A 57,421-nucleotide genomic window follows, 5' to 3' on the forward strand; every position below is an offset into this window, starting at 1 on the left:
CGGCTTACACACTTACACCGGGACAACCATCGCCCGGCTGGGCTACCTTCCTGCGTCACACCTGTTAATACGCTAGCCGCACCAGCATGGGGTCGAGCGTTAGGCCCGGACCTTCACCCCGAAGGGATCCGTGTCCAGGATTAGGACTCTTAGCACCACTGGATTAGCTTGGGCGGTTCTTCGCCGGTACGGGAATATCAACCCGTTGTCCATCGACTACGCCTGTCGGCCTCGCCTTAGGTCCCGACTTACCCAGGGCGGATTAGCCTGGCCCTGGAACCCTTGGTCTTTCGGAGGACGGGTTTCTCACCCGTCTTTCGCTACTCATGCCTGCATTCTCACTCGTGTGGCGTCCACGGCTGGTTTACACCGCCGCTTCACTCGCCACACGACGCTCTCCTACCCATCAACACGGCTGGACCACGAAGGCCTACCAATAATGTCAATGCCACAACTTCGGTGGCGTGCTTGAGCCCCGTTACATTGTCGGCGCGGAATCACTTGACCAGTGAGCTATTACGCACTCTTTCAAGGGTGGCTGCTTCTAAGCCAACCTCCTGGTTGTCTGTGCAACTCCACATCCTTTCCCACTTAGCACGCGCTTAGGGACCTTAGTTGGTGGTCTGGGTTGTTTCCCTCTCGACGATGAAGCTTATCCCCCACCGTCTCACTGCTGCGCTCTCACTTACCGGCATTCGGAGTTTGGCTGACGTCAGTAACCTTTTGGGGCCCATCGGCCATCCAGTAGCTCTACCTCCGGCAAGAAACACGCAACGCTGCACCTAAATGCATTTCGGAGAGAACCAGCTATCACGAAGTTTGATTGGCCTTTCACCCCTATCCACAGCTCATCCCCTCAGTTTTCAACCTAAGTGGGTTCGGTCCTCCACGACGTCTTACCGTCGCTTCAACCTGGCCATGGATAGATCACTTCGCTTCGGGTCTAGGACATGCGACTGAATCGCCCTATTCAGACTCGCTTTCGCTACGGCTACCCCTCACGGGTTAACCTCGCCACATATCGCTAACTCGCAGGCTCATTCTTCAAAAGGCACGCTGTCACCCCTACAAGGAGGCTCCAACGGTTTGTAAGCAAACGGTTTCAGGTACTATTTCACTCCCCTCCCGGGGTACTTTTCACCTTTCCCTCACGGTACTTGTCCGCTATCGGTCATCTGGGAGTATTTAGGCTTATCAGGTGGTCCTGACAGATTCACACGGGATTTCTCGGGCCCCGTGCTACTTGGGATACTCTTCGCGCCATTGGACCATTTCGGCTACGGGGTTGGCACCCTCTATGACTGGCCTTTCAATGCCATTCGCCTATGATCCTCTGTAACGCTTGCAGTTCGGCAGAAGCTGCTGAAAAGTCCCGCAACCCCGACCATGCAACGCCTGCCGGCTATCACACATGATCGGTTTAGCCTCTTCCGGGTTCGCTCGCCACTACTAACGGAATCGCTTTTGCTTTCTCTTCCTGTGGGTACTGAGATGTTTCACTTCCCCACGTTCCCTCTACCCGCCCTATATATTCAGGCGGGAGTCACTGGGTCACCTTGCGGGCCCAGCGGGGTTTCCCCATTCGGAGATCCTCGGATCAAAGCTCGTTTATCAGCTCCCCGAGGCTTATCGCAGATTACTACGTCCTTCTTCGGCTCCAGATGCCAAGGCATCCACCGTTTGCTCTTAGAAATTTGAAATCACATGAGTTTGAATCGATCGGCTCATCCGAAGATGAGCAGATTGACCAATGATCTAATAAATCAGATCATCTTTTGTGATCCGAACCCGAAGGTTCGAATCTAAGATGCTCGCGTCCACTGTGTAGTTCTCAAAGTACGGGCGGTACCTTCTCCGCTGGCCGAGTTATGACCGACAAGAAAAGGTCCGAGTTTCCAGTTCTCATCCGATTGAATGAGGCCCGGTCCCTCAGGACCCAACAGCGTGCGTGTGCGGGGCTTCCTGGTCCGAACCGTTCCTTCCTCCGAGGAGGCGTACTGAGTTCGAGCCGATCGGCTCCGCACCAATGTCAATGTTCCACCCATGAGCTAACCGGCTGAGACATTCGCTCAGATCCGGCGCCTGGACACCCGAGGGTGCCAGATGCTCCTTAGAAAGGAGGTGATCCAGCCGCACCTTCCGGTACGGCTACCTTGTTACGACTTAGTCCTAATCACCGATCCCACCTTCGACGGCTCCCTCCACAAGGGTTGGGCCACCGGCTTCGGGTGTTACCGACTTTCATGACTTGACGGGCGGTGTGTACAAGGCCCGGGAACGTATTCACCGCAGCGTTGCTGATCTGCGATTACTAGCGACTCCGACTTCATGAGGTCGAGTTGCAGACCTCAATCCGAACTGAGACCGGCTTTTTGGGATTCGCTCCACCTTACGGTATTGCAGCCCTTTGTACCGGCCATTGTAGCATGCGTGAAGCCCAAGACATAAGGGGCATGATGATTTGACGTCATCCCCACCTTCCTCCGAGTTGACCCCGGCAGTCTCCTATGAGTTCCCGCCATTACGCGCTGGCAACATAGAACGAGGGTTGCGCTCGTTGCGGGACTTAACCCAACATCTCACGACACGAGCTGACGACAACCATGCACCACCTGTTCACGAGTGTCCAAAGAGTTCCCTATTTCTAGGGCGTTCTCGTGTATGTCAAGCCTTGGTAAGGTTCTTCGCGTTGCATCGAATTAATCCGCATGCTCCGCCGCTTGTGCGGGCCCCCGTCAATTCCTTTGAGTTTTAGCCTTGCGGCCGTACTCCCCAGGCGGGGCGCTTAATGCGTTAGCTGCGACACGGAAACCGTGGAATGGTCCCCACATCTAGCGCCCAACGTTTACGGCGTGGACTACCAGGGTATCTAATCCTGTTCGCTCCCCACGCTTTCGCTCCTCAGCGTCAGTTACGGCCCAGAGAACTGCCTTCGCCATCGGTGTTCCTCCTGATATCTGCGCATTCCACCGCTACACCAGGAATTCCATTCTCCCCTACCGCACTCTAGTCTGCCCGTACCCACTGCAGGCCCGAGGTTGAGCCTCGGGTTTTCACAGCAGACGCGACAGACCGCCTACGAGCTCTTTACGCCCAATAATTCCGGACAACGCTCGCACCCTACGTATTACCGCGGCTGCTGGCACGTAGTTAGCCGGTGCTTTTTCTGCAGGTACCGTCACTTTCGCTTCTTCCCTACTAAAAGAGGTTTACAACCCGAAGGCCGTCGTCCCTCACGCGGCGTTGCTGCATCAGGCTTGCGCCCATTGTGCAATATTCCCCACTGCTGCCTCCCGTAGGAGTCTGGGCCGTGTCTCAGTCCCAGTGTGGCCGGTCACCCTCTCAGGCCGGCTACCCGTCGTAGGCTTGGTGAGCCGTTACCTCACCAACTACCTGATAGGCCGCGAGTCCATCCTTGACCGAAGTTCTTTCCACGCACAGGAGATGCCTCCGTGCGTCATATCCGGTATTAGCTTCCGTTTCCGGAGGTTATCCCAGAGTCAAGGGCAGGTTACTCACGTGTTACTCACCCGTTCGCCACTAATTCCCTAGAGCAAGCTCCAGGTTCATCGTTCGACTTGCATGTGTTAAGCACGCCGCCAGCGTTCGTCCTGAGCCAGGATCAAACTCTCCGTAAAATGTTTAGCTCCAAGACGCAAGCGTCTGGAAACATAGTGCAGGATCGGAGAGGAATATCTCTTCTCCTGCGAGTTTGTCTTGACTAAATTCGAATGTCTGACATTCGTTATCTAATCCAAAGGAATCTCTTGCATCGACTTCCAGACCGAGATCTTTTGGTCAATGCCGAGGTTTTTGGCATTTGACATTGTGCACGCTGTTGAGTTCTCAAGGATCGGACGCTCTCACCTTCAACCCTCTCGGGCTTCTCTGTGAGGCAACTTCTCTACCTTACCACTCTCAGTCAGTTTGTCAAGTTGGCCGTTTCGCGCTCTTTCGTTCATCCATCGTGGGATACATCCGATTTGCACGAACCGAACCGGTCAGACCTGCTCAGTGAGTGGGGTGTTAATCCTAAGCGCAGCAAAGCAACTCTTTCAAGTTGAGATTTGCCGCTAGGCTAAGGATTCGGTCCCGCTTGAGGCCGGGGAGCTCTTCCGCTCTCCCGCACCTTTGGGGTGACAAGTAAGTACTTTACGCAGGCCTCCGGAACGTCGCAAATCCCGCTGACATCCCGGGCGTGTCGCACCACCTCTTCCGCGTGATTCCGCGGAAGTCGGGCCCGAAGACGCAGAAACGCGGCCGCCCGAGAGGGGCGGCCGCGTCTGAGAACGGATGCGGATCGGGTCAGGATCCCAGACCCGAGTAGGCGTGCAGTCCGTGGAAGAACACGTTGACGATGCCGAAGTTGAACAGCACAGCGGCGAAGCCGATGATCGCGAGCCACGCGGAACGCGATCCGCGCCAGCCGCGGGTCGCCCGCGCGTGGATGTAGCCGGCGTAGATCACCCAGATGATGAACGTCCAGACTTCCTTCGTGTCCCAACCCCAGTAACGACCCCACGCCTTCTCGGCCCAGATGGCTCCGGCGATGAGTGTGAACGTCCAGGCGATGAAGCCGACGATGTTGATCCGGTACGCGAGGTTCTCGAGCGCGACCGCGCTCGGGAGGGTCTCCAGGAACCGGAACTGCTGCGGACGCGACTCCGCCACCTGCCGCTCGCGGCGGTACTGCAGCAGCTGCAATCCCGACAACGCGAACCCGAGGGCGAAGAACGCCGTGCCCAGCACGGCGACGATGATGTGGATGACCAACCAGTACGACTGGAGCGCCGGCTGCAGCGGGACGACCGGAACGTAGTAGCGCAGCAGTGCGACGCCCTGGAGCACGAGCACCAGACCGACGATGAACGTGCCGAGGTATTTGACGTCCCACTTGAGATTGACGACCAGGAAGACGCCGATGATGACCAGTGTTCCGGTCATCGAGAACTCCCACATATTCGCCCACGGCACCCGGTCGGCGGCGATGCCGCGGAACAGCGTGGCGACGAGGTGGGCGACGAAGCCGACGATGGTGAGCCCGAACGCCCAGCGGATGGACGTCGACGACGTGTCGCCGTTCATCACGTCGTCCTCGACGCGGGAGCTGATCCGCGACGACAGCCTCCCCAGCGCGGACGACGCCTGGGGCGACGCCGGCGGGGCCGAGCCGCCCGCTGCGGTGAGTGTGGTCGTCGATGCTCCGACGGGCGCGGCGACTTCGGCGCGCCTGGCGACGGCACTGGGTACCACGGCGGCCTCGTCGGCCGTCGCCCTCGCCCCGCGCCGGGCGAGATCGAGGGCGAACGCGATGAAGGCCGCGGCGTAGAACCCCATCGCCACGTAGATGAAGACCGTGGACAGCTGGGACAGGGTATCGGTCACGATAAGACTCTAATTCGTCGGTTGTCGGGTGAGGAGGGCGGTGTGCTCGTCCGCGACGGCGGAGACGGCGGCAAGCAGGTTGGGGTCCTCGCCTCGTGCGAGGCCAGCGTACTCCAGCGTCAGTGATCCGTCCGGGTTCTCGACGGCCTTCACCCAGATGCGCCTGCGCGGGACGAACAAGGCGATGAGCAGTCCGCCGAAGATGGCCACGGCGAAGATCAGGACCCAGATCTGGGCGGGGTCGTGGTGCACGTCGAGCGACGCATAGCGTTTGACGTCGCCGAGCGAGATGGTGCCGAGACCGTTCGGGAGCTCGACGGTCTGCCCCGGCTTCAACTGGAGCGCCTTGGTCTTCGTTCCTGCGCCGGCGAGCTGGGTCATCTTGTCGGTGTTGAGGCTGTAGACCGACTGCGGCACGCCGCTGTCGACACCAAGGTCTCCCGCGTAGACGTTGAGGCTCAAAAGCGGGTCGTCCAGCCCGGGGAACGTCGACGTCAGGGCTCCCGCGGCCGTCTGGCTCTTGCCGACCGTTGGATAGAAGAAGCCGACCATCCCGACCTGCTCGCGCAGTCCGTCGGGGATCTTCACCCAGCCGAGCGACGTGAGCCGCGCGTCCTGCGCGATGAACGGAACGGAGTCGCTGAAGACGACTTTGCCCTCCGGGTCTTTCACCGTGATCGTCGGTGCGTACCCATTGCCGAGGAGATAGACGTTGGTGCCGCCGATCGCGAGCGGGTCGTTGACCTTGATGGTCGCAGAACCCGAGGTGTCTCCCGGCCCGGTGGTCGTCACCTTGGCGGTGTAGTCGAGCGGCGTGCCGACGGCGTTCTGATTCTTGGTCTCGTAGGCGACGTCGAGGCTGTCGACCCTGATCGAGAACGGCTCGAGCGAGCCGTCGGAGAAGAACCGGCCGGGGTTGAACGAGTTGTACGAAGGGAGGCTGTTCACGAAGCTCTGTCCGACGACCACGACCTTCTGTCCGGTGTAGCCGAAGCCTCCCCCGATGCCGACGGCGACCAGAACGCCGAGGAGCGCGATGTGGAACACCAGGTTGCCGGTCTCGCGCAGGTAGCCGCGCTCGGCCGAGACCGACGTGGACCGCGCGTCCTGATAGAGAGCGACGCGATAGCGCGAGCGACGGAGGATGTCGCGGGCGGACTCGATCGGGTTCGGCGCGTCGTCGCGCAGCTCGGCGGGCAGGATCCGCGACTGGAAGCCCGACATCCTGGTCAGTCGGACCGGCGTCTTGGGCGGCCGCGCCCGGAGCGCCTTGGCGTGGTGCGCTGTGCGCGGGATGATGCAGCCGATCAGCGAGGCGAACAGCAGCAGATAGATGGCCGAGAACCAGAACGACGTGTAGACGTCGAACAGCTGGAACTTGTCGAGCACCGGAGCAAGTTGCGGATTGTCGTTGAAGTATTTGGTGACACCGCTGGGGTCGGCTCCGCGCTGCGGGAAGAGCGAGCCCGGGACGGCCGCGATCGCGAGCAGCAGCAGCAGGAACAGCGCCGTCTTCATGCTCGTGAGCTGGCGCCAGGCCCAACGCAGCCAGCCGAGCGGCCCGAGCTTGGGCTGGGCGACGTCCGGGTCTTCGCGCGGCGGCGCGGAGTCGATGTGATCAGAGGGCCGGGACAAAGCCGGAGATCACCCCCAGGAACTGGGACATGATGGCGGTCCAGAGACCGGTCGCCATCAGGATGCCGATGACCACGAGCAGTGCGCCTCCGATGATGTTGATGACGCGGATGTGCCGCTTGAGGAACGCCACGGAGCCGGCGACCCAGTCGAAGCCGAGCGCGACGAGCAGGAACGGGATGCCGAGGCCGATGCAGTAGAACAGCCCCAGCAGGGCTCCGCGCCACGGAGAACCGCTGCCGACGCTCAACGCGCTGATCGCGGCGAGGGTCGGGCCGATGCACGGCGTCCAGCCGAGGCCGAAGACGATGCCGAGGAGCGGCGCTCCGATGAGTCCGGTCGCCGGCCGCCAGGTCGGCTTGATCGTGCGCTGGAGGAACGAGAACTGGCCGATGAACACGAGCCCCATCAGGATGACGAGCACCCCGAGCACCCGGATGACCACCTCCTGCCAGCGCACCAGCCAGAGCCCCAGCGCGCCGAAGGCCGCCCCATAGGCCACGAAGACCACGGCGAAGCCGAGGACGAAGAGGGCGACACCGAGGAGCACGCGGCTGCGGTCGCGCTTGGCGCCCGGGTCGCTCATCCCGCCGACGTACGCCAGATATCCCGGCACGAGCGGCAGCACGCACGGCGACGCGAACGACACCAGCCCCGCGAGGAGGGCGATGGGAAGCGCGAGGAGGAGCTGTCCGCTGAAGACGATCTGACCGACGTCCACGGCTACTTCCCGGCCACGGCGTCGGAGATGAGCGAGTCGAGGATGCTCTTGTCCGGGATCGCGCCGAGGATCCGGGCGGCCACGCGGCCGTCCTTGTCGATCACCAACGTGGTCGGCGTCGCCTTGGGCGGGACGGTCTTGCTGAAGGCGAGCAGCACCGAACCGGTGTCTCGGTCGAGGACCGACGGGTAGGTGACGCCCTTGTCCTTCTCGAAGCTGGCGGCGGTGCTCGCGGAGTCGTACAGGTTGACGCCGAGGAAGCTCACGCCCTGCGAGGCGTACTTCTCGGACAGCGACTGGAGGTCAGGCGCCTCCACCCGGCACGGCGGGCAGCCCGCGTACCAGAAGTTGACGACGAGGACCTTGCCCGCGTAGTCCTTCGACGACACCGCGCTGCCGTCCGCCAACGTGCCGGAGAACGAGACGGGGGCTCCACGGTTGCCCGCTGCGTACTCGCTCACGCTGCCATCGCCCGCGATGTAGTTCTGGCCGGAGCCGGAGCGGTACTGGTTGGCGAGCGCGTCGTTGGAGGTGCAGCCCGAGAGGAACAGAGCGGTCGCAGCTGCGACGGCCGGGACGGCGAGAGCGAGTCGCACACGAGCGGAGCGGGCGTTCACACGGCCCCCACATCGGTCGCGGTGGCGATCAGACTGCCGGCGGGCTCGGCGTAGCCGACCTCGACGAGGCGCAGTACCGGCGGCGCGGACGGATCGGCCGGCGCGGGCTCCTCGCCGGGGCGGGGCTGCGGAGCGGGGGCAGCCTCGGAGACACGCTCGAAGGTCGTGACGCTCGACAGCGCGCACCGCCGCTTGCGCGGGTCGTGCGGGAAGCTCTCGCCGGCGACGGACAGGTGCGTGACCCAGATCGGCAGCTGGTGGCTCACCAGGACGACATCTCCGGACTCGACCGAGTCGAACGCGTCGTGGACCGCGGCCAGCATGCGCTTCTCGATGCTCGTGTAGGCCTCGCCCCAGCTGGGCCGCGGCGGATAGATCAGGAACGGCCAGTTGACCGGATTCTTCAGAGCGCGCCGCATGTTGGTGCCCTCGAAGTGGTTGGTGGGCTCGATGATCCGGTCGTCGACGATCGGCTCGAGATCGAACGCCTCCGCGATGGGGGCGGCCGACTCGCGGGTGCGCTGCAGCGGCGAGACGCGCAGCGATGACACGGGGCGATCGCGGGCCGCCAGGTCGTCCGCCGCCGCCAGAGCCATCCGGTGACCGAGCTTGGAGAGGCCGAAGCCCGGCAGCCTGCCGTACAGGATGCCGTCGGGATTGAACACCTCTCCGTGACGGACGAGATGCACTTGGCTTGCTACCACGGGTCCAGTCTACGGAGCGCTTTGCCTTGAATTCACTGAGCGCCGGGCGGGGAGGGGGTCCATCGCCCCTCTGCGGCGGTAGACGCGGGCGGTAGGCTTGTCGATCGTGACCGCACGCGTTTTGATCAAGGACCTCGCCGCTCTTCCCGACGGCCCCGTCAGCGTCGCCGGATGGGTCGAGACCGTCCGCGACCAGAAGAAGGTGCAGTTCGTCGTACTGCGCGACGAGTCGGGCGCCGTGCAGCTGGTGAACCCGCGCACCGTCGACGAAGACGGCACCGTCGTCGCCGACGAGCCGGCCACGACCATCTCCGGCCTGTCGCAGGGCTCGTTCGTGCGCGCGACCGGCGAGCTCAAGCACGACGAGCGGGTCAAGCTCGGCGGCATCGAGATCAAGCTGAGCACCCTCGAGGTCGAGACGGCCGCCATCCCGGAGACCCCGATCGCCGCGGACAGCGGCATCGACAAGCGCATGGACTGGCGCTTCCTCGACCTCCGCGAGCCGAAGCACAACCTGATCTTCCGCGTGCAGACCACACTCGAGCACGCGATGCGTCAGTACTGGGTCGACAACGGCTTCATCGAGATCCACACGCCGAAGCTGATGGCGTCGGCGTCCGAGTCGCGTGCAGAGCTCTTCGAGCTCCCGTACTTCGAGACGACCGCCTACCTCGCCCAGAGCCCGCAGATCTTCAAGCAGATGGCCCAGGCCGCCGGCTTCGGCCGGGTGTTCGAGATCGGCCCGGCCTTCCGCGCCGACCCGAGTTTCACGAGCCGCCACGCGACGGAGTTCACGAGCGTCGACACCGAGCTGAGCTGGATCGAAAGCCACGAGGACGTCATGAAGGTGCACGAGGACCTGCTCGTCGCCGGCTTCACCGCGGTCAAGGAGAAGCACGGCGCGGAGATCGAAGCGCTCTTCGGCGTCGAGGTCACCGTTCCGACCACGCCGTTCCCGCGCATCCCGCTCGCCGAGGCCAAGCGCATCGTCGCAGAGCAAGGCTACGAGGTGCCGCGCGCCGACGACGACATGGACCCCGAAGGCGAGCGCCGGATCTCCCAGTACGTCAAGGAGACCTACGGCCACGAGTTCGTCTTCCTGACGGACTACGCGTCGAGCATCCGCCCGTACTACCACATGCGTCACGCCGAGGACCCGTCGATCACCAAGAGCTACGACCTCATCTTCAACGGCGTTGAGATTTCGACCGGCGCTCAGCGCGAGCATCGCGTGGAGATCCTCGAGAAGCAGGCCGCGGACAAGGGTCTGTCGGTGGAGGAGCTGGAGGACGTCCTCGCGACGTTCCGGTACGGCATCCCCCCGCACGGCGGCTTCGGAATGGGTCTCGCTCGCGTGCTCATGCTCATGCTGCACCTGTCGAACCTGCGCGAGACGACCTACCTCTTCCGCGGTCCGACGCGACTGACCCCGTAGCGGACAGCGCGGTCCAGCGCTCGCCCGCGACGAGGATGTGCCCGAGGAAGCGGAGCCCGATCGTCGCGGCCGCCTGATCGAGCCTGCGCGTGAGCACGGTGTCGGCGACCGAGGGGTCGAGCGATCCGGACGGATGGTTGTGCGCCACCGCGAACGATCGGCCCCCTCGGGTGAGGACCGCCTGGAGGATGTCGGCCGGCTGGATCGACCGCTCGTCGACTCCGCCGTCGCGGAGCATCACCAGCTCGAGCGGGCGTGCGGCGCGGTCGGCGACCACGACGACGAAACGCTCGCTGTCGCGATGCAGCAGCTCGGGCCGCACGACATCGGCGACAGCGGTGTGATCGACCAGGCGCGTCCAGGCCGATGAGCGCCCGGCGCGCCGCCAGATCTCGATGATCGCGACGAGACGGCCCGCGGTGGCCGGGCCGACGCCCGGGAGGTTCTCGAGCCGCGCGAAATCCATGGTCGCGAGCCCAGGAAAGCCGCCACAGCTGCCGAGGATCGACCGCGCCAGCGAGAGGACGCTGCGGCCCGTCTGACCCGAACCGAGGATGAGTGCGAGCACTTCATCGTCGGTGAGGGAGCCGACGCCGAGGCGGCGCATCCGCTCACGCGGCCGGTCGTGACTCGGCACGTCGGCGAGGGACTTCTCGGCTTCTTCCGCGATGGACATGGATCCACGGTACGAACGTCGCCGTCGCTCGCTGGTCGGGTCCGCCCAATCTGTGGACAACTGGCTCCGAGCCCCCTCCTGTGGATGACAATGGACGGAGAGTATCCGGCAACGAAGGAGTCGCCCCGCAATGACCAGTCCCCTCCCCGAACTCCGACCCGACGACGTCGTCATCCTGTCGGCGGCACGGACCCCGCAAGGCAAGATCCTGGGTTCGCTCGCCAGCCAGAGCGCCGTCCAGCTCGGGGCCGTCGCCCTCCGCCGTGCACTGGAGCAGTCCGGCGTGGACGCCTCCGACGTCGACGCCGTGATCTTCGGCCAGGTGCTGCAGGCGGGCGCAGGCCAGAACCCGGCCAGACAGACCGCGATCGGCGCGGGCATCGGCTGGAACGTCCCCGCGACGACGATCAACAAGGTGTGCCTCTCCGGTCTCGCGGCCGTGATCGACGCTGCCCGCCTCATCCGTGCGGGCGAGGCGACGGTGGTCGCGGCCGGCGGCCAGGAGTCGATGACCAACGCCCCGCACGTCCTGCCCGGCTCGCGCAAGGGCTGGACGTACGGCTCGCTGGAGGCCGTCGACTCGGCCGCGCACGACGGCCTGACCGACGCCTTCGACAAGATCTCGATGGGCGCCTCGACCGAGCAGTACACCGAGAAGCTCGGCCTCACGCGCGAGGCCCAGGACGCATTCGCGGCCTCGTCGCACCAGCGAGCCGGAGCCGCTGCGGCCTCCGGCCTCTTCGCGGACGAGATCGCGCCCGTCAGCATCCCGCAGCGCAAGGGCGACCCGGTGGTCGTCGCCGTCGACGAGGGCGTGCGACCGGATTCCACCGTCGAGGTCCTCGCGAAGCTGCGCCCCAGCTTCGCCGCCGAGGGAACGCTCACGGCGGGCAACTCCTCGCCGCTCAGCGACGGGGCGGCGGCGCTCATCCTCACCTCGCGTGAGAACGCCGAGCGGCTGGGACTGGACTGGCTCGCGGTCGTCGGCGCGAGTGGCCAGGTCGCGGGCCCGGACAACTCGCTGCACTCGCAGCCGTCGAACGCCATCCAGGCGGCCCTCACGCGCGCAGGCTGGGGCGCAGACGACCTCGACCTGATCGAGATCAACGAGGCGTTCGCCGCCGTCGCGCTGCAGTCGACGGCGGACCTCGATCTCGACCCGGAGAAGGTCAACATCCACGGCGGCGCTATCGCACTCGGACATCCGATCGGGTCCTCCGGAGCGCGGCTCGCGGGCCACGCCGCGCACGAGCTCGCGCGACGCGGGTCCGGCCGCGCCGCGGTCGCGCTCTGCGGTGGCGGCGGGCAGGGAGACGCGTTGCTGCTCTGGCGCTAACGGAGGAGATTCGGGAGCGGAGCGGCCCGATTCGCCGTCAACGGAGGAGATCCGGCCCGGGATGGGGCGGATCTCCTCCGTTGCGTTCGGGCGGTAGCGCCGCGCGTCAGCGGGACAGGTGGCGCTCGGCGGGGCCGGTGTACTGCGAGAGCGGGCGGATCAGCGAGTTGGCGGCGTACTGCTCGAAGACGTGCGCCGTCCAGCCCGTGACGCGCGCCGCGGCGAACAGCGGCGTGAAGGTCTCGGTGTCGAAGCCCATCAGGTTGTAGGCCGGGCCAGAGGGGTAGTCGAGGTTGGGCTTGATGTTCTTCCGCGCGCCCATCGCGTTCTCGAGGGCGTCGTAGAGGTCGAGCATGTCGTGGCGGTCGTAGTGCTCGACCAGCGTCTCGAGCGACGCGCGCATCGTCGGCACCCTGGAGTCGCCGTTCTTGTAGACGCGGTGACCGAATCCCATGATCTTGCGCTTCTCGGCCAGCGCGTCGTCGAGCCACGCCTCCGCCCGGTCGGCGCTGCCGATCTCGTCGAACGCGTGCATCACGGCCTCGTTGGCGCCGCCGTGCAGCGGCCCCTTGAGGGCGCCGATCGCTCCGGTCACCGCCGAGTACACGTCGGAGAGTGTGGAGGCGATGACGCGAGCCGTGAACGTGGAGGCGTTGAACGAGTGTTCCGCGTACAGCACGAGCGAGACGCGGAAGGCGTCGACGACCACGTCGTCCGGAACCTCTCCGAAGGTCAGCCAGAGGAAGTTGCGCGCGTAGTCGAGGTCGTCCCGAGGCTCCACCGCCTCGAGCCCGCGACGGCGGCGCTGGATGTAGGCCACGATCGTCGGCAGCTGCGCGAAGAGGTGGACGGCCCTGCCGAGGTTCAGCTCGGGGTCGAGGATGCCGTTCTCCTGCTCCAGCGTCGGGTCGAGCCCCCCGAGCTGGCTGACCGCCGTGCGCAGCGCGTCCATCGGGTGCGCGGAGGCGGGGATGTCATCGAGCGCACGACGGGTGCGGTCGTCGAGCCGGCGCAGGCCGCGCTCCAGGTTCTCGAAACCCGCGAGTTCGTCGGCGGTGGGCAGCTCGCCGTGCCACAGCAGCCAGGCGACCTCCTCGAACGAGCACTGCGCGGCCAGCTCTTGCACGGGGTAGCCGCGGTAGAGCAACGAATTGGTCTGCGGGTTGACGGACGAGATGGTCGTGGTGTCGACCACGACGCCGGCGAGGCCCTTGTGGATCTCGGGGTCGGTCATGTGTGCTGCTCCTTCGCTGCCGGGGCGGGTGTCAGCGGCGCACCCCGCCGTCGTGTGCCGAGGTGTCGAACGCGTCGTCTCACTCGTAGTCAATCAGGTCGCGGGGGTCGGCGCGATGTCGCATCCGGACTGCGCCGAGCTTCACACCGCGAAGCTCCGTCGCATACGCTCCTCTTCATGGTGCCCACTCCGTCCCTCCTCGCATTCGCTCTCGCGGCGGTCGCACTGATCGTCATCCCGGGGCCGAGCGTGCTGTTCGTGATCGGGAGGTCGCTGGCGCTGGGCCGGCTGGGCGGCCTCCTGAGCGTCCTCGGCAACGCCCTCGGGATGCTGCCGCTCGTACTCGCGGTCGCGCTCGGGATCGGCGCCCTGGTGGCGCAGTCGCTCGTGGCGTTCACGATCATCAAGTTCGCCGGGGCGGCCTACCTGATGTACCTCGGAGTGCAGGCGATCCGGCATCGCCGACACACCGCGGTGACGCACGAGGCGATGCCGCCGCGACGGTCCTTGCTACGCATCCTCGGCGAGGGCTTCCTGGTCGGCCTGACCAATCCCAAGTCACTCGTGTTCTTCGTGGCGGTGCTGCCGCAGTTCGTCGACTACCGGGCCGGATCCATCCCGCTGCAGCTCTTCGAGCTCGGCGTCGTCTTCCTGCTGCTGGCGCTGACGTTCGACAGCATCTGGGCACTCGTCGCCGGCACGGCCCGAGCCTGGTTCGGCAAATCGCCCAAGCGCGTCGAACGACTCGGCGCGACCGGGGGCGTGCTGATGATCGGGCTCGGCGGGGTGCTCGCGCTGACGGGGAACAAGCACTGAACGCGGACGCCCACCAGGCGTCGACCCGCTAGATGTCCCCCGCCGTCGCCACCGGCACGAGCACAGCGCGACCGAGCGTGTGGAAGTGGGCGTTGAAGCCCAGCACCGCCGGGGTCGACTCGGGGTCGAGCTCCAGGTGGTCGACGTCCAGGGCGGTGACCACCACGTAGTAGTGGTGCGTGCCCGTTCCCGGGGGCGGCCCTGCGCCGGTGAAGCTCTTGGACCCCAGCTCGTTGGAGAGCATCGCCGCGCCCTGCGGCAGGGCGGCCCCACCCTCGGCCCCCGCACCCGCTGCCAGCGAGGTCACCGAGGCCGGGATGTTGTAGACCGCCCAGTGCCAGAACCCGGAGCCCGTCGGCGCATCGGGGTCGTGGATCGTGACGGCGAAGCTCTTGGTCTCTGCCGGGAACCCGCTCCAGGAGAGCTGAGGCGACACGTCCCCGCCGCCACCGCCCGCACCCCACTGCGCCCGCGCCAGCGGTCGGTCGTCGGCGACGTCGTCGCTCGTGAGGGTGAACAGGGGGACGGCGCCGAAGCGCTCCAGGGGATCTCTCGACATGGAGGCAACGCTACGCGCGCTGCGTCGACTCCGTCAGTGCCGATCCTTCCGGCTGTTTGCGGAACCGTTTGGGCAGACCCACGATCCCCCAGCCGGTCACCCGCAACATCGCCTCCACGACGATGCCTCCTGTCATCTTCGAGGCACCGTGCTCGCGCTCGACGAACGTGATGGGCACCTCGACCACGGTCAGGCCGGCGTCGTATGCGCGCCGCAGCATGTCGATCTGGAAGCAGTAGCCCTGACTCTCCACGACCTCGAACCGGATGCGCCGCAGCGCATCCGCCGTGAACGCCCGGTAGCCGCCGGTAACGTCGCGCGCCTGGACACCCAGGCAGAACCGCGAGTAGGCGCTGCCGCCGCGGGAGATGAGGCGTCGGCGAATCGGCCAGTTGACCACACTGCCGCCCGCGACCCAGCGGGAGCCGAGCACCAGGTCGGCGCCGCCTGCGCCGTCGCCCGCAGGAACGGAGCGCAGGGCGGCGAGCAGCGATGGAAGCTCCTCCGGGCGGTGCGATCCGTCGGCGTCCATCTCGACGACAGCGTCGTAGCCGCCGTCCAACGCCCACGACATCCCCGCGCGGTACGCGGCGCCGAGGCCGTCCTTGCCGGCGCGATGCATGACGTGGACGCTGTCGTCGGTCGCGGCGAGCGCGTCGGCGAGCTGGCCGGTGCCGTCCGGCGAGCCGTCGTCGACGATCAGGATGTCCAACTCCGGTGCGGAGGCGCGGATCCGTCCGACCACGGACCCGATGTTCTCGCGTTCGTTGTACGTCGGAAGGATCACGATAGTTCGCATACTCATACCATCATCCATTCTGCTGAACAGGAGGCGAACGAATCTGTCTGTATTCGCAGTCGACGCTGCTAGCATCCCCCGGTGCCCGTCGCCAAGGTTCTGCTGTTCTACGTCTTCGCACCTCTCCCCGATCCGGATGCGGTACGGCTGTGGCAGCGCGATCTGTGCGAGTCGCTCGGGCTCCGCGGTCGCATCCTGCTCTCGAAGGACGGCATCAACGGCACGCTGGGCGGTGAGCTCGGCGCGCTCAAGCGCTACCTGCGCAAGACCAAGGACTACGCCGCGTTCCGCGGTCTCGACGTCAAGTGGAGCGAGGGTTCCGGCCTCGACGACGACGGCGGGAGCCTCGACTTCCCCCGGCTCTCGGTGCGCGTCCGCGACGAGATCGTCTCGTTCGGTGCACCTGAGGAGTTGCGCGTGGAGGCCGGCGGAGTCGTCGGCGGCGGCGAGCGGCTCGACCCCGAGGGCCTCCACGCGCTTCTCGATCAGCGGGACGACGTGGTCTTCTTCGACGGACGAAACCGTTTCGAGGCCGGTATCGGGCGCTTTCGCGGCGCGGTCGTCCCGGACGTGGCGACCACGCGGGAGTTCGTGGCCGAGCTGGACAGCGGCCGTTACGACCACCTGAAGGACAAGGCGGTCGTCACTTACTGCACCGGAGGGATCCGCTGCGAGGTGCTCTCCGGCTTGATGCGCTCGCGCGGGTTCGGCGAGGTCTACCAGCTCGACGGCGGTGTCGTGCGCTACGGCGAGCGCTTCGGCGACGACGGGCTGTGGGAAGGCTCGCTCTACGTCTTCGACGGCAGGGGCTCCGTGCGGTTCTCCGACCACACGGCGGTCGTCGGCCGCTGCGCCGGGTGCGGCGCGGCTTCCGACCGGATGCGCAACTGCACCGACGTCTCGTGCCGCGAGCAGCTCGTCGTCTGCGAGGACTGCTCGGCACTCGCCTGCGCCGCGCACTCCTGATCGGGGACCGGACGGCCGCGGCGATCGGCGCGGATCGCCGGGAACCATTGCTGGCCCTCTCGCGTTGCCGCCATCATGAACACCATGGATCCGGTAGCCACCATCGTCTGGATCGTGTCGTTCGTCGTGGTGACGGTCACAGTCACCGGCCTCTCGCGCCGCGTGGGCTGGTCGGCACCCGTCGTGCTCGTCGTCGTCGGCGCGGTCGCGTCGTTCATCCCCGGGGTGCCGCAGGTCGCGCTCGAGCCCGAGGTCGTGCTGTACGGCCTCCTGCCACCGCTGCTCTTCGCCGCGGCAATCCAGACGTCGATCGTCGACGTCCGCGCCAGGCGCGACGGCATCCTGCTGCTCTCGGTCGGCCTGGTGATCTTCACCGTGGTCGTCGTCGGTTTCACCACGTGGCTGGTGGTTCCCGCGATCACGGTCGCCGCCGCCTTCGCCTTCGGAGCGGTCGTCGCCCCGACGGACACGGTGGCTGTGACGGCCATCGCCGGGCGCGTGCACCTCCCCCGGCGACTCGTGACGGTGCTGGAGGGCGAGAGCCTGCTCAACGACGCGACAGCGCTGGTGGCGCTGAACGCGACCATCGCGGCGATCGTCAGCGTCGTCAACCCGTGGGCGATCGCCGGCGACTTCGTGATCGCGGTCGTGGTCGGTGTGGGGATGGGCCTGCTGGTCGGCTGGGTCCTGTCCCTCATCCGCAAGCAGCTGCGCTCACCCGTGCTCGACACGTCGCTCGGGCTGATCACGCCGTACCTGGCCTTCATCCCGTCCCAGTTCCTGCACGGCTCCGGCATCCTGTCGGTCGTGGTGGCGGGTCTCTACCTCGGCTTCCGCTCCCCCACGATCCAGACGGCGGAGGCGCGCATCGCCGAGACGATCAACTGGCGCACGATCGAGTTCCTGCTCGAGAACGCGGTGTTCCTGTTCATCGGTCTGGAGCTCTCGAGCATCCTGAACTCGGCCTTCCGCTCGGGCATCACGGTGGCGCAGACGGTGTGGATCAGCATCGCCGTGCTCCTCGCCCTGTTCCTGGCGCGGTTCCTCTGGATGGTCGGGACGACCGCCCTCTACCGCTACGGACCGCAACGGCTCAGGGAGCGCGGCTGGACCTGGCCGACGGGCATCGCCGTGTCGTTCGCCGGCATCCGCGGAGTGGTCACCCTTGCAGCCGTGTTCCTTCTCCCCGTCCAGACACCCCACCGCGAGTTCCTCCAGTTCCTCGCGTTCGTCGTCGTGGTCGCGACCCTTCTCGAAGGGCTCGCGCTGCCGTGGGTCATCCGCAGGCTGAAGCTGCCGCCTCCCGACTTCGCGCAGGAGGCCGGCGAGATGCAGCGGCTGCTGGCCGAGGCGCAGTCCGCCGGGCTCGAGCATCTGGAGGCGCAGGTGACCGGCGACGAGGACGACCGGGTCATCGAGCGGCTGCGGGTCAACGCCGTGTTCCTGTCGGACGCGCTGGAGAATCCCACGCCGGAGGACACGGAGGATGCACCGCTCGAGTACCGCAGACTCCGGAGGTCGATGATCGTGGCCGAACGCCAGGCGGTGCTCGAGGCGCGTGCGGAGGGTCGGTACCAGGAGCTGGCGGTCCGGTCGGTGCTGGCGTTCCTCGACGCCGAGGAGTCGGCGCTCAAGGCCGGAGGGAGCGACGGCAAGAAGCTGATGTGAGCGCGGGCGCGGGGTGGCGCGGGCTCAGCGCACGGTCGTGTCGTCGGCCGGTGCGTCAGCCGCGGCGAGCGCCGCGACTTGCGCCTCGTGGGCCCGTGCGACCGCATCGGCGCCCCGCCGGGAGTCGATCCGCGGTCGGCGCGCCCAGAGCCTGGCGCGCTGCGACGACAGCGCCAGCACGACCAGGATGTCCAGCGGCAGCCCCAGGATGTTGGTCCGCAGCGTGACCTGCGCGCCGCCGTTGAAGAAGTCGATCGCCGCGAGGAGCACCAGCAGCGCGCTGTACGACATGGAGGCGATGCGCGCCCAGTTGCTGCCGGTGAACACCAGCAGGGCGAGCGCGAAATAGAAGACGAGACCGGCCGCGAACACCCCCATCGCGACCCCGAACACCACGTCGGCGGCCTGCTGCTGGGACGCGGTGAGCGCCTGCCCGGTCTGCGACACCAGCTCCGAGCGGATGAGCGCGGGCCACGCGAGCACCGTCAGGACGACGGTGAGCACCCCTGCGAGCACGCGGAGCAGCATGAGCAGGAACCCGAGCGTCGTCGGCACCGGCCGGCGTTCGGCACGGGCCACGCGGCGTTCGTCCGCCCCGGCCGCACGCGCCACCGCCCAGGGCTCGACGATCACCGCCGTCAGATCGACCACCGGGAGGTCGCCGTCGGTCTCGATGCTGTCGCCACCGCCGTTGCGCGAGTGGTAACCGCTCGAGAAGTCGCGGATGACCGACACCTCCGCACCGATCCCGGCGTCCTGCAGTGTCGAGACGATGTGGTCGCGCTCGATGTCGGTGTTGGCGTCGATCTTGTGCGTGATCTGCAGCGTGAACAGGGAGAACCCGACGGACCGGTCGAACGTGCCGGCCGCCAGCCAGTCGACATGATGGCCGCCCGGCAGCAGCCACCCCTCCGGGCACCGCCAGAACCGCACGTGATGCCGCTTCGCAGGGTTGCCGAGCACCTCCTGCTGGTAGGCCAGGTCCTGCTGATGCCCGAAGAGGAACAGCGGGCTCACCGGTGCCTCGTCGTAGCTGCGTCGGAGCAGCGTCGAGGTGATGATGCGCCGGCTGGAGGCCGCGGTGACGTCGTCGGCCCTGGTCCAGCCCGCCGCCGTCATCGCCTCGTCGAGCTGCGCCTCCGACCCGAGCAGGGCCAGGTTGATCGGGTCGCCCAGCAGGCCGTCGCTGGTCCTGGCCCTCCCGATGAAGTAGTCGGGCACGTAGATCTGGGTGAGGATGCGGTGCAGCCTCGGCAGCACCAGGTAGGCGAGCACGATCCAGAACAGCAGGAAGAAGAGGACGAGGAACCAGCCCCACCCGAAGCTCTCGGTGAGCACGAGCCACGCCAGCCAGATCGCCGCGAGGCCGCCGAAGATGAAGAAGACATTGTCGACGACCGCGTTGACCGACACCCGGCGGCCGGTGGCCGAGAGAGTCTTGGACGGCCCCTGACCCCCGCCCGCGCTCGCTGCCCGCGGCGGTCCACCCGGCTCCCCGGCGCCCTCCATGCGCCCATCCTAGAGCGGGCGCGACGCTCGTCGTAGGGTGGCGTCATGGCCTCCATCACCGAACGCGGCGCAGAACTGCGTCGACTGCACCACGCCCCCGAACTGCTCCAGGTCGTCAACGTGTGGGACGCCGTGAGCGCGAAGGTGGTCGCGGCGCTCCCCGAGACGCGAGCGCTGGCGACGGCGAGCCACTCGATCGCGGCGACCTTCGGCTACGAGGACGGCGAGCACATCCCCCTCGAGCTGATGCTCGACATGGTCGGCCGTATCGCGGCCACGACGGACCTCCCTGTGAGCGCCGACCTGGAGGCCGGCTACGGCGACGCGGGCGACGCCATCCGCCGGGCCATCGGCGTCGGCGTGGTCGGCGCCAACCTGGAGGACCAGGTGCGGCCGTTCGATGACGCGGTCGCCGCCGTGCGCGCCGCGGTCGCCGCCGCGGAGGCGGAGGGCGTGCCGTTCGCGCTCAACGCCCGCACGGACGTGTTCCTCCGCGGCGCGTTCCCTTCCCCCGAGCAGAACGCCGAGGAGGCCATCCGGCGCGGCAGGGCCTTCCTCGACGAGGGCGCGACGTGCGTGTTCGTGCCCGGACGGCTCGACGAGGACACGGTGTCGCGCCTCGTCGCCGGCCTGGGAGTGCGCACGCTCAGCGTCATCGCCGTGCCCGGCTCGCTCTCCCCCGCCCGCCTGCACGAACTGGGGGTCGCCCGGGTCTCGTACGGCCCGTGGACGCAGCGCGTCGCACTCGCCGCGCTCCAGCGCACCGCCGCGGAGCTCTACGCCGGAGGCGTCCTGCCCGACGGCGTTCCCGTCCTCAACTGAGGCTCCCGACCGAACCGACCGAAGGAGGACCATGGGCGACTTCCGCGCCATCGTCATCGAGCAGGAGACCGAGGGGAGCCGCATCCTCGCGCACACCGCGGAGGTGCGGCAGCTGAGCGACGCGTTCCTGATGGCGGGCGACGTGACCGTCGCCGTCGAGTTCTCCGACCTCAACTACAAGGACGGCCTCGCGATCGCCGGGCGTCCGGGCGTTGCGCGGGTGTCCCCGCTGATCCCCGGGATCGATCTGGTGGGCGTCGTCGAGTCGTCGGAGGACCCGCGCTGGCGCCCTGGCGACCGGGTCGTGCTGAACGGCGACGGCGTCGGCGAGAACCATCACGGCGGTCTGGCCGAGCGCGCCCGCGTTCGCGGCGACGCCCTCGTGCGCGTGCCGGACACGCTCCTGAACGAGCAGGCGGCGGCGATCGGCACAGCCGGCTTCACGGCGATGCTCGCAGTGCTGGCGCTGGAGCGCGCCGGTGTCGACCCGGAGGAGGTGCGCTCCTCGGGATCGAGCGTCCTGGTCACGGGCGCGGCGGGAGGTGTGGGCTCTGTCGCCGTGTCCCTCCTGGCGAAACTGGGATACCCGGTTACAGCATCCACCGGCCGGGCGGACGAGCAGGGCGGCTACCTGACCGACCTCGGCGCCACCGCCATCATCGACCGCGCGGAGCTCTCCGACCCCGGCCGGCCGCTGCAGACCCAGCGCTGGGCGGGTGCGATCGACTCGGTCGGCAGCCACACCCTGGCGAACGTGCTCGCGCAGACCCGCTACGGCGGCACCGTCGCGGCCTGCGGCCTGGCGCAGGGCGCCGACCTCCCCGCGACGGTCATGCCCTTCATCCTGCGCGGCGTCACCCTGACCGGCATCAACTCGGTGGAGGCACCGCTCGCACTCCGCGAGACGGCCTGGCGCCGGCTCAGCACCGATCTCGACGAGGAGGCCCTGGCGGCGATGACCCGATTCATCCCGCTCGCGGAGGCCATCCCCGCTGCTGAGGACATCCTGGCCGGGCGACTCCACGGGCGCACCGTCGTCGATGTCCGGGCCTGAGCCCCGCCGCTGCCGTAGGCTGACCGCATGATCGTCCTCGCGACCGTCGTCGTCACCCTCGCAGCGGCACTCCACATCGGGATCTTCGTGATGGAGAGCGTGGCCTGGACACGGCCCTCCGTCTGGAAGCGCTTCGGTGTGACCGACCAGGCCGCCGCCGACACCACCCGTCCGATGGCCTACAACCAGGGGTTCTACAACCTGTTCCTGGCGATCGGCGCGATCATCGGACTCATCCTGCTCGGCATCGGGCTGCACGCGGGGGGGCTCGCCCTCATCTACTTCACCATGGCCAGCATGCTCGCCGCGTCGATCGTGCTCGTCACCACGGGCCGCGGCTATCTGCGGCCTGCGATCATCCAGGGAGTGCTGCCGCTCATCGGCATCGTGCTGATGCTGTTCTCCTGAGGCGCGCGAGCAGGCTGCTGCCTGCAGCACTTCTATGACCCCGAAGCGTATCCTCCCCACATGGCGATCGTCGGATCCGTTCTCATCGCGCTCGCGGCGGTCGTGCACCTCGCGTTCTTCGCCATGGAGAGCATGCTGTGGTCGTCACCGAACGTCTGGCGCCGATTCGGGGTCGCCGATCAGCGGGATGCCGACGTCGTACGCCCGATGGCGTACAACCAGGGCTTCTACAACCTGTTCCTCGCCGGCGGCGCCACCGTCGGGCTCGTCCTGTACTGGACCACCCTGCGACACGTCGGATTCGGGCTGATCTTCTTCACCGGCACGTGCATGGTGCTCGCCGCGATGGTGCTGCTCACGACGGGTCGGCGCTATTGGCGTGCGTCCCTGCTGCAGGGCATTCCGCCGCTTGCCGGGCTGCTGGTGTTCTCGCTCGCGCACGCGGGGTGAGGAGTCGGACTCCCGTCCACCGCCGAGCTAATCGATGATCTCCCCGTCGACCGGGATGTCGTTGACGTCGATGCGCAGCGCCTCCACCAGCTTGGCGGCGTGCGGTGTCGAGACGATCACGCGCGAGAACTCCTCGCCGTCGAGGTCGACGACGACCGCGGCGCGCTGCTTGCCCTTGATGAGCAGGAAGTCCTTGCCGCCGTGGAACTTCCAGGTGCCGACAGACAGCGTGAGCGGCACGGCCGCCCCTGGTGCGCGGATGCCGCGGATCCAGATCCACGGGTCCTCGGTGATGGCCACGGACCGGATGCTGTCCCGCGGGATCACCAGGTCGTCTCTGCGCAGGGACAGCACCTTCTCAGCCCGCGTGAGATGGATCTCCAGGCGGTCGGGGTGAACGTGCAGGTCGGCCATAGCTCTATCCTGCCCGGCGACCGTCTTCGGCGGGGGTCGTGAATCTCACAAAGCCATAACCGTTGCCTTGGAATGACCGTCGGCGACTCACAGGATCCGCTCGCCGGAGCGGCATGTATCCTTCTCGTCGTGGCAACGCAGCGGCGGACTCCGGGCTCGCAGACTTCACTTCGTGAAGCCAACCGGGCTCGGATCGTCGACGCCATCAAGAAGCACGGCGGCCTCACCCAGGTCGAGCTGGCCGGTGCGACCGGCCTCTCGCCCGCCACGGTCTCGAACATCGTCAAGGAGCTGTCGAGCTCGGGAGTGCTGCATACCGCGCAGAGCATCCGCTCCGGTCGCCGCGCGCAGCACGTGACCCTCGCGCACGCGCTCGGCCTCGTCGTCGGCGTGCACTTCTCCACGCGTCATCTGCGCGTCGCGCTCGCCGACGTGGCCAACACCGTGGTGGCGGAGAACCACATGCCCCTGGCCAAGGACCACCGCGCCGACAACGAACTCGACAAGGTCTCCCTGCTGCTGACCGACATGCTCGAATCGGTCGACGCCTCCCGCGACGAAGTGCTCGCGATCGGCCTCGCGGTGCCGGCTCCGCTCGACCGCGCCACCGGCACCATCGCCCGCGGCGGCATCATGCGCGGCTGGGACGGCGTGGTCATCGCCGATGCCCTGGAGCGCCGCGTCAAGCGCCCGGTGTTCATCGACAACGCGGCGAACCTCACAGCGCTCGCCGAGTCGCGGCTCGGCGCGGGCCGCGGCAAGGGCACGACGATCACGCTCGACGTGGGCGACGGGATCGGCGCGGGTCTCCTCCTCAACGGGCAGCTCTTCCGCGGCAAGAACGGCGTGGCCGGCGAGTTCGGTCACACCACGATCCGCGAGAACGGGCCGCTCTGCCGCTGCGGCAACCGCGGCTGCCTGGAGGCGATCGCGGGAGGCCCTGCCATCCTCGACGAATTGCGCGACCACCTGGGCAGCCTCAAGCTGGGCGACGTCGTGCTGCAGGCGATGGCCGGCGACGCGCGCTGCATCCGCGCCATCGCCGACGCAGGCAAGCACATCGGGATCGCCACGGCGAACCTGTGCAACCTCATCGACCCCGAGCGGGTCATCGTCGGCGGCGAACTGGCGCGGGCGGGCGAGCTTCTGCTCGGCCCGATGCGGCACGCGGTCGAACGCTCGATCATCGTCAACGAAGACCTGATGCCCGACATCGTCCAGGGGCAGCTGGGGGTGCGCGCCGCGACACTGGGAGCCGTCGCACACGCCGTCGACAGCATCTCGATCACGAGCGTCGGAGTGGCCGTCTGACCGTCGGCCCCCATTGCCGAGCCGTCGTGCCCCCCGTCCGTGACGAACCGTTATCGAAAGCTTGAATTCAAGTATTGACGCCAAGCGCCCGCACTGACACACTCAACCCAGCCGCCAACGACGGCGGCTTCGAATCGGAGGTTTTTCAATGAAGATCGCCACCAAGAGAGCGGTCATCGCGGCCGCCGCGATCGTGGCCACAGCCCTCACCCTCACAGCGTGTTCGAACGGTTCCGGCAACTCCTCGACGAACAACGCCTCGGGCGCGGCGAATGCCAAGATCGGTCTCCTCCTCCCCGACTCGGTCACTGCTCGGTACGAATCGGCCGACAAGCCGTTCTTCGAGGCGAAGGTCAAGTCGCTCTGCTCGGGCTGCCAGGTCCTCTACGCGAACGCGGACGGCGACGCCAGCAAGCAGCAGCAGCAGGCGGAGTCCATGCTGACCCAGGGCGTCAAGGTCCTGGTCCTCGACCCGTTCGACGGTGAGGCCGCCGCGTCGATCGTCGGAGAGGCCAAAGCGAAGAACATCCCGGTCATCTCCTACGACCGCCTCATCAACAGCCCCGACCTCAACTACTACATCTCGTTCGACAACGAGAAGGTCGGCAAGCTGCAGGCCCAGGCGCTCGTCGACAAGCTGAAGAAGGACAACGTGCCCGCGGGCAGCGGCATCCTGATGGTCAACGGCTCGCCGACCGACAACAACGCGACCCTCTTCAAGAAGGGCGCGCACAGCGTCATCGACTCCAGCGGCTTCAAGGTGCTCGCCGAGTTCGACACACCGGGATGGGACCCCGCCAAGGCCCAGGACTGGGTGTCCGGCCAGGTCTCGCAGTTCAAGGACCAGATCAAGGGCGTCTACGCGGCGAACGACGGCACCGGCGGCGGCGCGATCGCGGCCATGAAGGCGGCCAACGTCAGCCCGCTCCCGCCGGTCACCGGTCAGGACGCCGAGCTCGCGGGCATCCAGCGGATCCTCGCCGGCGACCAGTACATGACGGTCTACAAGGCGCTCCAGCCCGAAGCCGAGCAGGCGGCCACGCTCGCCGTCGCTCTGACGAAGGGCCAGAAGCCGTCCGAGCAGACCACCGAGGTCTCGACGGCCGGCGGCGCGAAGATCGCGTCCATCCTGCTCAACCCGGTCGCCGTGACGACGGACAACATCGAGTCCACGGTCGTGAAGGACAACTTCTACGGCCCCGACTCCGCCGCCAAGATCTGCACCGCGGACTACAAGGCGGACTGCGACAAGTACGGCATCAAGTAACCACGAGAGCACCATCCACCCGGCCTGGGGTGGCGGACATCCGCCATCCCGGGCCGGGTGGTTCCGCCATACAGTTAGCCCAGAAGCACGTGAACGATCGCGCAGCGTGATCGATAGCGTCAGGCCCGAAGGAGTACGCCGTGACGATGGAATCCGCGGTCACCGACCAGGAACGGTCCAGCAGAGAGCCCGTCCTCTCGCTCCGAGGAATCTCGAAGGGGTTCGGTGCCGTCCAGGCGCTCACCGACATCCATCTCGAGGTCTACCCCGGTGAAGTGGTCGCCCTCGTGGGCGACAACGGAGCGGGCAAGTCCACCCTGGTGAAGATCCTGGCCGGCGTGCACCCGCAGGACGCCGGCACCATCACTTTCGATGGCCAGGACGTCAGCATCCCCTCCCCCGCCGCCTCCCGTCAGCTCGGCATCGCCACCGTGTTCCAGGACCTCGCGCTCTGCGACAACCTCGACGTGGTCTCCAACCTGTTCCTCGGCCGTGAGATCACGCACGGCACCCTCGACGAAGAGGAGATGGAGAAGCGCTCGTGGAGCCTGCTCCGCCAGCTATCCGCACGTATCCCGTCGGTACGGATCGCTGTCGCGTCGCTGTCGGGCGGCCAGCGCCAGACCGTCGCCATCGCCCGCTCGCTGATCGGCGAGCCGCGCGTGGTCATCCTCGACGAGCCAACGGCCGCACTCGGCGTGGCACAGACCGCGGAAGTCCTCAACCTCATCGAGCGCCTGCGCGAGCGGGGGCTCGGCGTCATCCTCATCAGCCACAACATGGCCGATGTGCAGGCGGTCGCAGACCGGGTCGCCGTGCTGCGCCTCGGCCGCAACAACGGGGACTTCCGGGTTCCCGACGTCAGCTACGAAGAGATCATCTCGGCCATCACCGGCGCGACGGACAATGTCGTCTCACAGCGCGCAGAACGCATCGAGGAGCGTGTCGAATTGATCGAGCACGGTGACCACGCCGCGGGCACCGAGAGCACCGAAGGGAAGCAGGACCGATGACCAAGGCACCCGAGACTCCGGCTCAGCTCGCGGCAGACCTGCAGGACGAGCGCCTCATCCGCGACCAGGGCCTCGGCGGCGCCGTCCGCGCCTTCGGGCGTCGGGTGCGCGGAGGCGACCTCGGCTCCCTGCCGGTCGTCGTCGGCCTCATCGTGATCTGGGTGGTCTTCCAGATCCTGAACCCCGCCTTCCTCAGCGCGAACAACCTGGTCAATCTCACCCTGCAGTGCGCGGCCATCGGCACGATCTCCATCGGCATCGTGCTCGTGCTGCTGCTCGGCCAGATCGACCTGTCGGTCGGGTCGGTGAGCGGCGTCGCCGCGGCCATCCTCGGCGTCGGCTTCACTCAGCTGCACTGGCCGCTGGCGGTCACGGTCATCGTGGCGATCCTCGCTGGATCCGTGATCGGCCTGCTCTACGGTCTGCTCTTCACCCGGTTCGGCGTGCCGAGCTTCGTGATCACCCTGGCCGGCCTCCTGGGCTTCCTCGGCGTCCAGCTCTGGATCCTCGGACCGAACAGCTCGATCAACATCCCCTACGACTCGTGGATCGTGAAGTTCGCGCAGCAGACCTTCCTCCCGCCGTGGGCGGCGTACGCGCTGGCCGTGATCGCCGCGGGCGGGATGTTCTGGTCCGACTGGCGCCGGAACGTCCGACGCCGCCGGGCCGGGCTGTCCGAGGGATCGATGGCCGTCGTGCTCGTCAAGGCCGTGCTGCTGCTCATCGGACTGTGCATCGCCGTCTGGTACCTCTCGACCGACCGAGGCACCGGTGCGATGTTCCTGTTCTTCGTGGTCCTCGTCATCGTGATGAACTTCTTCCTCACCCGCACCAAGTGGGGCCGCTCGGTCTTCGCGGTCGGCGGCTCGGTCGAGGCCGCACGCCGCGCCGGTATCAAGGTGAACCGGATCTTCATCAGCGTGTTCATCCTGTGTTCGACCTTCGCGGCGGTCGGGGGACTGCTCGCGGCAGCCCGGCTCGCATCCGTGGGAGCCGGTTCCGGTGGCACCGACACGAACCTCAACGCCATCGCGGCGGCGGTCATCGGCGGGACGAGCCTCTTCGGCGGACGTGGATCGGCGTGGTCGGCACTGCTCGGCATCCTGGTCATCCAGTCGATCTCCAACGGCCTGACGCTGCTGAACCTCGACTCGTCGTACCGCTTCATGATCACGGGCGCCGTGCTGCTGCTCGCGGTCATCATCGACTCGCTGTCCCGCCGCTCGCGCGAATCGCACGGGCAGGCTTAGCGGCCGGCGACGCAGGGCGGGTGTGAGAAGGTGGACCGGTGACCCGAACCACCACCTTCCACGCCCGTCTTCTGCGGTCCGGCGTCGACCCGCAGACGGTGACGGTGCGGGCATCGTCGGACGTGCCTCCGCGCACGCTGCGGCGCGCCGCGGGAGGCGGCGGCCAGCTGAACTTCGACGTGTACGCCCTGCTCGACGCCGACGGCTGGCCGTCGGCCGCGACCTACACGTACGTCGAGTCGCTCTCGCGCGAGCCCTCCGCCGCCGACGAGTGACGTTCCTCCCGCCGAGGGGCACGTTGTTGTCCCCCTCGGCGTCCGAGGGGGACAACAACGTGCCCCTCGAGGTCAGGCGGGGGTGGCGGAGGCGGCAGCGGCGGCGCGAGCGGCGGCCGGGAGCGCCTGGAGGATGCGGTCGATGGCCGCGTCGTCGTGAGCGGCCGTGACGAACCAGGCCTCGAACACGCTCGGCGGCAGGGACACCCCGGCGTCGAGCATGGCGTGGAAGAACGGGCGGTACCGGAAGGCCTCCTGCGACTGAACCTCGGCATACGTGCGCGGCGCCGAGGCGAAGTCGCCGAAGACGAAGCTGAACAGGTTGCCGGCGCGCTGCACGCGGTGGGCGACGCCCTCCGCCGCGAGCGCGTCCGAAACGGCGCCCGAGAGCGTGTCGGCCACCACGTCGAGCCGGTCGTAGACCGCCTCGTCGGCGTTCGCCAGCGTGGCAAGGCCCGCGGCCACCGCAACCGGATTGCCCGACAGCGTGCCCGCCTGGTACACCGGCCCGGTCGGCGCGAGGAAGTCCATGAGGTCGGCGCGACCGCCGACCGCCGCCAGCGGCATGCCGCCGCCGATGACCTTGCCGAACGTGACGAGATCCGGCGTGTAGCCGCGGTCGAGACCCCAGTAGCCGGCATCGCTCACCCGGAACCCGGTCAGCACCTCGTCGAGGATGAGCAAGGCGCCGTACTCGTGCGCGAGGTCGGTCAGCGCGGCGTTGAAGCCGTCGTCCGGTGCGACGACGCCCATGTTCGCCGCGGCGGCCTCGGTGATGACGGCCGCGATATCCGGCCCGTTCGCCTCGAAGGCGGCACGCACGGCGTCGAGGTCGTTGTACGGGAGCACGAGGGTCTGCGCGGCCGTCGCCTCGGTGACGCCCGCCGAACCGGGCAGCGACAGCGTAGCGAGACCGGAGCCGGCCTCGGCGAGGAGGCTGTCGGAGTGGCCGTGGTAGTGCCCGGCGAACTTGATCAGCAGCGGGCGGCCGGTGTAGCCGCGCGCCAGCCGGATGGCGGTCATCGTCGCCTCGGTCCCCGTCGACACCAGCCGCAGCTTGTCGACGAACGGGACGCGGGCGAGCACGGCCTCCGCGAGCTCGGTCTCCGCCGGTGTGGACGCACCGAACGAGAGGCCGCGCGCCACGGCCTCCTGAACCGCCGAGACGACCGCGGGATGGGCATGGCCGAGGATCGCCGGCCCCCACGACGCGACCAGGTCGACGTACTCACGGCCCTGGGCGTCCACGATGTAGGGGCCGCGCGCCGACACCATGAAGCGCGGCGTGCCGCCGACCGAGCGGAACGCCCGCACCGGAGAGTTGACGCCGCCCGGGATCACGCGCTGCGCTCGCTCGAACTGCACGAGGTTCACGTCGCCGATCGCGGCGCCGTCGGCCAGGCCCTGCAGGTCCTGCGTGTCGCCGGTGGGACGGTGTTCGGTGTGGAAGTCGTTCATCGCAGCCATCCCGCGACCTCGGTCGCCCAGTAGGTGAGCACGGCGTCGGCGCCCGCGCGTCGCGCTCCGATCAAGGTCTCTTCGATGACGCGCTCGCGGTCGATCCAGCCGTTCGCCGCGGCGGCCTCCACCATCGCGTACTCGCCGGAGACCTGATAGGCCCAGACCGGCACGTCGCTGATGGCGGCGACGTCGCTGAGCACGTCGAGGTAGCTCAGGGCGGGCTTCACCATGAGGATGTCCGCGCCCTCTTCGAGGTCGAGGCGCGCCTCGCGCAGGCCCTCGCGGCGGTTCGCCGGGTCCTGCTGGTAGGCGCGGCGGTCGCCGGACAGCTGCGAGTCCACCGCCTCCCGGAACGGGCCGTAGAACCCGGAGGCGTACTTCGCGGCGTACGCGAGGATGACCACGTCACTGCGGCCCGCCGCGTCGAGTGCATCGCGGACGGCGGCCACCTGGCCGTCCATCATGCCGCTCAGGCCGAGCAGCTGCGACCCGGCCTCGGCCTGCGCGATCGCCATGTCGCGATACCGCAGAAGCGTCGCGTCGTTGTCGACCTGGCCGTCGCCGTCGAGAACGCCGCAGTGGCCGTGGTCGGTGAACTCGTCGAGACACAGGTCGGTCTGCACGACGAGGGCGTCGCCGACCTCGTCGACGAGCGCACGCGTCGCGACGTTGAGGATGCCGTTCGGGTCGGTGGCGGCGCTGCCGACGGCGTCCCTGCTCTGCGGCACGCCGAAGAGCATGACCCCGCCGACTCCGGCCTCTGCGGCCTCCACGGCCGCGCGCTTCAGGGAATCGAGACTGTGCTGCACGACTCCCGGCATCGATGCGATCGGCTGGGGCGCGGATGCGCCCTCGCGCACGAACAGCGGGAGGATCAGCTCGGCCGGGTGGAGGCGGGTCTCGGCGGTCAGACGGCGCAGGGCGGACGACTGCCGGAGCCGTCGCGGCCGCACAACGGGATGCAACTCACTCACTCTCCCCAGCCTACGCCCGCGGCGCTGTGTGCCCGCCGCACGCCGTCAGCCATCGCTTCCTCACTTTCTCCCGCCCCCGCACGGCGTGTCGCGGGAGGAAGTGAGGAACTGCGGGCCGGGGTCAGGGGGTGGGGCGGGAGGTGGCGGCCGCGGCGACGGCCTCGATGAGGGAGGCGGCCGTGCGCTCCTCCGCGATGACGTCCACCCGCAGCCCGTACTCGCGGGCGTCGCGCGCGGTCTGCGGCCCGATGGCCGCGACCAGGGTCGTCTCCGGAATGGGGCCGAGCTGCAGCTGCACCTGCTCGGCGACGGAGCCGCTGGTGACGAGGATCGCCTGCACGAGCCCGTCGCGCACGTCGGCGACGATGTTCTCCGGCACCGGGATGCCGACGGTGCGGTAGGCCACGACCGACTCGACCTGGTGCCCGATGCGACGCAGCCCCTCGGTCAGGAGGGGCTTGGCGATCTCGGAACGCAGGGTGAGGATCCGCAGCGGCACGACGCCCTCGGTGGCGGCCTCCCACTCCTCGAGGAGCCCGCGCGCGGAGTTGTCCTCGGCGGGAACGAGGTCGACGGCGTACCCGGCCGCGACCAGAGCGGCGGCGGTGGTCTCGCCGACGGCCGCGATCCGGGTGGTCGGCGGCACGACCGCACGGGCCGCGCTCAGCACGTCGACGGTCGTCGCGCTGGTGACGGTGACCCAGTCGAACCCGCCGTCGGCGAGGCGGGCGAGGGCGGCCTCCAGAGCGGGGGCATCCGCGGTCGGTGCGAAGTTGATCATCGCCGCGACGACAGGGGTAGCGCCCTTCGCGCGCAGGTCGGCGGCGACGGAGTCGCCCCACGGACCGCCCCGCGGCACGAGAACGCGCCAACCGGCGAGCGGCTTCGGGGTGGGAGACGTGGAGGTCATCGTGCGCCCCCGAGTGGAGCAAGGTCGGCGGCCCCCGCGGCGAGCAGTTCGGCCACCACGCGCGCGCCGACGTCTCTGGCCGCCTCGTCGAGGTCGGCGGTGCCGAACGAGTCGGGGGTGGCGGCGTGGGACGCGGTCAGCCGCTCGGACCCGTCGGGTCGGTAGACCGTCGCCGTGAGGAAGAGCAGCCCGTCGTCGACGAGGGCCGAGGCGCCGATGGGTGCGGCGCAGCCGGCCTCCAGGCCGGCGAGCACGGCACGCTCGGCGGTCGCGCAAGCGTGGGTGGTGGCGTGGTCGACGGCCTTCAACGCACGGGCGACGTCGCCGCGCCCGGTCTGCTCACCCTCGCGGACCTCCAGTGCCAGTGCACCCTGGCCGGGTGCGGTCGGGACCTGTGACAGGGCGAAGAAGTCGGTCGCGGCCTCCGACCGGCCGAGCCGGCCGAGACCCGCCGCGGCCAGGACCACGGCGTCGAGGTCGCCCTCCGCCACCCTGCCGAGCCGGGTGTCCACATTGCCGCGGATGTCGACGACATCGAGGTCCGGTCGCGCGGATTTCAGCTGGGCGACGCGGCGCGGCGATCCGGTGCCGACCTTCGCGCCATCGGGCAGCGTCTCGAGCGTCCAGCCCTCGCGGGCGCACAGTGCGTCGCGCGCGTCGGCCCGCTTAGGTACGGCGCCGATGACGAGTCCGGGGGCCGCAGCGGTCGGGAGGTCTTTGAGCGAATGCACGAGGAGGTCGCACTCGTCGGCCAGCAGCGCCTCCCGCAGCGCGGTGGCGAAGACGCCGGTTCCGCCCAGCTCGGACAGCGACTCCCGCGAGGTGTCGCCGTGCGTCGTGACGGTCACGAGCTCGACGTCGAGACCGGTCGCCCGCGCGATCGACTCGGCGACGGCGCGGGTCTGAGCGACCGCGAGCGCGCTTCCGCGGGTGCCGATGCGCAGCACGCCGTCCCGTCGGTCAGCTCGGCCCTCGGCCAGGGTCACCGAGCCGGTCACGGCGCGAGCCCCGCGGCGGCCGGTTTGAAGCCCAAGCGCACGTTCTCGCAGCACCCCGGTCGGCACACGTCGTACCAGGGACCGAGCGAGGTCATCGCCGGGCGCTGGTCGACCGGTACGCCGTCACGCCGCTCGAGGACGAGATCCACGAGGCCCTGCACGTACCGTGCGTGCGTACCGGGGGTCGGAACGCGGACGGCGACGAGGCCGTTCTCCTCGCTGGTCTCCATCGCCTCGTTGTCGAGGTCCCAGAGCACCTCCATGTGATCGCTCACGAAACCGAGCGGCACGATGATGACGGCCTTCACGCCGAGTGCCGGCAGCTCCGCGATGCGGTCGTTGATGTCGGGCTCCAGCCACGGCATCGAGGGCGGGCCGGAACGGGACTGGTAGACCAGATCCCACCCGATGGTGCCGCCGGTCGCCGCCTGCGAGACGACCTCGGCGACGGCCAGGTGCTGCGCCGCGTAGGCGCCGCCCTCTCCGAAGCCACGCTCGGCCGGCCCCGACTTGGCCGCGTCGGTGGACGGGATCGAGTGCGTCGAGTAGAGGATGCGGATCTCGGTCGCCGGGTCGATGCCCGGGACCTTCTCCTCCACCTCGGCGACGGCGTTCTTCACGCCCTCGATGAACGGCTCGACGAAGCCGGGGTGGTCGAAGAACTGACGCACCTTGTCGATCTGGATCGTGCCCTCCAGCCCGGTCTCCTCCAGCACGCGGGCGAAGTCCTCGCGATACTGGCGGCAGCTCGAGTACGAGGAGTACGCGCTCGTGGCGATCGCGATGATGCGGGTGAAGCCGCGCTCCTCCGCCTCGCGCAGTGCGTCCTCGAGGTACGGGTCCCAGTTGCGGTTGCCCCACAGCACCGGCAGGTCGATGCCGCGCGAAGCGAGCTCGGCCTCCAGCGCCGCCTTGAGCTCCCGGTTCTGGTCGTTGATGGGGCTCACCCCGCCGAAGTGGCGGTAGTGGTGCGCCACCTCCTCGAGTCGCTCCTCGGGGATGCCGCGGCCGCGGGTCACGTTGCGGAGGAAGGGGATGACGTCATCCTGGCCCTCCGGACCGCCGAATCCGGCGAGCAGGATCGCGTCGTAGGCGACCGGCTCCGTGACGTGCTCGGGGCCGGAGGCGGCGGCAGGAGTCGCGCCCAGCACGCGCGGGGCGGCTTCGGTTCCCGTCACTGGAGGACCTCCACGACCTCGGCGGGCTCGATGCGCCGGCCCGTGAAGAACGGCACTTCCTCACGCACGTGACGGCGGGCCTCGGTGTAGCGGAGCTCGCGCATGACATCCACGAGGTCGGTCAGCTCGTCGGCCTCCAGCGGGAGGATCCACTCGTAGTCGCCGAGCGCGAACGACGCGACAGTGTTGGCGAGGACCCCGCGGAACGCAGCACCCTTGCGGCCGTGCTCGGCGAGCATCTGCGCCCGCTCCTCGTCCGGAAGCAGGTACCACTCGTAGCTGCGGACGAACGGGTAGACGCACAGCCACCCCTTCGGCTCCTTGCCGCGCAGGAACCCCGGTACGTGCGACCGGTTGAACTCGGCGTCGCGGTGCACGCCCATGGCGTTCCAGGTGGGCAGCAACGCCTTGAGGAGCTGGGTGCGGCGCAGTTGGCGGAGTCCCCACTGCAGCGCCTCGGCCTCCGGGCCGTGCAGCCAGATCATGATGTCGGCGTCGGCGCGGAGCCCGCTCACGTCGTACAGTCCGCGGGTGGTGACGTCGTGCAGCTCGAGGTCGGCGATCACGCCTTCGAGCTCCTGCACCGCGCGGGGGACGTCGGTGCCGTCGAGGTCGTCGGGACGCGCCGGGTCACGGCGCAGCACAGCCCACAGGGTGAATCCGCTGGGGCTTTCGGGGGCGTCTTGTTCGGGGGAGGTCGACTCTGCCGGAGCGGCAGCCGGGGTACTCATACCGACAGTCTCCCTCGCAAACCTGTGAAGGCAAAAACGCCTCGGCGGCCCCAGACCCCGATCGCCCTGGTCCTCAGCGGCGGACCGCCGCCACGATCCCCCAGACGGCTCCGCCCACGGCGACGGCCACACCGACCGCGAGCCCGACGAGGGCGAGCGGATTGTCGTCGCGAAGCCTCTGCACACGTTCGGCCGTGCGTTTGGGCACGTTCAGCTTGTAGGTGATGGCGTCGACGGTGGCGGCCAGCTCGGCGCGTGCGCGTTCGACGTCGCTGCGGTCAGTCGTCATACCTGCCCAGCCCCTTCACTGCGTCGATGTCGGACTTGACGCTCGCGATCGTCTCCGTCGGAGCAACCCCGTTCATCCGCTTGAGCGACGAGATGCCGATCAGGACGAGGACGGCGGCGATGATCAGGAGGGCGCCGAAGACGATGAGTGCGGCGGCCCATCCGGGGAGCACGACCGCGAGCCCGAGGATCGCTGCCGCGACGAGCACCCCGAGCGCGAAGAACAGGAACGCGGCAGCACCGACGAAGAGCCCTATGCCGATGCCGGCATATTTCGCCTTCTCGGCGAACTCCGCGCGGAGGTGGGCCAGCTCGGCCTTCAGCAGCTCGATGAGCAGCCGCGGCAGGGCCGTGATCAACTCACCCAGCGATTGGGATCCGGCCCGCTCTCGATCGGTCATCCGCTCACCTGCCCCTTCGGACGCGACGACATCCGCTACTCCTGGGAATCATCCCGCGTCTGATCATCCCGTGCTTGGGGCACGACGGCCACCCCCGACGACCCCGGATCCGGCAGGCGCGACTCGCGACGACGCTCGTTCGCGCGCACGACAGTCTTCTTGACCGTGAGGTAGACGGCCTCGGGGATCTCGCCGACCTTCTCGGCCACGAAGTCCTCGACGGCGTTCACCTGCTTCTGCACCCCCGGCGACTCCCAGACCTTGAGTGCGGCCGACTTCATCTGCTCGTACCGTTTGCGCCCGGCGCGCGTGCCGAGCACGTAGCCCACCGCCGCTCCCGTCACGAAGAGAAGCTTTCCCCGCATCCGTTCCTCACCTCTCCAGGTCGTCGGTCAGTGATTTCCAGCGTAGACCCCGTGCCCGCTCCGCCACCCGGCGTGCGTCCGGGATGACGGATGCCAGCCCGGTGCCGGTCAGCCAGGAGCCGGTCACTTCGACGCCCTCGATGTTCTCGACTTCGTCGCGGACGCGCGTGATGCGTTCCCGCTGCCCCACTGTCGCATAGGGAAGCGCGTTCGTCCAGGGGGTCCGGGCGAATGCGGAGACATCGGATGCCTCGAGCGGAATATTCAGGAGCGCTGCGGCGTCGGCGACCGCGCGCTCGCGCAGTTCGGCATCGCTCAGCCCGAGAGACTCGGCCGGGCGGCCCGCGCGCCCGTACGACAGCCGGACCACGTGCCGTCCGGCTCCCGCGGCCTCCGCCACCCATGCCCACTTCGCGCTCGAGTGCGTCATCGCCTTGGCGCCGACGCCGGAGGCCTCGTCGTCGGCGACGAGCACGCCGGTGCCCACGGGTGCTGCGCCGACACGGTCGTCGGTGAGCACCAGGGTCACGAGCTCCACGCTCGATGCGGCCGGCCAGTCGAGAGCGGCGAGCTCGGCCAGGCCGGCGTCGACACCCGGCAGAAGGGCCAGCGCCGCGTCGGCGGGCGCGGTCACGACGAGGACGTCGGCGTCCAGGGTCGAACCGTCCGCGAGGCGAAGCGTCCAGCGGGCGGGACGCTCGTCGGCGCGAGCGGTCTCCTCCTCTGCCGCCGCGTCGGGTGCGGCGTCGTCGTCCAGACCCGCGAGAGCCTCCTCGACAGCGGCCGCGGCGAGCTCATCGGGGTCGGGCGCCACCCACGGCGCCACCGCGACGACGGCGGCGTCCGTGCGGATCGTGCCGCCTCGGGCGACGATGTCGTCGGCGAGCGCCGCCGGCAGTCTCCACATCCCACCGCGGATGCCCTGCACGGCGCTGCCCGCCTTGGCGGACGACCGCAGCTCGCCCACCGCACCGGAGAGGGAGCCGAGCCGGGTCAGGGCGGAGTTGAGCCCCGGCGCGACGACGTCGACGTCGAGGTCGTCCGGGTTCGCCGAGTAGACGCCGGTGACGACGGGCGACACCAGTTCGTCGAGGACCTTCGAGCCCATCCGCTTGCGGACGAGCGTGCCGAGACGGCGCTCCGTGCCGATCTTGAGCACCGGCATCAGCCGATCGAGGTAGGCGCGGAGCGCGCCGCCCCAGCCGATGGCCGCGACGACGTCGCTGGCCAGCGGCGAACTCGGGATGCCGAGCAGACCGGCTTTCGGCAGCGGGACGCTGCGCGTGCCGTTCCGGACCCAGGCGCCAGCGGGGTTGGGGGTGACGATCTCCTCGGTGAGATCGAGGTCCTCCAGCAGGGCGGCGACGTGGCCGCCGCGCGTCGCGAAACTCTCGGCCCCTGCGTCGAGCGTCAGCCCGTCGAGCTCCAGCGGCGCGACGGAGCCGCCGACGCGGCCGGAGGCCTCCAGAACGGTGACCTCGAAGCCCGGCCGAGCGCACTCCCGCGCGACCACCAGTCCGGAGACGCCTCCGCCGACGACGGCGATGCGCGTGGCTGGCGCCTCGACGGCGTGGCGGACCTCCGCAGCGAGGGCGTCGTGATCGAGATGCTCCGCGGTCACGGCCGCCACCCGTGGACGAGCTCGACCACACGGGTCAGGACGGCGGGATCGGTCTCGGGCGGGACGCCGTGGCCGAGGTTCAGGATGTGGGCCGGGGCTTCGCGCCCCCGCTCCAGCACGTCCACGACGTGCGCGGACAGCACCTCCCACGGCGCATCCAGCATCGCCGGGTCGACGTTGCCCTGCACCGGCACGACGTGACCGAGCCTGCGCGCGGCTTCGTCGAGCGGCGTGCGGTAGTCGACCCCGACGGTGTCGGCGCCCACGTCGTGCATCGCGTTGAGCAGCTCGCCGGTGCCGACCCCGAAATGCACGATCGGCACGTTGCGCACCAGTGGCTCGTCGATCACGGGCGTCGCGGCAGCGTCGGTCGTCTCGGCAGCCTCAGCAGAAGCCTCCGGTCGGGCCACCTCGTACGTCAGGTCGCGCACATGCGAGAGTGCCCGCGCCGACGCAGGGGCCACGTGCTCGACGTAGTCGCGGAGCGAGAGCGAACCCGCCCACGAGTCGAAGAGCTGGGCCGCGCTCGCGCCGGCGAGCAGCTGCGCGCGGAGGAAGGCGCCAGTGACGTCGGCGCTCCACGCCATGAGCCGCGCCCACGCCTCCGGGTCGGCGTGCATCATCGTGCGAGCTCGGATGTGATCCTTCGACGGGCCACCCTCGACGAGGTACGCCGCCAGCGTGAACGGGGCTCCGGCGAATCCGATGAGCGGTGTGCTCGCCAGCTCCGCCGTCGTGAGCCGCACGGCCTCGGCGATCGGCGCGAAGGTCGCCGCGTCGAACGACGCCGGGTCGACCTCCTCCAGCCGCGCGACGTCGGCTGCGGTGCGCACCGGCTGCTCGAAGACGGGGCCGCGACCGGGCTGGATCTCCACGGCGACGCCGGCGAGCTTGAGCGGCACGACGATGTCGCTGAAGAAGATGCCGGCATCGACGCCGTGCCTGCGCACCGGCTGCAGGGTGATCTCGCTGGCCATCGCCGGATCGAGGCACGCGTCGAGCATGCGGGTGCCGACCCGGAGTTCGCGGTACTCCGGCAGCGAACGGCCGGCCTGGCGCATGAACCAGACGGGGACGACCTCCTGCCGCTCGCCCTGATAGGAGCGCACGAGGCGGCTGTCGGCGGTGAGGCCTGCGGAGAGCGGGTGGGACGGGTCGAGGGAGGTCACCCGTCCATTCTTCCAGGCACGAATCTGCCAATCCTCCGGGAATCTCGCCGGTGGTCCTCTCGACGGGGTATCTCGATTCGAGGAACACCGACGGCGAGCGTAGGCTTTGCCCGTGCTTCTCTGCTTCTCGTCGAGCCACCGCACCGCGGAGTTCGACCTCCTCGAACGGCTCGAGCGCCACGCTCCGGCCGTCACCGCGGCACTCGCAGAGCACAGCGAACTCGTGAGCGGATCCGTCGTACTCGCGACGTGCAACCGCTTCGAGGCATACCTCGACATCGACGAGCCGCTCCCTGCGGCCCGCGCCGTCTCGGCAGAAGCCGTGATCGAGGCGGTCAGCGCCGCCGCCGGCATCAACTCCGACACGCTGCGCGCCTCCAGCACCGTCTACTGCGACGACGCCGTTGCCGAGCACCTCTTCTCCGTCTCGAGCGGCTTGGAGTCCGTCGTCGTGGGCGAGGGCGAGATCGCCGGCCAGGTGCGGCGGGCCCTCCAGGCGGCCCGCACGGCCGGCACCGTCACCGGTGACCTCGAGCGCGTCTTCCAGGTCGCCTCCCGCACCTCTCGCGGCGTCAAGAACCGGACAGGGATCATGACCGCCGGCCGATCGATGGTCCGCCTCGCGCTCGAGCTGGCCGAGAGCCGCATCTCCGACTGGACGCAGGTCAGGGTGCTGTTGGTCGGCACGGGCAAGTACGCCGGCGCCAGCCTCGCCGCCCTGCGCGACCACGGCGTGACCGACGTCCGGGTCTACTCCCCGACCGGCCGCGCGGCGAAGTTCGCGCTGTCGCACGATGTCGTCGCGGTCAAGGCGGACGACCTGCAGAACGAGCTGGCGGGCGCCGACCTGGTCGTCACCTGCTCGGCCGTCACCGAGCACGTCCTCACCCGCGACCTGCTGAGCGCAGCCATCGCTCTCCCCGGCTCCGCAGAACGCCGCCTGGTAATCGACCTCGGCCTGCCCCGCAACGTCGACCCCGCTGTCGCAGAGCTGACCGGTGTCGAGCTCCTCGACCTCGAGACCATCAGCATCCACGCCCCGGTCGAAGAGCTGAACGCCGCCGCCGACGCCCGCGAACTGGTCGACGCAGCAGCGGCAGAATTCGCCGCGCAGAACGCCGAACAGGCCGTCACGCCCGCGCTCGTCGCGCTGCGCTCGCACGTCTTCGGCGTCCTCGACGCCGAGATCGCCCGGGCCCGCTCGCGCGGCGACTCGTCGGAGCAGACGGAGGCCGCACTGCGACACCTCGCCGGGGTGTTGCTGCACACGCCGTCGGTGCGGGCACGTGAGCTCGCCAGGCACGGCGACGCGCAGGCGTTCGTCGACGCGACCTCCGCCCTGTTCGGGTTGGAAGTCGACGACGTGCCGACGACGCGTGCGCTGCGCGCCGTCGACGACGAGACCGCGGCATCCTGACGGATCACCCCACCACCGACCGAGGAGGACACGTGAGCGACGAGGCCACGATCACCACCGAAGCACCGCACGCCGCGACCGGGCTCCCGTACGCCGCGGAGACTCTCCGCACCGAGCGCCTCCTGCTCCGCCCGCTCAACAGCGGCGACCTCGAGAACGGGCACGAGTTCGAGCGGCTGAAGGATGTGGCCCGCTACCTCTACTGGGAAGTCCACGACCACGACGAGTCGGCGGAGCACCTCCGCAAGCGCATCGCCATGAACCGGCTCGCCGCCGACGGCGACGGCATCGTCTACGCCGTCGAGCTGCCGGACCCCGAGGGCGGCCACAGCAGGGTGATCGGCCACGTGAGCCTGTTCCTCAAGAAGGCCGAGTGGGCGAAATTCGAGATGGGCTGGGTGTTCCACCCGGCGGTCCACGGCCGCGGCTACGCCACCGAGGCGACCACCCGCCTCCTCGAGCTGTGCTTCGACACCCTCGGCGGCCACCGCGTGTTCGCCCAGCTGGACGCACGCAACGAGGCCTCCGCACGGCTCTGCGAGATCATCGGCATGCGGCAGGAGGCCCTCCTGCGCCAGACCGAGATCTTCAAGGGCGAGTGGTCGGACACCGCGGTCTACGCGATCCTGGAGCAGGACTTCCGCGCGGGCCGGTGACGGCTGCGCATCCTCAGTAGGATGGACGGGTCCCCACACCACCCGGCACCGAACAGGGAGCACCTATGGCCGCACCGTCGAGACTGGATTCCGTCATCACGCTGGCGCAGCACCGCGGATTCGTGTTCCCCTCCGGCGAGATCTACGGCGGCACCCGCTCGGCGTGGGACTACGGCCCCCTCGGCGTGGAGCTGAAGGAGAACATCAAGCGCGAGTGGTGGAACGCGTTCGTGCGGGGCCGCGGCGATATGGTCGGCCTCGACTCGGCGATCATCCTCCCCACCGCGGTGTGGGAGGCCTCCGGCCACGTGCAGGTCTTCAGCGACCCGCTGACCGAGTCGCTGATCACCCACAAGCGCTACCGGGCCGACCACCTGTTCGAGGCGTACGAGGCCGAGCACGGCCACCCGCCGGCGAACGGCCTCGACGACATCGCCGACCCCGACCACCCGGACAAGGTGGGCCAGTGGACGCCGATCCGTCAGTTCTCCGGACTCATGAAGACCTACCTCGGCGTCGTGGACGACGAGTCCGGCCTCCACTACATGCGCCCGGAGACCGCGCAGGGCATCTTCACCGACTTCGCCGCGGTGCTGCAGACCGCGCGCAAGAAGCCGCCGTTCGGCATCGGCCAGATCGGCAAGGCGTTCCGCAACGAGATCACGCCGGGCAACTTCATCTTCCGCACCCGCGAGTTCGAGCAGATGGAGATCGAGTTCTTCGTCGAGCCCGGCACCGACGAGGAGTGGTTCCAGACCTGGATCGACCTCTGCTGGAACTGGTTCGTCGACCTCGGCATCAACCCGGCGAACATCCGCCGCCTGGAGCACGAGAAGGACAAGCTCGCGCACTACTCCAAGCGCACCATCGACATCGAGTACAAGTTCGACTTCGTGGGCAGCGAATGGGGCGAGCTGATGGGCGTCGCCAACCGCACCGACTTCGACCTGAAGACGCACATCGAGCACTCGGGCAAAGACCTCAGCTTCTTCGACCAGAACAAGAACGAGCGCTACGTGCCCTACGTGATCGAGCCGTCGTTCGGTCTCACCCGCGCCCTGATGGCGTTCCTGGTCGACGCGTACGACGAGGAGGAGGTGCCGAACGCCAAGGGCGGCACCGACAAGCGCACGGTACTGCACCTCGACCCGCGCCTCGCTCCCGTCAAGGTCGCCGTCCTCCCGCTCTCGCGCAACGAGGCCCTGTCGCCGCTCGCGCGCGGCCTGGCCGACAAGCTGCGCAAGCGTCGCAACGTCGACTTCGACGACTCGGGCGCGATCGGTCGCCGCTACCGCCGCCAGGACGAGATCGGCACGCCGCTCGCCGTGACGGTCGACTTCGACTCGCTCGAAGACGACGCCGTGACCGTGCGCGACCGCGACACCATGAAGCAGGAGCGCATCCCGCTCGAGGGCCTCGACCGCTACCTTGCGGAGCGTCTGCGCGAGATCTGACCTCCGCACACGGGCATCGACCGCTAGGGTGGTGCCCACCGCGACGGAGACACGATGAGCACGGCTCCCCCGAACACCGCACCGGCCACGCCGGCCCCTCCCTCACCGGAGCGCCCACCGGCGTGGGCGATGCTGCGCGCCTACGTGCTGATCGCGCCCGCGAGCGTCACGCTCGCGCTGATCGTGCTCGCAACCTCCATCGCCACCGGAACGCTCTGGAGTGCTGCCACCGTCGGCGGCGGATCGCTGGTCTGGGCGGCCGGCGTGCCCACGACGATCCACGCGGGCTACTGGTGGACACCGCTGACGGCGCTCTTCGTTCCGGAGGATCCCGTCCAGTTCGTCATCTCGTTCGTGCTCGCCCTCTCGCTCCTGGCCGTTGCGGAGCGGTTGCTCGGCACCGTGCGGCTCATCGTCGCCTTCCTCCTCACCGGCGTCGTCGGCATCACGCTGGGCGTCGTCGGACAGTGGGCGGCGGCGAGCGCGGGTGAAATCCTCGCCCGGGCGACGGAGTTCGACTTCACCCTCGACCCGACGATCGGGGTCGTGGGCGCGCTGATCGCGGCGAGCGCTTTCGCCAGCACGCTGTGGCGGCGACGCATCCGGCTGCTGACGTTCGCCGTCGTCGTGATGTTCGTGCTCTACAACGGTGACCAGAACAACGTCTACCGCCTCATCGCGGCGCTGCTCGGACTCGCCCTCGGCGTGATCCTCCGTCGCGGCCGGCTGCACAGGATGCGCCGCAGCTCGCACGGGGAGACGCGCAACCTGGTCGCCGCGATCGTGGCCATCACCGCCGTGGGGCCGCTCGCGGCGTTGCTGCCGCCAGGCGGTCTCGGCCCGCTCTCGTTCGTCGCAGCGCTGTTCCTGCATCGGCAGGTCGACGCGGTCTCGGTCCTGACGGCCTGCAGAGCGGTCGACACCTCCAACTGCCGCGACGAGCTCGCCGCCGTCGCGGTGCAGGGCGTCGGCCCGCTGCTGCTCACTCTGCTGCCGTTGGCGCTTCTCATCGTGACGGCGATCGGCCTCCGGCGCGGTCGTCACTTCGCCTGGCTGCTCGGGATCATCGTCAACGCGGCGATGGTCGTCCTCCCCTTCACCGCCCTGCCCGGTGGCGACGTCACCGTGCAGGTCGACGGCATGGACGCCCTGGCGCCGGCCATCGAGATCCTGCTCTGGCTGCTGGCCGCGTTCCTGGTGCCGCTCGCGACGATCGTGCTCCTGCTGGCGACGCGCCGCCAGTTCCAGATCCGGGCACCGAGGGACGCGGTCGTGCGCTTCACGATCCTGATCGTGGTCTCGTTCGCGCTGCTCGCGGTCGCCTACCTGATCGCGGGCCTCGCCGCCCTGGGCTCTTTCGTGCCGGAGGCGGGCATCGGCGACGTGTTCATGTCCACGCTGCGTCGCTTCGTACCGTCAGGTTTCGAGTCGGTGCTCGGCCCGGTGATCGTGCCGACGGCACCGATCGTGCTATTCCTCTACCAGTGGGTCGGCCCGGTGTTCTGGACGATCTTCGTCATCGGCACGATGCGGCTGTACCGCGCGACCTCCACGGGGCGAACCCTCGGTGACGAGTTGCACTTCCGCGAGCTCCTGCGCGCGGGCGGAGGCGGGACGCTCGGCTTCATGGGCACCTGGCCGGGGAACGTCTACTGGTTCTCGGAAGACGGGGAGGCCGCGGTCGCCTACCGCGTCATCAACGGCGTCGCCATCACGCTGTCCGACCCCGTCTGCCATCCGGAGCGCGCCGAGCAGACCATCATCGACTTCATCGGGTTCTGCGATGCCAACAGCTGGACGCCCGCGTTCTACAGCATCCACGACGCGACCCTGCCGGTGTTCGAGTCGCTCGGCTGGCAGAGCGTCTCTGTCGGCGAGGAGACGCTCATGCACCCGCAAACCTTCGACATGCAGGGCAAGGCGTGGCAGAAGGTGCGTCAGGCGCACAACCGCGGCGTGAAGGAGCGCATCTCGACGCTCTGGACCACCTGGGACGAGCTCGCCCCCCTGCAGCAGAGCCAGATCGTGTCGCTCAGCGAGCAGTGGGTGTCCGAGAAGGAGCTGCCGGAGATGGGCTTCACCCTGGGCGGCATGGCCGAGCTGAAGGACCCGGAGGTGCGGCTCTACCTGGCGTACGACCCGCAGGGCGACCTCCAGGCGGTCACCAGCTGGCTGCCGAGCTGGCGCGACGAACGCATCGTCGGGTACACGATCGACTTCATGCGGCGAGCCGACCGCAGCATCCCGGGCATCATGGAGTTCGTGATCGCGTCCGCCGCACAGCGGATGCGCGGGGAGGGCGTCGAGGTGCTGAGCCTGTCCGGCGCCCCGCTCGCGACCAAGCCGGCGAGTGCTCTCGACGACGAGAGCGCGGAGGGCGAGCCCGCGGTGATCGACCGCCTCCTCGCGTTCCTCGCGAAGACCCTGGAGCCGGCATACGGCTTCGCTTCGCTGTTCAGCTTCAAGAGCAAGTTCAACCCGACGTACGAGACCCTGTGGCTGGCATACCCCGACGCGGTGGCACTCCCCGCGATCGGCAACGCGATCGGCCGCGCCTACCTGCCGGACGCCAACGCGAAGGAGTATGTGGCGCTGGCCAAGACGCTGATGCGGTGAGTGCGCGGTTCGCTTACTCGGTGAGCGTCGCGTTCAGGCGCCGGCGGCCGGCGAGACGAAGCGCTCGGGATGCCGGACACTGACCGTGAAGGCGCCGCCCGAGGTCGAGTGGATCGTGACTCCGGGGCCCGACCGCACGATGACGCCCGTGCCTCTCCCGCCGATGCGATAGCCCCACCCTCCCCAGTCGAGGGGACGGATGTGAAGGGCCTCGACCGAACGGATCCGGTCGGCGCGGATCGAGTAGAGAGGGAGGCCGGGAATCGTCCCGAACACGACCAGACGTCGGGGCGACCGCGTGATGCGGACGACGGCGAACTCTGCTGCGACCACGGTCGTCAGACCGAGCCCGATCGCCATCCAGTTGGAGGCCTCCTCGCCCGCGGAGACGAGGGCCACGAACAAGGACCCCACCCCTGTGCAGGCGGCGAGAACGCAGATCACCGGCGAGAAGACGAGGTCCCGTGCAGCCTTCGCCGCCACCGGACGCATCCCCGCTTCGTCCCCGGTGTCGGCGCCTGGCTTCACGACCGTGAGCCACGCAGGCAGCGCTCCATAGAGGAACGCGAACGGCGTCACGAGGCCCCAGCCCCCGAGCTCCGGCGGGCTCTGCAGGTTGACGACGGCCACAACGATCCACACGGTCGCACTGAATGCGGAGAACCCGGATGCGATCCAGACACGTCGTCGCTCGCCGCGGCCCGCGCACGCCGCGGTCGTCACGGAGATCACGGCCGCGACGCCGAACACGAGAGCCGCCGGCGCCCATCCTTCCGCGGTGCTCCCCGACCACCGAGTGGCGAGGCTCGCGGGCAGCGGCGGCTCAAGTAGGGGCCAGGAGCCCAGGAGCACCAATGCGGGGGTCCAGACTGCGGCGAGCTGAAGGGCAGCGCGCGTGCGCGTTCTCGCTCGAATCATTGGGCTACCGCTCGTCCTGTGGTGAACGACCAGCGTAGCATCAAACTAAGGTGTTAAATATTACACCTTTTGCAAGCAAGAACTTCTCAGAACACGTACTCCAGCAGATCCAACCCCACCGTGCGCATCCCGTCGATGACGCCGAGCCGCGCCGGGAGGCTGGTGTCGTCGAAGTACGTCGAGACCGCGTACGTGACGCCGGCGCGCGGGCCGCGCAGCACGCCGACCTCGCTGCGGACGCCGGCGTCGGTGCCGGTCTTGTTGACCAGCAGGATGCCGTGCTCCGGGTGGCGGTGCGAGTGCGGGTCGAGGCCGAACGCGCTCGAGACGAGCGAGAAGTCGCTGTTGAGCGACAGCCACGAGATGACCTGGCGGCTGGTCTGCGCGTCGACGATCTCCCCTCGCGCAAGCGCCGAGAACAGCCAGGTCAGCTCGTTCGCACTGCCGACCGACAGCTGAGGGGCGTCGTCGGGGCCTCGGTGATCGCGCACCAGGTCGAGGAGGGCGGTACGGGTCAGGCCGAGCGACTCCGTGCGGGCGCTCACGGCCTCCAGGCCCACGCGGCGCAGGAGCACATTGGTCGCCAGGTTGTCGCTCGTCGCGCCGACCAGCGCGGCCAGGTCGGCCACGGGAAGCGCCGGAACCTGGAGGTGCTGCCAGATCCCGGAGTCGCCCGCCACGTCCTGGGGCGCGCGATCCAGCTGGACCAGCGGGCTCAGCTGCCCGGACTGCAGCCGGGCCGCGACCTCCACCAGGAGCAGCACCTTGCCGATGCTCGCCGTCGGCATCACCACATGGTCGTCGACCGAGAACAGCACCTCGCCGGTGGAGAGGTCGGTCGCCCGGGCGGACACCTGCACGCCCTGGACGGCAAGGCGGCCCAGCGCGTCGAACCCGCGGGAGAACACCTCGGGAGTGGCGGTTGCCGACCCGCGGTGCCGGCCGCGACGCGTGGTCACATGGCGGCGTCGGTGGTCAGTCTCCGGGGTCTGGATCGTCACGGGTTGCGCTGGGTCTTTCTTCCGAGTCGGGGCTTCGGCTTGTTCAGCGGTCCCCCCGGCCCGCGTCGCGACAGGGTGGGCGCCCCGACACGATAGGGATGATGTTACCCCGATCGGGGGGTCACCGAGAGACCTTTCGCGGGAGGGACCGCGACGGCCTCACCAGATCGTGACGCGGTCCTCCGGAGCGAGCCACAGGGCATCGGCGTCGGTCACCCCGAAGGTGTCGTAGAAGGCGTCGATGTTGCGCACGATCTGGTTGCACCGGAACTCGTTGGGCGAGTGCGGATCGATCGCGAGCAGCCGGATGACCTCCTCATCGCGCGACTTCTGCTGCCAGGCCTGCGCCCAGGAGAGGAAGAAGCGCTCGGCGCCCGTCAGCCCGTCGACGACCGGAGGCTGTTCACCGCCGAGCGACAGCAGGTACGCCTTCCAGGCGATGCCGAGACCGCCGAGGTCGCCGATGTTCTCGCCGATGGTGAGGGCGCCGTTGACGTGGTGGTCGGGCACCTGCGCGGGTGCGAGCGCGTCGTATTGGGCGATGAGGCTGCTGGTGCGCTTCTCGAACGCTTCGCGGTCGGCAGCGGTCCACCAGTCCTCGAGTTTGCCGTCGCCGTCGAACTTGGACCCCTGGTCGTCGAAGCCGTGGCCGATCTCGTGGCCGATCACCGCGCCGATCGCGCCGTAGTTGGCTGCGTCGTCGCGGCTCTCGTCGAAGAACGGGTACTGCAGGATGGCGGCGGGGAAGACGATCTCGTTGAAGCCCGGGTTGTAGTACGCGTTGATCGTCTGCGGCGTCATGAACCACTCGTCGCGGTCGAGCGGCTTGCCGATCTTGCCGAGCTCGCGGTTGAACTCGAAGAGGGCGCCGGCACGCACGTTGCCGATCAGGTCCGTCGGGTCGATGACCAGCGACGAGTAGTCGCGCCACTTCACCGGGTAGCCGATCTTGGGAGTGAACTTGGCGAGCTTGTCGAGGGCGCGGTCGCGGGTGTCCTCGCCCATCCACTCGAGTTTCTGGATGCTCTGCCGGTACGCCTCGATCAGGTTGGCGACCAGCGCGTCCATCGCCTTCTTGGCCGTGGGCGGGAAGTGCTTCTCGACATAGATGCGGCCGACGGCCTCCCCCATCGCCCCTTCGACGAGCGAGATGCCGCGCTTCCACCTGGCCCGCATCTCCGGCGTTCCGGTGAGGGTGCGGCCGTAGAAGTCGAAGTTCGCGTCGACGAAGTCGCCGGAGAGGTAAGGGGCAGAGCCGTGGATGATCTGCCAGGCCAGCCAGTCCTTCCACGACTCCAGGCGGTCGTCGGTGAGCAGGCCGGCGATGCCGGACGTGAACGACGGCTGACGCAGCACCACCTCGGCCAGTGCGCCCTGCGGTGCTTCCAGTCCCTCGGCCCAGCTGTCGAGACTCGCAGCGCCCCCGCTGTCGCCGCCACCGGCGAACAGCGCGGCCGCGTCGGCCCACGCGTAGAGGTTGTAGGTCTTCTCCGAGTCGCGCGACCGCACGTTGTCCCAGTGCTGCGCGGCGATCTCGACCTCGAGGTCGTAGACCCGCTGGGCTCGCTCGGGGGCGTCTTCGAAGCCCGCGAGCTCGAACATCCGCTGGATGTGGGCGGCGAACGCCTCACGGACCGGCGCGAACCGCTCCTCGCGGAAGTACGACTCGTCGGGGAGCGAGATCCCGGCCTGCTCGGCGAAGACCAGGTAGCGCTCCGGGTCGCCGGGGTCGTTGTCGACGAAGAGCTGGTAGAAACCGCCCACGCCATGCCGCTCCAGCCGGCCGAGCGTCTTCAGGAACTCCGCGATGCTGTCGACGTCGCTCGCGATCGCCAGCTGCGCCTCGATCGGCTTCGCCCCGAGGGCGTCGACGCGCTCCTCGTCGAGGAAGCTGGTGTAGAGGTCGCCGAACTTGCGCTCCTCCGTGCCCTCCGGTGCGCTCTGGGCCGCCTCCACGATCTCGCGCACGGCGGCCTCCGACTGCTCGGCGAGCTCCATGAAGGACCCCCAACGCGCCTTGTCGGACGGGATCTCGGTGCGCGAGATCCAGGTGCCGTTGACGTGCCGGAACAGGTCGTCCTGCGGGCGGATCGTGGGGTCGAGTTCGTCGGTCGCGATTCCGGAGGTGAGCGTCATGGGGCCAGCCTACGGTGCAGGCGCCCCGGCTGTCAGGCGCGCGCCGGGGAGGCAGCGCGAAGGCGCGCGAACGAGAGGAGGAAGAGCGCGGCGAGGATGAGCTCCGCGAGGATCGAGACGGTGCCGGAGAGGCTGCCGTAGCCGGCGAACGAGAAGCCGATGTTGACCACGGCGAGGAGGGCGTAGCCCGCGCCGAGCACGCCGGAGAGGAGCGGCCGATTCGTCATCCGCCACCAGGGCCGTGCCGCTCGCAGCGACTCCCCCGGTCCGCGGAACAGCCGCGACACGAGGTACCAGCCGATGACCTGGAGCACGGTCAGCACGATGGAGGCGACCTCCGAGTGCAGCGCATCGAACACGAGCGCCAGCACCAGGTTGACCCCGAGCAGCACGATGACGACGAGCGCCTTCTGAGCCGGACTGGTGAAACGCATGCTGCCCCCTGGTTGGTTCGAAGGCTAGCATTTCAGATTTTGGAGCCCAGCCCCGGATGGCGCGCCGGAAGCCGAACGGATGCGGTGCCACCCCGGCACCACACCGACAGACGGGCCCGAGTGTGTCGGCCCCCTAGATTCCGCATCGCCCCCGGACCCGGCCTCCGGCCTCCGCCCGGCAACCGGCGCTGCTGCCTCTCCCCAGGAGACAGCGCTGCGTCTGAACCAGACGCAGGTAAAACCCTATTGGTGATATTTGGAGTTTTGCAAATCAGGACGGGAAGCGGTGCCCATGCCTCAGCCTTCGGATCGCTGGGCGCGGATCTCCTCCCACTCGTTGAGCATGTCGGGGAGGCGGTCTTTCATGAACCGGTAGAACCCCGCCATGTCGCGCAGTCGCTCGGTGGCAGGGTCGTCCGGATCGTCGATCGCTGCGAGACCGGTCTCGGCCTGGTCGGCCAGCACACCGTAGATCGGGCTGTTGCGCACCATCAGCGCGTACCAGTCGGCGGGCATCTGGTAGAGATCCCGTCGGCTGCCGTTCTGAGACAGCCGGCGCACGATGCCGAGCGTCTGGAGGTAGCGCACCGCTCCCGAGATCGCCGCGGCGCTCACGTCGAGGCGCTCGGCGAGCTGGGCCGCCGTGAGACCGGCGGACTCGGTCACGGTGAGTGCCATCAGCACCCGCGCCGGCATCTTCGGGAACCCGGCGGCGGTGAGTACCGCCGCCGAGTGCTCCATCATCTCGGTGAGAGCCTGTTCGTCTCTGGCCACGCCGCTCCCCTAGCCGATCGCGAAGTCCCGGCGACGGATCAGCGCCGCGGACGCGGCGAGCGCGACCAGCGCGATGCCGAACATCCAGTATCCCCCGGTCCAATCCACTTTTCCGACGACGACCGGCGCGTCCGCGAACGGCGAGATGTGCCGCAGCCAATCGGGCAGCTTGATGAGCGCACCGAAGATGCCGATGAAGGCGCCGGCGCCGAGCGCTGCCCAGCCGACGGCGACGGTCCAGCTCGGCAGCAGCACGAAGACCAGCGTGAGCACTCCCAGGTACACGAGCGCGACGGGGAACTGCGCAGCCGCGGCGGCGAACGCGTCGTTGAACGACGAGGCCTTCTCCCCCGCCGCCACCGCCGACAAGCCGGCGGCGAGCGCGGCCGCCACCAGCACCAGCACGATCGCGATCAGGCCGACGAGCACGAACTCGAGCAGCCAGCGCACGCGCGAGAGCGGCGTCGCCATCATGACCTCCGCGGAGCCGCCCACCTCCTCCTGGCGCAGCCGGATGACCGCCTGTACGGCGCACGCCGCGGCGAGGACGCCGACGATCGACATGATCGCGGAGAGGAAGAGCGCGGTCATCGAGCCCGAGCCGCCCGCACCCAGGTGGGCGACGGCATCCCGGATGTTCGAGAGACTGGGGTCGTTCGAGATCGACGTGCTGACGACGCTTCCCAGCGCCCCCGCGAGCACCCCGGTCAGGGCGCCCCCGACGGTCCAGCCGAGGATGGTCGGCCACTGCAGGCGCCAGGCCAGGCCGAGCGGGCCGTTCAACGTCGGCAGCGCATCCCGCCGGCCCGCTCGCTCGGGCACGAGACCCGCTCCCGAGTCGCGGACCGCCTGAAGGCCGAAGACTGCCGCGATCAGCACGGCGGCGAGACCGAGCTGCAGAAGCAGCGGCCACCAGTTGTTCTGCACGTAGGGCGAGAACTGTTCGCCCCAGCCGATCGGGCTGAGCCAGGTCGGCCACCCGGAGACCATCGCGGTGCCGGAACCCGTGACGGTTCCGATGGCGTCGCCGATGCCGCGCAGCACCCAGGCGATCACCACGACGGCCGCGGCGTAGCCGTTCGCTCCGCGCGAGGTGCTCATGACCTGCGCGAGCAGGAGGCCCACCGCCAGGAACGCGATCCCGGCTCCCCCGACCGCGGCACCCGCCACGAACGATCCGTACGCGGGGAGACCGGAGGCGAGGAACCCCAGCGCGGTCGCGAGCGCCAGCACGATGTTCGCGAAGACGCCGTGCACCACCGTGGCGATCGTCGGCATCAAGCGCGACGCCGGCGTGGAGCCGACGAGCTCGGCGCGACCGGACTCCTCCTCGGCGCGCGAGTGCCGCACGGCGAGGAACGTGTTCATCAGCCCGGCCAGCAGGGCGAGGAAGGTGTAGATCTCGAAGAAGGTGACGGCGGCGAGGCTCGTCCCCTGGGGGAGGCCGCGCAACACCAGCACCGTCGGGTTGGCGATCGCGAGCTTGACCAGCTCGGCGCGCCCGGAGGCCGAGCCATAGGTCTGATCGATGCTCGCGGCCGAGAACAGCGCAAGGAACGCGATGCACAGGATCCAGATGAGCAGCTGCCAGCGGTCGCGACGCAGCCGCTGCCGCAGCAGGACGCGCAGGATCGCACCGCGGCCGTGCGCGGCCGCAGCGGAGTGGCCTCCCGAACGGGCGGTCGCCCGGTCGGCGGTGGTGGTGCTCATCGCGCCTTCGCCTCCTCCTCGGTCTGCTCGACCGCGGCCAGCTCGTCGCCGTAGTGGCGGAGGAACAGCTCCTCCAGCGACGGAGGCGCGACCGTCAGGCTCTTCGCATTCAGCTCGGCGAGCGCGGCGAGCACGGGCGGGAGGCCGTCGCTGTCCGCCGTGAACTTCACACGGCCGTTGTCGATGCGCAGGTCGTGCGCATCCGGGATACGGGCGAGCTGCTCCTGGGTCACCCCGTCGGCCGCGAACGAGATCTCGGTGCGGGTGAGGTGGCGCAGCTGATCGAGCGTGCCGGACTCGACGGTCCTGCCATCGCGGATGATGCTCACACAGTCGCAGAGCTGCTCGACCTCCGACAGGATGTGGCTGGACAGCAGGACGGTCGCGCCTTCGCGGGCGATGCGCGCGATCTCGGCGTTGAAGGTCGCCTCCATCAGGGGATCAAGGCCACTGGTCGGCTCGTCGAGGATGTAGAGGTCGGCCGGCGTCGCGAACGCGGCGACGAGCGCCACCTTCTGCCGGTTGCCCTTCGAGTAGGCGCGACCCTTCTTGGTCGGGTCGAGCTGGAAGACGTCGACGAGCCGCTTCTTGCGCTCGGCGTACGCCGCTTTGTCCGCTGTGCCTCCGCGCAGTCGCGCGAGGAGGTCGATCGCCTCGCCACCGGAGAGGTTCGGCCAGAGGCTGACGTCACCGGGGACGTACGCGATGCGGCGGTGGAGCGCGACGGCGTCACGCCACGGATCGCTCCCGAAGACGCGGGCACTCCCGCCGTTGGAGCGGGCCAGCCCCAGCAGGATGCGGATGGTGGTGGACTTGCCCGCGCCGTTCGGCCCGAGGAATCCGTGCACTTCCCCTTCGGTCACGGCGAGGTCGAGCCCGTTGAGTGCCCGCACCCGGCCGAATCGCTTCTCGAGGCCCGAGGCCTCAATCACTGTGCTCATACCCGGGACTCTACGCTTGTTTCAGTAATTTGTGAAAACTTCTAACGCAATCCTTACGGCGTGTCGGGGCCCGGTCGCGGCGTTCTGGACCGTCAGCAGCCGGCGAGGATGCGCCCCAACGCCGACTTCTCCGCCGGCTTCACCCAGAGACCGTACTTGGCCTTCACGCTGACCTGACGGGCTGCGTACTCGCACCGGAAGCCCACCGCCGGCGGCAGCCACGTCGCCGCATCGCCCGCGCCCTTGGCCTGGTTGGTCGGCCCGTCCACGGCGAGGAGCTCGAGCGGGTCGTTGGCGAGCTGGACCCTCGTCTCCTGACTCAGGGACTGCGCCCCGGTCTCCCAGGCGTCGAGGAGCGCGACCACGTGGTCGATCTGCACCCGAGCGGAGGTCTGCTGGCCTCGGGTGAAAGCGATGGTCGTGCCGGTGTACGGATCGGCGAGCGTGCCGGTGAGCACACGGCAGTCCGACCGTCGCGTGACGTCGGCGAGATCGCGGGCCAAGATGTCGTCCCTGGTGTCGCAGCCGTTGCGGTCGACGTCGAGCCAGGCCTCGCCGAACTTCGCGACGCGGTCGTATCCGGTGGCAGGCGCCCTGCCCTTCACCGGAAGGGCCGCGAGTGCGGCGCGCGCTGCTGCGGCGTCGAGGAGGCCGGGGGCCGCGCGGGCGCCGGGAGGAGGTGACACGGCTGGCACGGTCGAGCTCGCGGCTCCAGGCGCTCTGCTGCCGTCTGTCGCACCGCCGTTCAGTGCGGCGTAGCCTCCCGCGCCCACCAGGGCGATGAGCAGGGCGACGGCAGCGATCGGCCAGGGAGTGGCACGGCGCCGCACCCCCGAGCGCGCCGTACGGGCCGGCGTCACAGGAACGAGTCGTCCGCGAGCCCGCGGTGCAGCCCGCGTCGCGAGACGTGGACGCCCGGCCGTTGGGAGGTCGCGATCTCGCCGAGCTCGCGCATGACGCGCCCGTAGAACGGCGCGGCCATCGACGTGCGATAGGCGCTCGGGTGGAGGTCGGCCTCGTTGCGCAGCCGGATCTCGGCCCTCGATGCTTCGATCGGCGCGATGACTTTGGCGCCACCGCGATAGCGGATGAGCCGGTGCACCCACTCGTCGAGCGCTTCCGGCAATCCCGCGGGAACCCTGTCGTGCTCGGCGGCGAGCGATGCGCGGGGCGCGCTGTCGGGTGCCGTGGCGTACCGGTCGCGGGCCGACTGGTCGCTTGCACGCCGCTCGGCACGGAGGACGGCGAGGAGGTCGTCGCTGCGGTTGGCCTGCTGCGCCAGCACCTCGAGAGCCTCGATAGCCGATGTGTACTCCTCTTCATAGCCCGCGTAGTCGGAGGGGTGGGCCGAGCGATCGTGCGCCAGATCGGTGCGCGCGGAGGCCGCCTGGCTCTTCGTGAGCACGGTGCGCCCGTTGCGGACGCGATCGAGACGCCAGGACCAGGTGGACAGGAGTTCCGGCATCAGGTGGCTCATGCCTCCACTGTAGAAAGAGCCTCCGACACCCGGCCCGCACGACACGTCGGCGGTCCGCGGTAGCGTGGTCGAGCCGTGAACCTCCTCCTCCGCCGCCCGCTCGACCGGGAGATCCTCCGTCTCGCCGTGCCCGCGCTCGGCGCGCTCGTCGCCGAACCGCTCTTCCTCCTGGCCGACTCGGCGATGGTCGGCCACCTCGGCGTCGCACCGCTCGCCGGGCTCGGCATCGCGAGCGCGGTGCTGCAGACGATCGTCGGCCTGATGGTGTTCCTGGCCTACTCGACCACACCGGCGGTCGCGCGACGGCTCGGGGCGGGCGACGAGCGCGGCGCGATCGCGGCCGGGGTCGACGGCACCTGGCTGGCGCTCGGCCTGGGAATCGTGCTGGCCGTGGCCGGCTGGTTCGCCTCGCCGTTCCTCGTCGCGCTGTTCGGCGCCTCCCCCGAGGTCACGGCACAGGCCACGACCTACCTGACGCTCTCGATGCTCGGCCTGCCCGCCATGCTGCTGGTGTTCGCGACGACCGGCCTGCTCCGGGGTCTGCAGGACACCCGGACGCCGCTGGCGGTCGCCGTCGGCGGGTTCGGGGCGAACATCATCCTGAACTTCGTCTTCATCTATGTGGCCGGGCTCGGGATCGCCGGATCCGCGCTCGGTACCGTCGTCGCCCAGTGGGCGATGGTCGTCGTCTACGCGGTGATCGTCGTGCGCCACGCCCGCCGCGTCGGCGCACCGCTCCTCCCCCACCACAGCGGCATCGGCCGCACCGCACGCGCAGGAGGCTGGCTTTTCCTGCGCACCGCGAGCCTGCGGGCCGCGATGCTGCTCGCGGTGTTCGCCGCGACCCGGCTGGGGCCGGACGAGCTCGCGGCCTTCCAGGTGACGATGACCGTCTTCGCCACGCTGGCGTTCGCGCTCGATGCCCTCGCGATCGCAGCGCAGGCGCTCGTCGGCAAGGGACTCGGGGCCGGACGACTCGACGATGTGCGCGAGGTCCTCCGGCGCTGCGTGCAGTGGGGGATCGGCTCCGGAGTGGTGCTCGGCGCCGCGACACTCGCCCTCAGCCCGGTCGCGGCCGGCCTGTTCACGAGCGATCCGTCGGTCGCCGCACTGCTGCCGATCGCTCTGGCGATCATCGGCGTCAGTGCTCCCCTCGGCGGATACGTCTTCGTCCTCGACGGCGTGCTCATCGGGGCGGGCGACGCGCGCTACCTGGCGCTCACCGGGGTGCTCAACGTCGCGGTGTTCGCTCCCCTCGCCCTGGCGGTCGTCGCCTGGGGCTCGCCCGACGCCGGCGGCCTCGCCGCGCTGACCGCGGCCTTCGCGTTCGGGTACCTCGGGGCGCGGGCACTCACCCTCGGCCTCCGCGCGCGAGGCCACGCATGGATGCGGCCGGGCGCCGAGCGCTGACGCGGCGGCCTCGCGGCGGCCGCGACTGCCGCCACCTCGTCCCCGCCGACCGCGACATTCGTGACGAATCGGCACATTCGTGGCACGAAACACGACATTCGTCACGAAAGTGCGACACCGCGTCCGCCACTGGGCACGCGAGGAATCCACGACCCAACGCAAACATTCGTGACGAATCAGCACATTCGTGTTACGAAACACGACATTCGTCACGAAAGTGGGCCACGCCTCTCGCGTCCCGTGACCTGCGCCGAATCCCACCGGGCTCGCCGCGAGGATCGCGGCGAGTACGCGCCACCACCACATGCCTCACGACCTTGGCGCCACAAGTCACGACATTCGTGACGAATCAGCACACTCGTGGCACGAAACACGACATTCGTCACGAAAGCGCGACACCACCGCGTCCGCCACTGCGCACGCGAGGAACCCACGACCCAACGCAAACATTCGTGACGAATCGGCACATTCGTGGCACGAAACACGACATTCGTCACGAAAGGACGACACAGCATCCGCCACTGCGCACGCGAGGAACCCACGACCCAACGCAAACATTCGTGACGAATCAGCACATTCGTGGCACGAAACACGACATTCGTGAAGAACGTCGCGGCGCGCGGAGCGGCGACGCGCGCTTCGGCGTTGGCGATCTCGGCGCGCACGTCGACGAAGTCACCGCATTTGCGGCAAATGTGGCGTTTCGCGGTGCCTAGCGCCATATGTGGCGCAAATCAGCGACTCAGGCGAGCCACTCGCGGGCCGCGGTGACGAGGGCGCGCACTCCGGTGTCGATCGTCGGCTGCGCCAGCGGGGCGAAGAACGGGGAGTGGTTCGAGGGGATGTCGGAGTCGACTGTTCCCGCCGCCATCGCCGCGCGAACGGCCTCGGGGTCGCCGCCGCCGAGCAGCCAGTAGACCAGAGGCACGCCCGCGGCGGTCGCCAGGTTTCCGACGTCCTCGCTGCCCGCGATCGGGTCGGGTTCGAACACGGCCTCAGCACCGAACTCCGCGGCGAAGGCGGCGTTGACGCGAGCGGTGGCATCTGCATCGTTGACGGTGACCGGGTAGCGCTCGCCCCACTCGAAGGTGGGCTCCTGTGGTGACCCGCTCGCCTGCGCCTCGGCGCGGATGATGCGGTCGACGCCCTCCAGCATGCGGGTGCGGACCGCCTCGTCGAAGCTGCGCATGCTGATCCCGAGCGTCGCCGACGGAGCGATGATGTTGTTCTTCGTGCCGGCGTGCATGGTTCCAACGGTCACGACGGCGGTGTCCCGCGGCGCGATCTCACGCGAGACGACGGTCTGCAGGCGCATCACCGCCGACGCGGCCATGACCACAGGGTCGATGGTGGTCTCCGGGCGCGATCCGTGGCCGCCGCGCCCGTGCAGCGTGACCTCGAACGTGTCCACGGCGGCCATCGCCGCCCCGGGGCGCGCGCCCACCATGCCGGCGGGGAACGGCGTCACATGCTGCCCGAGCACGACGTCGGGCGCTGGCACCTTCGTGTACAGGCCGTCCTGCACCATCACCTCGGCGCCGCCGCCGTGCTCCTCGGCGGGCTGGAAGACGGCGACCACGGTACCTGACCAGTCTTCGGTGGTCGCCGCAAGCCGCTCGACGGCGCCCAGCAGGCACGTGATGTGGATGTCGTGGCCGCACGCGTGCATGACCGGGACCGGGTGACCGTCGTCGCCGGGCGCTGTCGCGGTCGACGCCCACGGCAGCCCGGTCTGCTCGAGGACGGGGAGGCCGTCCATGTCGGCCCGCAGCAGGACGGTCGGCCCGTCGCCGTTGCGCAGCACGCCGGCGACACCCGTGCGGGCGATCCCGGTGTGCACCTCGAGGCCGAGCGCAGTGAGCTGCTCCGCCACGATGCCTGCGGTGCGGTGCTCCTCGAACGAGAGCTCGGGGTGGGCGTGCAAGTCACGGTAGATGGCTTCGAGATCCATGGGTCCACCCTACGGGTGCCCGGCCGCACCGCTTCACAGCTGCAGGCAACGGAGGAGATCAGAACGGGAGCCGCACGAAAAGTCGGGGAACGGAGGAGATCGCGGC

General features: G+C 68.9%; 52 protein-coding genes and 2 rRNA genes (1 of these 54 cut by a window edge). 20 read left to right on the forward strand and 34 right to left on the reverse strand.

Translation table 11 applies throughout. The features are described from left to right. From JNB50_RS02635 to JNB50_RS02665, 7 genes are all read right to left on the reverse strand, one after another. Positions 1-1,700: ribosomal RNA gene (locus JNB50_RS02635) — 23S ribosomal RNA — on the reverse strand (it extends 1,412 nt beyond the left edge of the window). A 414-nt stretch (positions 1,701-2,114) separates the two neighbouring features. Further along, positions 2,115-3,638, reverse strand: a 16S ribosomal RNA gene (locus JNB50_RS02640). Together the 16S and 23S rRNA genes form the textbook arrangement of a ribosomal RNA operon. Before the next feature lie 667 nt (positions 3,639-4,305). Beyond that, positions 4,306-5,385, reverse strand: coding sequence for a c-type cytochrome biogenesis protein CcsB (ccsB, locus tag JNB50_RS02645; protein ID WP_208038560.1), 1,080 nt, complete (start codon positions 5,383-5,385; stop codon positions 4,306-4,308). A 9-nt stretch (positions 5,386-5,394) separates the two neighbouring features. Further along, a complete protein-coding gene (locus tag JNB50_RS02650) occupies positions 5,395-7,020 on the reverse strand; it encodes a cytochrome c biogenesis protein ResB (protein ID WP_208038561.1) in 1,626 nt (541 codons plus the stop codon). After that, entirely contained in the window at positions 7,004-7,741 is a 738-nt protein-coding gene (locus JNB50_RS02655; protein WP_208038562.1) for a cytochrome c biogenesis protein CcdA, read from the reverse strand. The genes JNB50_RS02650 and JNB50_RS02655 overlap by 17 nt, the downstream gene beginning before the upstream one ends. A 2-nt stretch (positions 7,742-7,743) precedes the next feature. Then, positions 7,744-8,358, reverse strand: a complete 615-nt coding sequence (locus JNB50_RS02660) for a TlpA disulfide reductase family protein (RefSeq protein WP_208038563.1) — start codon at positions 8,356-8,358, stop codon at positions 7,744-7,746. Next, a complete protein-coding gene (locus JNB50_RS02665; protein ID WP_208038564.1) occupies positions 8,355-9,062 on the reverse strand; it encodes a histidine phosphatase family protein in 708 nt (235 codons plus the stop codon). Before JNB50_RS02665 ends, JNB50_RS02660 begins: the two co-directional genes overlap by 4 nt. 106 nt (positions 9,063-9,168) lie before the next feature. On the opposite strand from JNB50_RS02665, the gene aspS reads away from it, so the two are divergent. Then, positions 9,169-10,497, forward strand: coding sequence for an aspartate--tRNA(Asn) ligase (aspS, locus tag JNB50_RS02670; RefSeq protein WP_208038565.1), 1,329 nt, complete (start codon positions 9,169-9,171; stop codon positions 10,495-10,497). On the opposite strand, the gene JNB50_RS02675 is transcribed toward aspS, so the two are convergent. After that, a complete protein-coding gene (locus tag JNB50_RS02675; protein WP_208038566.1) occupies positions 10,427-11,173 on the reverse strand; it encodes a RadC family protein in 747 nt (248 codons plus the stop codon). The two genes, aspS and JNB50_RS02675, sit on opposite strands and share 71 nt — an antisense overlap. A 130-nt stretch (positions 11,174-11,303) precedes the next feature. Here JNB50_RS02675 and JNB50_RS02680 point away from each other — a divergent pair, with 130 nt between their 5' ends. Next, a complete protein-coding gene (locus tag JNB50_RS02680) occupies positions 11,304-12,509 on the forward strand; it encodes an acetyl-CoA C-acetyltransferase (protein WP_208038567.1) in 1,206 nt (401 codons plus the stop codon). 106 nt (positions 12,510-12,615) lie between these two features. Here JNB50_RS02680 and JNB50_RS02685 read toward each other — a convergent pair whose 3' ends face one another. After that, positions 12,616-13,743 (reverse strand): bifunctional 2-methylcitrate synthase/citrate synthase, encoded by a 1,128-nt coding sequence (locus JNB50_RS02685; RefSeq protein WP_208038568.1) that lies wholly within the window; start codon positions 13,741-13,743, stop codon positions 12,616-12,618. 177 nt (positions 13,744-13,920) lie between these two features. Here JNB50_RS02685 and JNB50_RS02690 point away from each other — a divergent pair, with 177 nt between their 5' ends. Then, entirely contained in the window at positions 13,921-14,559 is a 639-nt protein-coding gene (locus tag JNB50_RS02690) for a LysE family translocator (RefSeq protein WP_208038569.1), read from the forward strand. 28 nt (positions 14,560-14,587) lie between these two features. On the opposite strand, the gene JNB50_RS02695 is transcribed toward JNB50_RS02690, so the two are convergent. After that, entirely contained in the window at positions 14,588-15,118 is a 531-nt protein-coding gene (locus JNB50_RS02695) for a YbhB/YbcL family Raf kinase inhibitor-like protein (protein ID WP_208038570.1), read from the reverse strand. 10 nt (positions 15,119-15,128) lie between these two features. Next, complete coding sequence (locus JNB50_RS02700; protein ID WP_208039145.1) at positions 15,129-15,917, reverse strand: polyprenol monophosphomannose synthase; 789 nt, start codon at positions 15,915-15,917, stop codon at positions 15,129-15,131. 81 nt (positions 15,918-15,998) lie between these two features. On the opposite strand from JNB50_RS02700, the gene JNB50_RS02705 reads away from it, so the two are divergent. Continuing rightward, positions 15,999-16,883, forward strand: coding sequence for a rhodanese-related sulfurtransferase (locus JNB50_RS02705; RefSeq protein WP_208038571.1), 885 nt, complete (start codon positions 15,999-16,001; stop codon positions 16,881-16,883). 84 nt (positions 16,884-16,967) lie between these two features. Beyond that, positions 16,968-18,551 carry a Na+/H+ antiporter gene (locus JNB50_RS02710; RefSeq protein WP_243767938.1) on the forward strand — a complete coding sequence of 528 codons (1,584 nt, stop codon included), beginning with the start codon at positions 16,968-16,970 and terminating at the stop codon, positions 18,549-18,551. Positions 18,552-18,575: 24 nt separating this feature from the next. Here JNB50_RS02710 and JNB50_RS02715 read toward each other — a convergent pair whose 3' ends face one another. Beyond that, positions 18,576-20,060, reverse strand: a complete 1,485-nt coding sequence (locus JNB50_RS02715) for an LssY C-terminal domain-containing protein (protein WP_208038573.1) — start codon at positions 20,058-20,060, stop codon at positions 18,576-18,578. A gap of 45 nt (positions 20,061-20,105) precedes the next feature. On the opposite strand from JNB50_RS02715, the gene JNB50_RS02720 reads away from it, so the two are divergent. From JNB50_RS02720 to JNB50_RS02735, 4 genes are read left to right on the forward strand one after another with little or no spacing between them, the layout of a single operon-like run. After that, positions 20,106-20,882, forward strand: a complete 777-nt coding sequence (locus tag JNB50_RS02720) for an isocitrate lyase/phosphoenolpyruvate mutase family protein (protein ID WP_208038574.1) — start codon at positions 20,106-20,108, stop codon at positions 20,880-20,882. A gap of 31 nt (positions 20,883-20,913) precedes the next feature. Continuing rightward, positions 20,914-21,936 carry an MDR family oxidoreductase gene (locus JNB50_RS02725; protein ID WP_208038575.1) on the forward strand — a complete coding sequence of 341 codons (1,023 nt, stop codon included), beginning with the start codon at positions 20,914-20,916 and terminating at the stop codon, positions 21,934-21,936. Positions 21,937-21,963: 27 nt separating this feature from the next. Beyond that, positions 21,964-22,344, forward strand: a complete 381-nt coding sequence (locus JNB50_RS02730; RefSeq protein ID WP_208038576.1) for a DUF1304 domain-containing protein — start codon at positions 21,964-21,966, stop codon at positions 22,342-22,344. Positions 22,345-22,404: 60 nt separating this feature from the next. Beyond that, on the forward strand, positions 22,405-22,794 hold the full coding sequence (locus JNB50_RS02735; protein ID WP_208038577.1) for a DUF1304 domain-containing protein: 390 nt from the start codon (positions 22,405-22,407) through the stop codon (positions 22,792-22,794). A 27-nt stretch (positions 22,795-22,821) separates the two neighbouring features. Here the strand turns inward: JNB50_RS02735 and JNB50_RS02740 are convergent, their stop codons facing one another. Continuing rightward, on the reverse strand, positions 22,822-23,208 hold the full coding sequence (locus JNB50_RS02740; protein ID WP_208038578.1) for a hypothetical protein: 387 nt from the start codon (positions 23,206-23,208) through the stop codon (positions 22,822-22,824). Positions 23,209-23,337: 129 nt separating this feature from the next. On the opposite strand from JNB50_RS02740, the gene JNB50_RS02745 reads away from it, so the two are divergent. The 5 genes from JNB50_RS02745 to JNB50_RS02765 all read left to right on the forward strand — a co-directional run bounded on the left by JNB50_RS02745 (position 23,338) and on the right by JNB50_RS02765 (position 28,324). Continuing rightward, the gene (locus JNB50_RS02745) at positions 23,338-24,519 is read left to right on the forward strand and encodes an ROK family transcriptional regulator (protein ID WP_208038579.1); all 1,182 of its coding nucleotides are present in this window, start codon (positions 23,338-23,340) and stop codon (positions 24,517-24,519) included. A 148-nt stretch (positions 24,520-24,667) separates the two neighbouring features. Continuing rightward, the gene (locus JNB50_RS02750) at positions 24,668-25,786 is read left to right on the forward strand and encodes a sugar ABC transporter substrate-binding protein (protein WP_208038580.1); all 1,119 of its coding nucleotides are present in this window, start codon (positions 24,668-24,670) and stop codon (positions 25,784-25,786) included. A gap of 146 nt (positions 25,787-25,932) precedes the next feature. Beyond that, entirely contained in the window at positions 25,933-26,799 is an 867-nt protein-coding gene (locus JNB50_RS02755; RefSeq protein WP_243767988.1) for an ATP-binding cassette domain-containing protein, read from the forward strand. Beyond that, on the forward strand, positions 26,796-28,049 hold the full coding sequence (locus tag JNB50_RS02760) for a sugar ABC transporter permease (protein ID WP_208038581.1): 1,254 nt from the start codon (positions 26,796-26,798) through the stop codon (positions 28,047-28,049). The genes JNB50_RS02755 and JNB50_RS02760 overlap by 4 nt, the downstream gene beginning before the upstream one ends. A gap of 38 nt (positions 28,050-28,087) precedes the next feature. Further along, entirely contained in the window at positions 28,088-28,324 is a 237-nt protein-coding gene (locus tag JNB50_RS02765; protein WP_208038582.1) for a hypothetical protein, read from the forward strand. Positions 28,325-28,396: 72 nt separating this feature from the next. On the opposite strand, the gene hemL is transcribed toward JNB50_RS02765, so the two are convergent. From hemL to hemE, 11 genes are all read right to left on the reverse strand, one after another. Continuing rightward, positions 28,397-29,782, reverse strand: a complete 1,386-nt coding sequence (hemL, locus tag JNB50_RS02770; RefSeq protein ID WP_374222243.1) for a glutamate-1-semialdehyde 2,1-aminomutase — start codon at positions 29,780-29,782, stop codon at positions 28,397-28,399. Next, positions 29,779-30,750: a porphobilinogen synthase gene (hemB, locus tag JNB50_RS02775; RefSeq protein WP_208039147.1), complete on the reverse strand. Its 972-nt coding sequence runs from the start codon at positions 30,748-30,750 to the stop codon at positions 29,779-29,781. The genes hemL and hemB overlap by 4 nt, the downstream gene beginning before the upstream one ends. Positions 30,751-30,880: 130 nt before the next feature. Further along, positions 30,881-31,669 (reverse strand): uroporphyrinogen-III synthase, encoded by a 789-nt coding sequence (locus tag JNB50_RS02780; RefSeq protein ID WP_208038583.1) that lies wholly within the window; start codon positions 31,667-31,669, stop codon positions 30,881-30,883. Further along, complete coding sequence (gene hemC / locus JNB50_RS02785; RefSeq protein ID WP_208038584.1) at positions 31,666-32,667, reverse strand: hydroxymethylbilane synthase; 1,002 nt, start codon at positions 32,665-32,667, stop codon at positions 31,666-31,668. Before hemC ends, JNB50_RS02780 begins: the two co-directional genes overlap by 4 nt. Then, on the reverse strand, positions 32,664-33,845 hold the full coding sequence (locus JNB50_RS02790; RefSeq protein WP_208038585.1) for a ferrochelatase: 1,182 nt from the start codon (positions 33,843-33,845) through the stop codon (positions 32,664-32,666). The genes hemC and JNB50_RS02790 overlap by 4 nt, the downstream gene beginning before the upstream one ends. Then, positions 33,842-34,576, reverse strand: coding sequence for a hydrogen peroxide-dependent heme synthase (hemQ, locus tag JNB50_RS02795; protein ID WP_208038586.1), 735 nt, complete (start codon positions 34,574-34,576; stop codon positions 33,842-33,844). The genes JNB50_RS02790 and hemQ overlap by 4 nt, the downstream gene beginning before the upstream one ends. Before the next feature lie 73 nt (positions 34,577-34,649). Then, on the reverse strand, positions 34,650-34,865 hold the full coding sequence (locus JNB50_RS02800; protein ID WP_208038587.1) for a DUF3618 domain-containing protein: 216 nt from the start codon (positions 34,863-34,865) through the stop codon (positions 34,650-34,652). After that, a complete protein-coding gene (locus tag JNB50_RS02805; RefSeq protein WP_208038588.1) occupies positions 34,855-35,265 on the reverse strand; it encodes a phage holin family protein in 411 nt (136 codons plus the stop codon). Before JNB50_RS02805 ends, JNB50_RS02800 begins: the two co-directional genes overlap by 11 nt. Positions 35,266-35,300: 35 nt before the next feature. Then, positions 35,301-35,630, reverse strand: a complete 330-nt coding sequence (locus JNB50_RS02810) for a hypothetical protein (protein WP_208039198.1) — start codon at positions 35,628-35,630, stop codon at positions 35,301-35,303. Between the two features lie 7 nt (positions 35,631-35,637). Further along, on the reverse strand, positions 35,638-37,251 hold the full coding sequence (gene hemG, locus JNB50_RS02815) for a protoporphyrinogen oxidase (RefSeq protein ID WP_208038589.1): 1,614 nt from the start codon (positions 37,249-37,251) through the stop codon (positions 35,638-35,640). Then, positions 37,248-38,420, reverse strand: coding sequence for a uroporphyrinogen decarboxylase (hemE, locus tag JNB50_RS02820; protein WP_208038590.1), 1,173 nt, complete (start codon positions 38,418-38,420; stop codon positions 37,248-37,250). Before hemE ends, hemG begins: the two co-directional genes overlap by 4 nt. Before the next feature lie 112 nt (positions 38,421-38,532). On the opposite strand from hemE, the gene JNB50_RS02825 reads away from it, so the two are divergent. The 4 genes from JNB50_RS02825 to JNB50_RS02840 all read left to right on the forward strand — a co-directional run bounded on the left by JNB50_RS02825 (position 38,533) and on the right by JNB50_RS02840 (position 44,563). Beyond that, positions 38,533-39,837: a glutamyl-tRNA reductase gene (locus JNB50_RS02825; protein WP_208038591.1), complete on the forward strand. Its 1,305-nt coding sequence runs from the start codon at positions 38,533-38,535 to the stop codon at positions 39,835-39,837. A gap of 32 nt (positions 39,838-39,869) precedes the next feature. Continuing rightward, entirely contained in the window at positions 39,870-40,493 is a 624-nt protein-coding gene (locus JNB50_RS02830; RefSeq protein WP_208038592.1) for a GNAT family N-acetyltransferase, read from the forward strand. Between the two features lie 65 nt (positions 40,494-40,558). Next, complete coding sequence (locus tag JNB50_RS02835) at positions 40,559-41,947, forward strand: glycine--tRNA ligase (protein ID WP_208038593.1); 1,389 nt, start codon at positions 40,559-40,561, stop codon at positions 41,945-41,947. A 54-nt stretch (positions 41,948-42,001) separates the two neighbouring features. Next, a complete protein-coding gene (locus JNB50_RS02840) occupies positions 42,002-44,563 on the forward strand; it encodes a phosphatidylglycerol lysyltransferase domain-containing protein (RefSeq protein WP_208038594.1) in 2,562 nt (853 codons plus the stop codon). 33 nt (positions 44,564-44,596) lie between these two features. On the opposite strand, the gene JNB50_RS02845 is transcribed toward JNB50_RS02840, so the two are convergent. The 9 genes from JNB50_RS02845 to JNB50_RS02885 form a co-directional block, all read right to left on the reverse strand. Further along, entirely contained in the window at positions 44,597-45,481 is an 885-nt protein-coding gene (locus tag JNB50_RS02845; protein ID WP_208038595.1) for a hypothetical protein, read from the reverse strand. An 86-nt stretch (positions 45,482-45,567) separates the two neighbouring features. After that, complete coding sequence (locus tag JNB50_RS02850) at positions 45,568-46,482, reverse strand: serine hydrolase (protein WP_208038596.1); 915 nt, start codon at positions 46,480-46,482, stop codon at positions 45,568-45,570. 159 nt (positions 46,483-46,641) lie between these two features. Further along, positions 46,642-48,618, reverse strand: a complete 1,977-nt coding sequence (locus JNB50_RS02855) for a M13 family metallopeptidase (RefSeq protein ID WP_208038597.1) — start codon at positions 48,616-48,618, stop codon at positions 46,642-46,644. A 32-nt stretch (positions 48,619-48,650) separates the two neighbouring features. Then, entirely contained in the window at positions 48,651-49,052 is a 402-nt protein-coding gene (locus JNB50_RS02860; protein ID WP_208038598.1) for a hypothetical protein, read from the reverse strand. A gap of 297 nt (positions 49,053-49,349) precedes the next feature. Next, on the reverse strand, positions 49,350-49,826 hold the full coding sequence (locus tag JNB50_RS02865) for a GbsR/MarR family transcriptional regulator (protein ID WP_208038599.1): 477 nt from the start codon (positions 49,824-49,826) through the stop codon (positions 49,350-49,352). A gap of 9 nt (positions 49,827-49,835) precedes the next feature. Then, positions 49,836-51,536 (reverse strand): ABC transporter permease, encoded by a 1,701-nt coding sequence (locus JNB50_RS02870; RefSeq protein WP_208038600.1) that lies wholly within the window; start codon positions 51,534-51,536, stop codon positions 49,836-49,838. Further along, a complete protein-coding gene (locus JNB50_RS02875) occupies positions 51,533-52,477 on the reverse strand; it encodes an ABC transporter ATP-binding protein (RefSeq protein ID WP_208038601.1) in 945 nt (314 codons plus the stop codon). The genes JNB50_RS02870 and JNB50_RS02875 overlap by 4 nt, the downstream gene beginning before the upstream one ends. A 92-nt stretch (positions 52,478-52,569) precedes the next feature. Next, positions 52,570-53,337: an HNH endonuclease family protein gene (locus JNB50_RS02880; RefSeq protein WP_307794579.1), complete on the reverse strand. Its 768-nt coding sequence runs from the start codon at positions 53,335-53,337 to the stop codon at positions 52,570-52,572. Next, positions 53,334-53,954, reverse strand: coding sequence for a hypothetical protein (locus JNB50_RS02885; protein ID WP_208038602.1), 621 nt, complete (start codon positions 53,952-53,954; stop codon positions 53,334-53,336). The genes JNB50_RS02880 and JNB50_RS02885 overlap by 4 nt, the downstream gene beginning before the upstream one ends. A gap of 75 nt (positions 53,955-54,029) precedes the next feature. Between JNB50_RS02885 and JNB50_RS02890 the strand changes: the two genes are divergently transcribed. Further along, positions 54,030-55,364 carry an MATE family efflux transporter gene (locus JNB50_RS02890; RefSeq protein ID WP_307794580.1) on the forward strand — a complete coding sequence of 445 codons (1,335 nt, stop codon included), beginning with the start codon at positions 54,030-54,032 and terminating at the stop codon, positions 55,362-55,364. 560 nt (positions 55,365-55,924) lie between these two features. Next, positions 55,925-56,080, forward strand: a complete 156-nt coding sequence (locus JNB50_RS02895; RefSeq protein ID WP_208038603.1) for a hypothetical protein — start codon at positions 55,925-55,927, stop codon at positions 56,078-56,080. A 26-nt stretch (positions 56,081-56,106) separates the two neighbouring features. On the opposite strand, the gene JNB50_RS02900 is transcribed toward JNB50_RS02895, so the two are convergent. Continuing rightward, positions 56,107-57,315, reverse strand: a complete 1,209-nt coding sequence (locus JNB50_RS02900) for an amidohydrolase (protein ID WP_208038604.1) — start codon at positions 57,313-57,315, stop codon at positions 56,107-56,109. Between the last annotated feature and the right edge of the window lie 106 nt (positions 57,316-57,421).

This window comes from Leifsonia sp. TF02-11 (assembly GCF_017565305.1).
Classification (GTDB): Bacteria; Actinomycetota; Actinomycetes; order Actinomycetales; family Microbacteriaceae; genus Leifsonia.

Excerpts from the sequence above, each read along its gene's own strand:
- JNB50_RS02675 (WP_208038566.1), bottom strand. The coding sequence starts at position 11,173 with ATGTCCATCGCGGAAGAAGCCGAGAAGTCCCTCGCCGACGTGCCGAGT.
- JNB50_RS02680 (WP_208038567.1), top strand. The coding sequence starts at position 11,304 with ATGACCAGTCCCCTCCCCGAACTCCGACCCGACGACGTCGTCATCCTG.
- JNB50_RS02685 (WP_208038568.1), bottom strand. The coding sequence starts at position 13,743 with ATGACCGACCCCGAGATCCACAAGGGCCTCGCCGGCGTCGTGGTCGAC.
- JNB50_RS02690 (WP_208038569.1), top strand. The coding sequence starts at position 13,921 with ATGGTGCCCACTCCGTCCCTCCTCGCATTCGCTCTCGCGGCGGTCGCA.
- JNB50_RS02695 (WP_208038570.1), bottom strand. The coding sequence starts at position 15,118 with ATGTCGAGAGATCCCCTGGAGCGCTTCGGCGCCGTCCCCCTGTTCACC.
- JNB50_RS02700 (WP_208039145.1), bottom strand. The coding sequence starts at position 15,917 with ATGCGAACTATCGTGATCCTTCCGACGTACAACGAACGCGAGAACATC.
- JNB50_RS02710 (WP_243767938.1), top strand. The coding sequence starts at position 16,968 with ATGGATCCGGTAGCCACCATCGTCTGGATCGTGTCGTTCGTCGTGGTG.
- JNB50_RS02715 (WP_208038573.1), bottom strand. The coding sequence starts at position 20,060 with ATGGAGGGCGCCGGGGAGCCGGGTGGACCGCCGCGGGCAGCGAGCGCG.
- JNB50_RS02720 (WP_208038574.1), top strand. The coding sequence starts at position 20,106 with ATGGCCTCCATCACCGAACGCGGCGCAGAACTGCGTCGACTGCACCAC.
- JNB50_RS02725 (WP_208038575.1), top strand. The coding sequence starts at position 20,914 with ATGGGCGACTTCCGCGCCATCGTCATCGAGCAGGAGACCGAGGGGAGC.
- JNB50_RS02730 (WP_208038576.1), top strand. The coding sequence starts at position 21,964 with ATGATCGTCCTCGCGACCGTCGTCGTCACCCTCGCAGCGGCACTCCAC.
- JNB50_RS02735 (WP_208038577.1), top strand. The coding sequence starts at position 22,405 with ATGGCGATCGTCGGATCCGTTCTCATCGCGCTCGCGGCGGTCGTGCAC.
- JNB50_RS02740 (WP_208038578.1), bottom strand. The coding sequence starts at position 23,208 with ATGGCCGACCTGCACGTTCACCCCGACCGCCTGGAGATCCATCTCACG.
- JNB50_RS02750 (WP_208038580.1), top strand. The coding sequence starts at position 24,668 with ATGAAGATCGCCACCAAGAGAGCGGTCATCGCGGCCGCCGCGATCGTG.
- JNB50_RS02755 (WP_243767988.1), top strand. The coding sequence starts at position 25,933 with ATGGAATCCGCGGTCACCGACCAGGAACGGTCCAGCAGAGAGCCCGTC.
- JNB50_RS02760 (WP_208038581.1), top strand. The coding sequence starts at position 26,796 with ATGACCAAGGCACCCGAGACTCCGGCTCAGCTCGCGGCAGACCTGCAG.
- hemL (WP_374222243.1), bottom strand. The coding sequence starts at position 29,782 with ATGAACGACTTCCACACCGAACACCGTCCCACCGGCGACACGCAGGAC.
- JNB50_RS02780 (WP_208038583.1), bottom strand. The coding sequence starts at position 31,669 with ATGACCTCCACGTCTCCCACCCCGAAGCCGCTCGCCGGTTGGCGCGTT.
- hemQ (WP_208038586.1), bottom strand. The coding sequence starts at position 34,576 with ATGAGTACCCCGGCTGCCGCTCCGGCAGAGTCGACCTCCCCCGAACAA.
- JNB50_RS02800 (WP_208038587.1), bottom strand. The coding sequence starts at position 34,865 with ATGACGACTGACCGCAGCGACGTCGAACGCGCACGCGCCGAGCTGGCC.
- JNB50_RS02805 (WP_208038588.1), bottom strand. The coding sequence starts at position 35,265 with ATGACCGATCGAGAGCGGGCCGGATCCCAATCGCTGGGTGAGTTGATC.
- JNB50_RS02810 (WP_208039198.1), bottom strand. The coding sequence starts at position 35,630 with ATGCGGGGAAAGCTTCTCTTCGTGACGGGAGCGGCGGTGGGCTACGTG.
- JNB50_RS02835 (WP_208038593.1), top strand. The coding sequence starts at position 40,559 with ATGGCCGCACCGTCGAGACTGGATTCCGTCATCACGCTGGCGCAGCAC.
- JNB50_RS02840 (WP_208038594.1), top strand. The coding sequence starts at position 42,002 with ATGAGCACGGCTCCCCCGAACACCGCACCGGCCACGCCGGCCCCTCCC.
- JNB50_RS02845 (WP_208038595.1), bottom strand. The coding sequence starts at position 45,481 with ATGATTCGAGCGAGAACGCGCACGCGCGCTGCCCTTCAGCTCGCCGCA.
- JNB50_RS02855 (WP_208038597.1), bottom strand. The coding sequence starts at position 48,618 with ATGACGCTCACCTCCGGAATCGCGACCGACGAACTCGACCCCACGATC.
- JNB50_RS02860 (WP_208038598.1), bottom strand. The coding sequence starts at position 49,052 with ATGCGTTTCACCAGTCCGGCTCAGAAGGCGCTCGTCGTCATCGTGCTG.
- JNB50_RS02870 (WP_208038600.1), bottom strand. The coding sequence starts at position 51,536 with ATGAGCACCACCACCGCCGACCGGGCGACCGCCCGTTCGGGAGGCCAC.
- JNB50_RS02875 (WP_208038601.1), bottom strand. The coding sequence starts at position 52,477 with ATGAGCACAGTGATTGAGGCCTCGGGCCTCGAGAAGCGATTCGGCCGG.
- JNB50_RS02885 (WP_208038602.1), bottom strand. The coding sequence starts at position 53,954 with ATGAGCCACCTGATGCCGGAACTCCTGTCCACCTGGTCCTGGCGTCTC.
- JNB50_RS02900 (WP_208038604.1), bottom strand. The coding sequence starts at position 57,315 with ATGGATCTCGAAGCCATCTACCGTGACTTGCACGCCCACCCCGAGCTC.